The sequence below is a fragment of the Kribbella steppae genome (genome assembly GCF_004342025.1).
GTDB classification, from domain to species: Bacteria; Actinomycetota; Actinomycetes; order Propionibacteriales; family Kribbellaceae; genus Kribbella; species Kribbella steppae.
In genome coordinates, this window is the sequence record NZ_SLWN01000002.1 from 449,974 (window position 1) to 506,639 (window position 56,666).

At 67.8% G+C, this 56,666-nt stretch carries 56 protein-coding genes (2 of these 56 only partly in view); 33 read left to right on the plus strand and 23 right to left on the minus strand.

The window, feature by feature from the left end:
• Window positions 1-758, minus strand: partial view of an ABC transporter substrate-binding protein gene (locus tag EV652_RS07015; RefSeq protein WP_242001612.1) — the 5' portion only. The gene continues 694 nt to the left of window position 1, outside the view; only the first 758 of its 1,452 coding nucleotides appear in the window; the start codon lies at window positions 756-758; its stop codon lies beyond the left edge, outside the window.
• A 214-nt stretch (window positions 759-972) separates the two neighbouring features.
• Here EV652_RS07015 and EV652_RS07020 point away from each other — a divergent pair, with 214 nt between their 5' ends.
• The 3 genes from EV652_RS07020 to EV652_RS07030 all read left to right on the plus strand — a co-directional run bounded on the left by EV652_RS07020 (window position 973) and on the right by EV652_RS07030 (window position 3,650).
• Entirely contained in the window at window positions 973-1,614 is a 642-nt protein-coding gene (locus EV652_RS07020; RefSeq protein ID WP_242001613.1) for a KpsF/GutQ family sugar-phosphate isomerase, read from the plus strand.
• Window positions 1,611-2,570, plus strand: a complete 960-nt coding sequence (locus tag EV652_RS07025; protein WP_132208163.1) for a ribokinase — start codon at window positions 1,611-1,613, stop codon at window positions 2,568-2,570. Before EV652_RS07020 ends, EV652_RS07025 begins: the two co-directional genes overlap by 4 nt.
• 69 nt (window positions 2,571-2,639) lie before the next feature.
• Window positions 2,640-3,650: a LacI family DNA-binding transcriptional regulator gene (locus tag EV652_RS07030; protein ID WP_132208164.1), complete on the plus strand. Its 1,011-nt coding sequence runs from the start codon at window positions 2,640-2,642 to the stop codon at window positions 3,648-3,650.
• Between the two features lie 514 nt (window positions 3,651-4,164).
• On the opposite strand, the gene EV652_RS07035 is transcribed toward EV652_RS07030, so the two are convergent.
• From EV652_RS07035 to EV652_RS07050, 4 genes are all read right to left on the minus strand, one after another.
• On the minus strand, window positions 4,165-6,198 hold the full coding sequence (locus EV652_RS07035; protein WP_132208165.1) for a hypothetical protein: 2,034 nt from the start codon (window positions 6,196-6,198) through the stop codon (window positions 4,165-4,167).
• Between the two features lie 692 nt (window positions 6,199-6,890).
• Window positions 6,891-10,022 carry a GH92 family glycosyl hydrolase gene (locus tag EV652_RS07040; RefSeq protein ID WP_132208166.1) on the minus strand — a complete coding sequence of 1,044 codons (3,132 nt, stop codon included), beginning with the start codon at window positions 10,020-10,022 and terminating at the stop codon, window positions 6,891-6,893.
• 17 nt (window positions 10,023-10,039) lie between these two features.
• Window positions 10,040-10,933 carry a Rossmann-fold NAD(P)-binding domain-containing protein gene (locus tag EV652_RS07045; protein WP_132208167.1) on the minus strand — a complete coding sequence of 298 codons (894 nt, stop codon included), beginning with the start codon at window positions 10,931-10,933 and terminating at the stop codon, window positions 10,040-10,042.
• On the minus strand, window positions 10,930-11,778 hold the full coding sequence (locus EV652_RS07050) for a phosphotransferase family protein (RefSeq protein ID WP_132208168.1): 849 nt from the start codon (window positions 11,776-11,778) through the stop codon (window positions 10,930-10,932). The genes EV652_RS07045 and EV652_RS07050 overlap by 4 nt, the downstream gene beginning before the upstream one ends.
• A 171-nt stretch (window positions 11,779-11,949) precedes the next feature.
• Between EV652_RS07050 and dapD the strand changes: the two genes are divergently transcribed.
• Entirely contained in the window at window positions 11,950-12,891 is a 942-nt protein-coding gene (gene dapD, locus EV652_RS07055) for a 2,3,4,5-tetrahydropyridine-2,6-dicarboxylate N-succinyltransferase (RefSeq protein WP_132208169.1), read from the plus strand.
• A gap of 91 nt (window positions 12,892-12,982) precedes the next feature.
• Window positions 12,983-13,960: a VldE C-terminal domain-containing protein gene (locus EV652_RS07060; RefSeq protein WP_132208170.1), complete on the plus strand. Its 978-nt coding sequence runs from the start codon at window positions 12,983-12,985 to the stop codon at window positions 13,958-13,960.
• A gap of 56 nt (window positions 13,961-14,016) precedes the next feature.
• On the opposite strand, the gene fdxA is transcribed toward EV652_RS07060, so the two are convergent.
• Window positions 14,017-14,343, minus strand: coding sequence for a ferredoxin (fdxA, locus tag EV652_RS07065; RefSeq protein ID WP_132208171.1), 327 nt, complete (start codon window positions 14,341-14,343; stop codon window positions 14,017-14,019).
• Window positions 14,344-14,459: 116 nt separating this feature from the next.
• On the opposite strand from fdxA, the gene EV652_RS07070 reads away from it, so the two are divergent.
• Together EV652_RS07070 and EV652_RS07075 are read left to right on the plus strand one after the other, a co-directional pair.
• The gene (locus EV652_RS07070) at window positions 14,460-15,398 is read left to right on the plus strand and encodes a GNAT family N-acetyltransferase (protein ID WP_242001614.1); all 939 of its coding nucleotides are present in this window, start codon (window positions 14,460-14,462) and stop codon (window positions 15,396-15,398) included.
• An 18-nt stretch (window positions 15,399-15,416) separates the two neighbouring features.
• Window positions 15,417-15,851 carry a type II toxin-antitoxin system PemK/MazF family toxin gene (locus EV652_RS07075; RefSeq protein WP_132208172.1) on the plus strand — a complete coding sequence of 145 codons (435 nt, stop codon included), beginning with the start codon at window positions 15,417-15,419 and terminating at the stop codon, window positions 15,849-15,851.
• Here the strand turns inward: EV652_RS07075 and EV652_RS07080 are convergent.
• The 5 genes from EV652_RS07080 to EV652_RS07100 all read right to left on the minus strand — a co-directional run bounded on the left by EV652_RS07080 (window position 15,848) and on the right by EV652_RS07100 (window position 20,166).
• Window positions 15,848-17,611 carry a VanW family protein gene (locus EV652_RS07080; protein ID WP_132208173.1) on the minus strand — a complete coding sequence of 588 codons (1,764 nt, stop codon included), beginning with the start codon at window positions 17,609-17,611 and terminating at the stop codon, window positions 15,848-15,850. The genes EV652_RS07075 and EV652_RS07080 overlap by 4 nt on opposite strands.
• A gap of 126 nt (window positions 17,612-17,737) precedes the next feature.
• On the minus strand, window positions 17,738-18,256 hold the full coding sequence (locus EV652_RS07085; protein WP_132208174.1) for a flavin reductase family protein: 519 nt from the start codon (window positions 18,254-18,256) through the stop codon (window positions 17,738-17,740).
• Window positions 18,257-18,320: 64 nt separating this feature from the next.
• Window positions 18,321-19,232: an N-acetyl-1-D-myo-inositol-2-amino-2-deoxy-alpha-D-glucopyranoside deacetylase gene (gene mshB, locus EV652_RS07090; protein ID WP_132208175.1), complete on the minus strand. Its 912-nt coding sequence runs from the start codon at window positions 19,230-19,232 to the stop codon at window positions 18,321-18,323.
• A 50-nt stretch (window positions 19,233-19,282) separates the two neighbouring features.
• Window positions 19,283-19,579, minus strand: a complete 297-nt coding sequence (locus EV652_RS07095; RefSeq protein ID WP_132208176.1) for a LuxR C-terminal-related transcriptional regulator — start codon at window positions 19,577-19,579, stop codon at window positions 19,283-19,285.
• 128 nt (window positions 19,580-19,707) lie between these two features.
• Window positions 19,708-20,166 carry a (deoxy)nucleoside triphosphate pyrophosphohydrolase gene (locus tag EV652_RS07100; RefSeq protein ID WP_242001615.1) on the minus strand — a complete coding sequence of 153 codons (459 nt, stop codon included), beginning with the start codon at window positions 20,164-20,166 and terminating at the stop codon, window positions 19,708-19,710.
• On the opposite strand from EV652_RS07100, the gene EV652_RS07105 reads away from it, so the two are divergent.
• From EV652_RS07105 to EV652_RS07150, 10 genes are all read left to right on the plus strand, one after another.
• Entirely contained in the window at window positions 20,138-20,764 is a 627-nt protein-coding gene (locus tag EV652_RS07105) for a hypothetical protein (protein WP_132208177.1), read from the plus strand. The two genes, EV652_RS07100 and EV652_RS07105, sit on opposite strands and share 29 nt — an antisense overlap.
• A 107-nt stretch (window positions 20,765-20,871) precedes the next feature.
• On the plus strand, window positions 20,872-21,165 hold the full coding sequence (locus EV652_RS07110) for an Rv0250c family protein (RefSeq protein ID WP_132208178.1): 294 nt from the start codon (window positions 20,872-20,874) through the stop codon (window positions 21,163-21,165).
• Window positions 21,165-21,965: a succinate dehydrogenase subunit SdhC gene (gene sdhC, locus EV652_RS07115; protein WP_199238050.1), complete on the plus strand. Its 801-nt coding sequence runs from the start codon at window positions 21,165-21,167 to the stop codon at window positions 21,963-21,965. The genes EV652_RS07110 and sdhC overlap by 1 nt, the downstream gene beginning before the upstream one ends.
• A gap of 17 nt (window positions 21,966-21,982) precedes the next feature.
• Window positions 21,983-23,863, plus strand: coding sequence for a fumarate reductase/succinate dehydrogenase flavoprotein subunit (locus tag EV652_RS07120; protein ID WP_132208179.1), 1,881 nt, complete (start codon window positions 21,983-21,985; stop codon window positions 23,861-23,863).
• A 69-nt stretch (window positions 23,864-23,932) separates the two neighbouring features.
• Window positions 23,933-24,685, plus strand: a complete 753-nt coding sequence (locus EV652_RS07125) for a succinate dehydrogenase/fumarate reductase iron-sulfur subunit (RefSeq protein WP_132208180.1) — start codon at window positions 23,933-23,935, stop codon at window positions 24,683-24,685.
• 100 nt (window positions 24,686-24,785) lie between these two features.
• Window positions 24,786-26,762: an ABC1 kinase family protein gene (locus EV652_RS07130; protein WP_132208181.1), complete on the plus strand. Its 1,977-nt coding sequence runs from the start codon at window positions 24,786-24,788 to the stop codon at window positions 26,760-26,762.
• Window positions 26,763-26,830: 68 nt separating this feature from the next.
• Window positions 26,831-28,222 carry an MFS transporter gene (locus tag EV652_RS07135; protein WP_132208182.1) on the plus strand — a complete coding sequence of 464 codons (1,392 nt, stop codon included), beginning with the start codon at window positions 26,831-26,833 and terminating at the stop codon, window positions 28,220-28,222.
• A 37-nt stretch (window positions 28,223-28,259) separates the two neighbouring features.
• On the plus strand, window positions 28,260-28,838 hold the full coding sequence (locus tag EV652_RS07140) for a TetR/AcrR family transcriptional regulator (RefSeq protein WP_158441104.1): 579 nt from the start codon (window positions 28,260-28,262) through the stop codon (window positions 28,836-28,838).
• Window position 28,839: 1 nt separating this feature from the next.
• Entirely contained in the window at window positions 28,840-30,414 is a 1,575-nt protein-coding gene (locus EV652_RS07145) for a carboxylesterase/lipase family protein (RefSeq protein ID WP_132208184.1), read from the plus strand.
• Window positions 30,415-30,424: 10 nt separating this feature from the next.
• Window positions 30,425-30,712 (plus strand): 4a-hydroxytetrahydrobiopterin dehydratase, encoded by a 288-nt coding sequence (locus tag EV652_RS07150; protein WP_132208185.1) that lies wholly within the window; start codon window positions 30,425-30,427, stop codon window positions 30,710-30,712.
• Window positions 30,713-30,721: 9 nt separating this feature from the next.
• Here the strand turns inward: EV652_RS07150 and EV652_RS07155 are convergent, their stop codons facing one another.
• Both EV652_RS07155 and EV652_RS07160 read right to left on the minus strand, forming a co-directional pair.
• A complete protein-coding gene (locus tag EV652_RS07155; RefSeq protein WP_158441105.1) occupies window positions 30,722-31,072 on the minus strand; it encodes a VOC family protein in 351 nt (116 codons plus the stop codon).
• Between the two features lie 33 nt (window positions 31,073-31,105).
• Window positions 31,106-31,948 (minus strand): helix-turn-helix domain-containing protein, encoded by an 843-nt coding sequence (locus EV652_RS07160; protein ID WP_132208187.1) that lies wholly within the window; start codon window positions 31,946-31,948, stop codon window positions 31,106-31,108.
• Between the two features lie 11 nt (window positions 31,949-31,959).
• Between EV652_RS07160 and EV652_RS07165 the strand changes: the two genes are divergently transcribed.
• Window positions 31,960-33,078, plus strand: a complete 1,119-nt coding sequence (locus tag EV652_RS07165) for a WD40/YVTN/BNR-like repeat-containing protein (RefSeq protein WP_132208188.1) — start codon at window positions 31,960-31,962, stop codon at window positions 33,076-33,078.
• A gap of 35 nt (window positions 33,079-33,113) precedes the next feature.
• Window positions 33,114-33,938, plus strand: coding sequence for an acyltransferase domain-containing protein (locus EV652_RS07170; protein ID WP_132208189.1), 825 nt, complete (start codon window positions 33,114-33,116; stop codon window positions 33,936-33,938).
• 140 nt (window positions 33,939-34,078) lie between these two features.
• Here the strand turns inward: EV652_RS07170 and EV652_RS07175 are convergent, their stop codons facing one another.
• The 3 genes from EV652_RS07175 to EV652_RS45985 form a co-directional block, all read right to left on the minus strand.
• Window positions 34,079-35,251, minus strand: a complete 1,173-nt coding sequence (locus EV652_RS07175) for a polysaccharide deacetylase family protein (protein ID WP_132208190.1) — start codon at window positions 35,249-35,251, stop codon at window positions 34,079-34,081.
• A 75-nt stretch (window positions 35,252-35,326) separates the two neighbouring features.
• On the minus strand, window positions 35,327-35,956 hold the full coding sequence (locus tag EV652_RS07180) for a DedA family protein (RefSeq protein WP_132208191.1): 630 nt from the start codon (window positions 35,954-35,956) through the stop codon (window positions 35,327-35,329).
• An 86-nt stretch (window positions 35,957-36,042) separates the two neighbouring features.
• Window positions 36,043-38,790: a helix-turn-helix transcriptional regulator gene (locus tag EV652_RS45985; RefSeq protein ID WP_132208192.1), complete on the minus strand. Its 2,748-nt coding sequence runs from the start codon at window positions 38,788-38,790 to the stop codon at window positions 36,043-36,045.
• Between the two features lie 93 nt (window positions 38,791-38,883).
• On the opposite strand from EV652_RS45985, the gene EV652_RS07190 reads away from it, so the two are divergent.
• The 4 genes from EV652_RS07190 to EV652_RS07205 are packed head-to-tail and all read left to right on the plus strand — an operon-like array spanning window position 38,884 to window position 42,871.
• A complete protein-coding gene (locus tag EV652_RS07190) occupies window positions 38,884-39,948 on the plus strand; it encodes a class I SAM-dependent methyltransferase (RefSeq protein WP_132208193.1) in 1,065 nt (354 codons plus the stop codon).
• 42 nt (window positions 39,949-39,990) lie between these two features.
• Window positions 39,991-42,084, plus strand: coding sequence for an alpha/beta fold hydrolase (locus EV652_RS07195; protein WP_132208194.1), 2,094 nt, complete (start codon window positions 39,991-39,993; stop codon window positions 42,082-42,084).
• 39 nt (window positions 42,085-42,123) lie between these two features.
• Window positions 42,124-42,441 (plus strand): ArsR/SmtB family transcription factor, encoded by a 318-nt coding sequence (locus EV652_RS07200; RefSeq protein WP_132208195.1) that lies wholly within the window; start codon window positions 42,124-42,126, stop codon window positions 42,439-42,441.
• Window positions 42,431-42,871 (plus strand): SRPBCC family protein, encoded by a 441-nt coding sequence (locus EV652_RS07205; protein ID WP_132208196.1) that lies wholly within the window; start codon window positions 42,431-42,433, stop codon window positions 42,869-42,871. Before EV652_RS07200 ends, EV652_RS07205 begins: the two co-directional genes overlap by 11 nt.
• Before the next feature lie 99 nt (window positions 42,872-42,970).
• On the opposite strand, the gene EV652_RS43950 is transcribed toward EV652_RS07205, so the two are convergent.
• The 3 genes from EV652_RS43950 to EV652_RS07215 all read right to left on the minus strand — a co-directional run bounded on the left by EV652_RS43950 (window position 42,971) and on the right by EV652_RS07215 (window position 43,838).
• Window positions 42,971-43,147, minus strand: coding sequence for a DUF5302 domain-containing protein (locus EV652_RS43950; protein ID WP_158441106.1), 177 nt, complete (start codon window positions 43,145-43,147; stop codon window positions 42,971-42,973).
• A gap of 85 nt (window positions 43,148-43,232) precedes the next feature.
• Window positions 43,233-43,481: a hypothetical protein gene (locus EV652_RS07210; RefSeq protein WP_132208197.1), complete on the minus strand. Its 249-nt coding sequence runs from the start codon at window positions 43,479-43,481 to the stop codon at window positions 43,233-43,235.
• 177 nt (window positions 43,482-43,658) lie between these two features.
• Window positions 43,659-43,838, minus strand: coding sequence for a hypothetical protein (locus EV652_RS07215; RefSeq protein WP_132208198.1), 180 nt, complete (start codon window positions 43,836-43,838; stop codon window positions 43,659-43,661).
• Window positions 43,839-43,932: 94 nt separating this feature from the next.
• Here EV652_RS07215 and EV652_RS07220 point away from each other — a divergent pair, with 94 nt between their 5' ends.
• Both EV652_RS07220 and EV652_RS07225 read left to right on the plus strand, forming a co-directional pair.
• A complete protein-coding gene (locus tag EV652_RS07220) occupies window positions 43,933-44,583 on the plus strand; it encodes a LysE family translocator (RefSeq protein WP_199238051.1) in 651 nt (216 codons plus the stop codon).
• 56 nt (window positions 44,584-44,639) lie between these two features.
• A complete protein-coding gene (locus EV652_RS07225) occupies window positions 44,640-45,527 on the plus strand; it encodes an aminoglycoside phosphotransferase family protein (RefSeq protein WP_242001646.1) in 888 nt (295 codons plus the stop codon).
• A gap of 10 nt (window positions 45,528-45,537) precedes the next feature.
• Here the strand turns inward: EV652_RS07225 and EV652_RS07230 are convergent, their stop codons facing one another.
• Entirely contained in the window at window positions 45,538-46,269 is a 732-nt protein-coding gene (locus tag EV652_RS07230; protein WP_132208200.1) for a class I SAM-dependent methyltransferase, read from the minus strand.
• A gap of 147 nt (window positions 46,270-46,416) precedes the next feature.
• On the opposite strand from EV652_RS07230, the gene EV652_RS43955 reads away from it, so the two are divergent.
• Together EV652_RS43955 and EV652_RS07240 are read left to right on the plus strand one after the other, a co-directional pair.
• Complete coding sequence (locus tag EV652_RS43955) at window positions 46,417-46,701, plus strand: helix-turn-helix domain-containing protein (protein ID WP_158441107.1); 285 nt, start codon at window positions 46,417-46,419, stop codon at window positions 46,699-46,701.
• A complete protein-coding gene (locus EV652_RS07240) occupies window positions 46,698-47,981 on the plus strand; it encodes a type II toxin-antitoxin system HipA family toxin (protein WP_132208202.1) in 1,284 nt (427 codons plus the stop codon). The genes EV652_RS43955 and EV652_RS07240 overlap by 4 nt, the downstream gene beginning before the upstream one ends.
• Here EV652_RS07240 and EV652_RS07245 read toward each other — a convergent pair whose 3' ends face one another.
• Entirely contained in the window at window positions 47,982-49,145 is a 1,164-nt protein-coding gene (locus tag EV652_RS07245) for a phosphotransferase enzyme family protein (protein WP_132208203.1), read from the minus strand.
• Window positions 49,146-49,349: 204 nt separating this feature from the next.
• Between EV652_RS07245 and EV652_RS07250 the strand changes: the two genes are divergently transcribed.
• From EV652_RS07250 to EV652_RS07260, 3 genes are all read left to right on the plus strand, one after another.
• The gene (locus EV652_RS07250; RefSeq protein ID WP_132208204.1) at window positions 49,350-49,991 is read left to right on the plus strand and encodes a hypothetical protein; all 642 of its coding nucleotides are present in this window, start codon (window positions 49,350-49,352) and stop codon (window positions 49,989-49,991) included.
• Between the two features lie 277 nt (window positions 49,992-50,268).
• Window positions 50,269-50,772 (plus strand): hypothetical protein, encoded by a 504-nt coding sequence (locus EV652_RS07255; RefSeq protein WP_132208205.1) that lies wholly within the window; start codon window positions 50,269-50,271, stop codon window positions 50,770-50,772.
• 674 nt (window positions 50,773-51,446) lie between these two features.
• Window positions 51,447-51,827, plus strand: a complete 381-nt coding sequence (locus EV652_RS07260; protein ID WP_199238052.1) for a hypothetical protein — start codon at window positions 51,447-51,449, stop codon at window positions 51,825-51,827.
• 60 nt (window positions 51,828-51,887) lie between these two features.
• Here EV652_RS07260 and ychF read toward each other — a convergent pair whose 3' ends face one another.
• Together ychF and EV652_RS07270 are read right to left on the minus strand one after the other, a co-directional pair.
• Window positions 51,888-52,964: a redox-regulated ATPase YchF gene (ychF, locus tag EV652_RS07265; protein ID WP_132208206.1), complete on the minus strand. Its 1,077-nt coding sequence runs from the start codon at window positions 52,962-52,964 to the stop codon at window positions 51,888-51,890.
• Window positions 52,965-53,087: 123 nt separating this feature from the next.
• Window positions 53,088-53,618 (minus strand): GNAT family N-acetyltransferase, encoded by a 531-nt coding sequence (locus EV652_RS07270; RefSeq protein WP_132208207.1) that lies wholly within the window; start codon window positions 53,616-53,618, stop codon window positions 53,088-53,090.
• Window positions 53,619-53,733: 115 nt separating this feature from the next.
• Here EV652_RS07270 and EV652_RS07275 point away from each other — a divergent pair, with 115 nt between their 5' ends.
• The 3 genes from EV652_RS07275 to EV652_RS07285 form a co-directional block, all read left to right on the plus strand.
• On the plus strand, window positions 53,734-54,591 hold the full coding sequence (locus tag EV652_RS07275) for a DUF817 domain-containing protein (RefSeq protein ID WP_132208208.1): 858 nt from the start codon (window positions 53,734-53,736) through the stop codon (window positions 54,589-54,591).
• 104 nt (window positions 54,592-54,695) lie between these two features.
• Complete coding sequence (locus EV652_RS07280) at window positions 54,696-55,463, plus strand: polysaccharide deacetylase family protein (protein ID WP_132208209.1); 768 nt, start codon at window positions 54,696-54,698, stop codon at window positions 55,461-55,463.
• Between the two features lie 123 nt (window positions 55,464-55,586).
• Window positions 55,587-56,666: the 5' portion of a DNA recombination protein RmuC gene (locus tag EV652_RS07285; RefSeq protein ID WP_132208210.1), read on the plus strand. It continues 90 nt past the right edge of the window; the window shows 1,080 of its 1,170 coding nt (coding positions 1-1,080); the start codon lies at window positions 55,587-55,589; its stop codon lies off the right edge, out of view.

The following is a 56,666-nucleotide window of genomic DNA, read 5'->3' on the forward strand; positions in this document are numbered from 1 at the left end:
TACCAGGTGAAGTTCTGGTAGTAACCGGGCAGCGTCTCGAACATCACGCCGTACCGGTCCTTGCCGGTCAGCTTCTCCGCCACTGCGAGAGTCTGGTCCCAGGTCTTCGGCAGGTCGGCCTCGGACAGGCCGGCCTTCTCGAACGCGGTCTCGTTGTAGTACATCGCGAGCGGCTCGATCTCCATCGGCAGGCCGTACACCTTGCCGTCCACACTGCGCGCATCGAGCAGGCCGGGCAGGTAGTCGGCCTTGGACTCGTCCGACAGCGCCGGGCCGAGATCCTGCAGGACGCCGCCGTTGTAGTAGCGGAGGAAGTCACCCGGGCTGATCAGGAAGATGTCCGGACCCTGCCCCGACTGGAAGGCGGTCTGCAGTGTGGTGCCGTTCAGGTAGTCCTTGCCGGGGATGTAGCGCAGCTTGACCTTGACGTCGTTGTTCTTGTTCCACTCGTCGACGGTCGAGATGAACCACTTGCTCTGTGGTCCCTGGTCGTCGGACGGACCGTAGAAGTTCCAGAACGACATCTCCTTGGCGTTGCCGCCGGACTCGTCGCCACCACAGGCGGTCAGCAGCGGTCCGCCGACCGCCGAGGCGGCGAGGGCGCCGAGACCGCCGCGCAGGATCGTGCGCCGGCTGACCGGCGTGGCAAGGCTGTGCTGTCTGGCAGGGATGGGTGTTGCGGCCATCAGGTGCTCCAGGGGGTGTCTCGAACGGCCGACCGCGTCGGTGCCGCCGGTGGTGTCGGGGGTCGTCGCCACCGTGTTGACCGTTTTCGGGGCAATCGATTTCTCGCAATCTACGAGTGACGACCTGGCCGGTCAACCCCCGGGCCGGTGTCGATGTGATCAAGTCCGCCGTTTTCCCCGTGCAGGTGAGGGTTTCGAGGAGAGCGCAGACGTTGACACTGCCGGACCTCGCTGCCTAGTCTGCGGAAATCGATTTCTGAGATGAGAGGGCTCTGGGATGCCAGTTGTGCCGAATCGTGGCGGTGTCGAGGCACCCCGGGATCTGGTCGCGTTGGGGCTGCAGGCGGCGCGGAACGCGATCGAGACCGAGGCGGCGGCCGTGTCGGCGCTGGCGGACCGGCTGGACGGGGTCTTCCTGGATGTGCTGATCGCGGTCGCCGGCTGCGAGGGCCACCTGGTGGTGACGGGCCTCGGCAAGTCCGGGCTGGTCGGCCGCAAGATCGCCGCCACCCTGGCCAGCACCGGTACGCCGGCCACCTTCATCCACTCCGGCGACGCGCTGCACGGCGACTCCGGTGCGGTGACGAACCGCGATCTCGTCCTGGCCCTGTCCGCGTCCGGCGAGACCGCGGAGGTGTGCGCGTTCGCCCGGATGCTTGTGGAGCGTGAGATCCCGGTGATCGCGATGACCGGCAACGAGGAGTCCACGCTGGCACGGATCGCGACATTCACGCTGGACACGATGGTGTTGCGCGAGGCGGATCCGCTCAACCTCGCCCCAACCGCATCGACCACAGCCACCCTCGCGATGGGCGATGCCCTGGCCTGCGCTCTCGTCGTACTGCGGGACTTCAGTCATCACGACTTCGCCCGCTTCCATCCATCGGGTGCACTCGGTCGGCGGCTGTTGCAAGGGGATGACGCATGAGCCGGTACGACGTGTGCGTGCTGGGCTCGTTCATGAAGGACTTGGTCGCGACCGCGGAACGGCGGCCGTTGCCGGGCGAGACGCTGCACGGCACCGGGTTCGCGGAGTTCCTCGGTGGCAAGGGCGTGAACCAGGCGATCGCGGCCGCGCGGATGGGTGCGCGGACGGCGATCGTCGGCACGATCGGCGAGGACCGGTACGGCGAGGAGTTCCTCGAACTGCTCGAGTCCGACGGCGTCGACACCGCGTGGGTCGTCCGGCATCCCGAGCTCGGCACCGGCGTGGGACTGCCGCTGGTCCTTCCGGACGGCGGCAACTCGATCATCATCGTGTCCCGCGCGAATGCCGCGATCACACCCGCCGACGTCGAGGCCGCTGCCGACGTACTGACCGCCAGCACCGTGCTCAGTGTCCAACTGGAACTCCCGGTCGAGGCGAGCCGAGCTGCCCTGCAGCTCGCCTCGACCGCGGGCGTCACCACGATCCTCACGCCGGCTCCGGTCGGACCGGTCGATCGCACGCTGTCGGATTTCGTCGACATCCTGGTCCCGAACGAGGTCGAGGCGGCCGCGCTGACCGGGCTGGACTGCGACGACGAGTCGCAGGTGCCGGTGATCGCCCGCAAGCTCGCGGACGAGTGGGACCTGCGCGGCTGTGTGGTGACGCTCGGGTCGCGAGGTGCGTTCGTCGTCGACCGCGACTCCGGCGCGGAAGTCTGGATCGGTGCGCACCAGGTCGCGACGGTGGACACGGTCGGCGCGGGCGATGCCTTCTGTGGGTCGCTGGCCGCGTCACTCGCATCGGGTGCACAGCTCGTGGACGCCGTACGACTGGCCAATGCGGCCGGTGCATTGTCGACAACCGTCAACGGCGCCGCCGACTCCGCACCTGACCGCGCCACCGCCCTCGCGCTCCTCGACGGGGCGGTCTTCAGTCTCGGTCCGCCTTCGTCGTGAGATCCTTTTCCCCGGATCGGAGCTAAAGTGCGATCCAGACGATCTACTGGACTCCAGCGGGGAGCAGGTATGACGACGATCTACGACGTCGCGCGGAGATCCGGTGTGTCTCCGGCCACCGTTTCACGCGTGCTGAGCGGGCGGCGGAACGTGGATCCGGAGCTCTCGGAGAAGGTTCGCGCCGCGGTCGCCGAACTCGGTTACCGGCCGAACGGGGTGGCCAGAAACCTTCGTAAATCCAGCACGAACCTGTGGGCCGTTGTCATCTCCGACATCGAGAACCCGTTCTTCACCTCACTGGTCCGCGGTCTCGAGGACGTCGCCCAGACCGCGGGCTACCACGTTGTACTGTGCAACTCCGACGAGGACCCGGCCAAGGAAGCGGCGTACGCGTCCGCGGTACTGACCGACCAGATGGCCGGCGTGGTCATCTCCCCGACGAGTACGGCGGAGGGCGTGCAGCAACTCGCGGAGGCGAAGCTCCCGATGGTGCTGATCGACCGCCGGGTCGACGGCGTCGAGGCCGACACCGTGCTGGTCGACAACGAACACGGCGCGACCGAGGGCGTCAAACACCTGATCGACGGCGGCTATCAGCGGATCGCCTGCATCACTGGCCCGCGCAAGGTCAGTACGGCGATGGACCGGCTGGCCGGCTACCGGTCGGCGCTGCGGGCCGGCGGGATCCGCTACGACAAGGACCTGGTCCGGCACGCCGACTTCCGCGAGGCCGGCGGGTACGCCGCGATGGAAAGCCTGCTCGAACTCCCCGAACCACCCGAGGCCCTGTTCGTCACCAACAACCTGATGACGGTCGGCGCGCTGGAATGCCTGGCCAAGAAGGGCGTCCGCGCTCCCGCCGACATCGCCGTCGTCGGCTTCGACGACATCCCCTGGGCCGACCTCGTCGTCCCCAGCCTCACCACCGTCGCCCAGCCCACCTACGAACTGGGCCGCACCGCCGGCCTGCTGCTGAAGGACCGCATCGCCTCCCCAGGCCGCCCCCCATCCACCGTCACCCTCCGCACCGAACTCCACATCCGAGCCACCTCAGCCCCCAAACGCCGCACGAAGAGGTAGGAGGATCGCCGCTCTGCGGAGGCTGTCATTTGGCGCCTCCGGCGGCGCGTGCAGGATGTGTATCGGGTCGGCGTGGTCGGCGCTGAGGACTGGATGAGTAAGAGGCACGTGTAAAGGACATCGCTTCGCGGCGGGTGTTCCTCTGGACGCCGCCGGCGGCAGGCGCAGACCGGACTCACGACGCCAATGTGCTGTGCGCCAGGTATCCGCAGACAAACGTGACTGCACCGACCGCACCAGGATCGTCGGTATCACCGGTCGCACCAACCTGCGAGCGAGAACACCGAGGCGATCGCGGATCGCGTGCTCGACGAACGACTGGTCGGTCTGACCTGCAGCAGGTTGACCAGCGCACATGTTTGACTCGCGGTGCCGACCAATCTTCGCCGAGGTCGTGCTCGCCCAACACGGCCGATTCGAGGTCATAGTTCCTTCCGAGGAACACGTCACCTCGACGGCGGCGACTCCAGCATGACCCATTTCGCCGACACCCTGCGCCTGCGGCGTTGACCTTTCATGTGTCTCGGTTTGGTTGTGGTGCTCGGTGGGTGCCGGTGGGGTCGACGTGGAACGCGAAGCCGTTGGGCGTGGTCCACTCCAGCGTCCTGGGATCGAGGCGGCGCACCTTCCAGCGGCCGTGGGTCTTGACCCTGTGCGGGAAACGGCGCAGGGGCGCGAGGTTTGCTGGAGTGGTTTGGCCCGGTGGGCCGAGAGGGTCGTGGGGCTCGATGTGGTCCAGATCCATCGCCGCGTGGGTTTCGCGAGTGCCGTACGGAAACAACTCCACCGGGTGGATCAGCTTGACGCGTTCACGGATCCGGTCGGGGATCTCGTAGGCGTCGACACTGACCGCGTCGTTGAGGTCGATGACCGGCTTCACCACGTACGGCCCGTGGCCGACGAGCTCGCTCAACTGGCCGGCGAGCAGGGGGCCGAGGTCTTCGGCGCGGAGTACGCCGGTGCCGGTGGCCAGGGTGTGGTCGGTGAGGTGGACGTAGATCTCGGTCTTGCCCGGGCGCAGCCGGCCAGCTGTGCTGCCTGCATCGTTGGCGCGCCCGCGGGCGGTCGGGTGGGTGTGGGCGTCGTGCCTGATCTGGGCCAGCCGGGCATCCAGCGCCCTGCGCGCCGCGGCATCGACAGTGTCGGTATCGGGAGTCGCGGTGCCGAGGGTGTCGCTGTCGTCGCGGTCGAGCCGCAGGCTGGGGTCGAACGGCTCGACCGCGTCCTTGAATGGGGTGTCGAGCGGGTCGGGGAGATCGCTGTGGCTGGGGTGCGGCGCGTCGCGGTCGGCTTCGTCGTCCAGACCTGGTTCTGCCCAGTCCTCCAGCAGACCCTCATCACCCAAGTCGGCGCCGTCGTCCATGCCTCCTCGTGCACGCCCACGGCTTTCAGCACCGGCCTCGGGCCCGGCTGTCGACGCCTCATGGCGAGCAGAGGCCGGGTCGGCGGTCGACACGTCACCGCCGCCGGACCCTCGGCCAGAGGCTGCCGCACTGCCGCAATCGGCGCTCGCGGCGGTCCCGCGCTCGGTGGCCGCGTCGGCCGTTGGACCAACGCCCCGGCCGGTGGCCGCGTTGGCTGTCCGGGCGGTGCTCTGGTCATTGCTCGGGGCGGTGCTGTGGTCCGTGGTCGTGCCGGCATGTGAGGTGGCGTGCTGACCGGTGGCTCCGGCAGTTGCTCGCGCGGCGCTGTCAGTGGTGGTTGCGTCGGCCGGTCGAACGCCGCTGCCTGTGTCTGCTGGCGGCTCAGGAGGGGCCGGTCGGGTGCTCAGGAGCTTGTGGGCTTGGTGGAGGAGTTCTTCGGTGTAGCGGGGGTCGGCGATGATGCCGACCGCGTCCGCGCGACGGGACTGCAGCGGGTTGGTGTCGCCGAGGACCTTCAGCGCTTCGGCGATGCTGCCGATCCGGGCGTTGAACCGGATCGCATGACCGGAACCCGTGCGGATGAAGATCTTCTTGGAGCCGTGCTCGTCGGAGCGGCCGAGGTACACGCCGCGTTCCCGGTTCTTCTCTTCGGCCTTCTGCCGGGCGCCGGCGGAGTCCGCGTGCTTCTTCGCGGCCTCGACGATCTTGTCCAACCGGCCCGGCGTCAGTGAATCGACCACCCGCGCGACGCGGTGGTCGACGGCGTGGGCGGCCTCGTGCGACAACTCCAGACAAGCGGTGGCGATCTTGCGGGCCTTCCACGGGGTGGCTTCGCCGGCCAGGACGCGGGCCCAGGTGAAGGGCAGCCGGTGTCGCAGTGCCAGCGCCTGGCCGATGAAGTCCGCGGCGGCGCCGGCCGAGATGCCGATCATCACGCCGAACTCGGCCGGCGCGAACTCGGCGATCTCGGGGCAGCCGTCACCGCCCAGGACGACGGCGCGTTCACGACCATCACCAGACCGGCGGCCGGGACGGGCCGGGCAAGCATCGGGGTGGTGGCGATCGGCGTAAATCTGGGCGTGTTCGAGCAGACGCGCATCAAGCCTGTTGACCTCGGCACGGTGCGCGGCGGCCGACTCCAACAGGTCGGCCGTCGACAGCGTCGTCAGATCTTCCTCGAACATGTGTTTGATTCTACGTCATCGCGAGCAATCAGCCAAACACACGAAAGCCTCAGAACCCCTTATCCACAAGGCGAAAGGTCACACCCTCTCCAGCGGCCTCTTGTTGTATGTGGCGAGCGCCGACAATCGCCACCACTGCGGTTCGGTCACGACTCCGGGCGGGCCGTGGGCCCGTTCGTCACCTGCAGCTCGGAGTACCGGGTGCGCAATCTTGCCTCCAGCCGGGCAGCGTGTACGGGCTCGCCGATCCGGTCTGACCCCGGGCAGCCGCCGAGCCGTGCGCTCACCCAGTACATTCCGTTCCCCTCGGTAGGCGCGGGTGTCGTCACCGCCGTTCCCCAGATCAACAGGTCTGCAACACCCGTCGCCCGTACACCATCGGTCGTGGTCACATCCGACCGCTCCCCGACCCGCTTGCCCGCAATCTCTCCGCAGGAGCGGCCTGTGCGAACGACCCAATCTGTGGGCACACCGAGCGGCCGCGACGTTCAACAGTTCGCGGATCAGCTTCACGTCGATCTCGAGACAGAGTTGCGGCCACCAACGACCGCACACAACGCACTCCGAGACGCTGAGTGGACTCGTGACGCGTGGAAAACTCTGCCAGTCGAAGCTTGCCGACGATCCCGGCCGACGATGACGACAGCGCTCCGTCGTTCAGACCTGCGGTGTCCTTGGCGCGGTTTACCCGCTCAGCTGAGCAGTTCGATCTCGCTCAGTGCCACATCGCTGGTCGCCGCCGTGATCGACAGCCGGTAGTGCTGGTTCTCGGCTGGGGTCGGGATGGTGAAGGGGCGGGTTTGGTGGCGCCAGGTGAAGGATTGGTTGGTGCGCTCGTCCAGGACGGTCCACGTGGTGCCGTCGAGTGAGCCCTCCAGACGCCAGGAGGTGGGGTCGCCACCGTCGGGCTCGCCGTTGGTGAGGGTGTAGATGGTGGCGGTGGCCGGCGCGGGGAGGGTCCAGTGGATGGTTGGGGTACTGGTGTCGAACCGGACCTCAGTGGACGAGTCGTCGTCGAAGAGGGGGTCCTCTGGTGTCCGTGGGATGAGGTCGACCAGTGGCGTCGCGACAGCGTCGTCCGCGGTGAGTGACGGCGGGGTGTCGAGGGTTGCCCAGTCTGAAGGATCAGGGCCGAGGGTGAAGTGGATGCGGCGGGCGGCGCGTAGGTCGGCGTCGGCGATCGATGCTGTTGGCAACTGCTTGCCGTCGACCAGGACGTCCTGCACGTAAGGGTGCTCGTGGTTCTCGGCCGTGATCACGATCGGCGAACCACCCAGAGGCGTCACCTCGACACGGGAGAACAGCGGTGAGCCGATCGCGTACTCCGGCGCGCCGACCCGGAGCGGGTAGATGCCGAGTGCGCTGAACAGGTACCAGGCCGACATCTCGCCGTTGTCCTCGTCGCCCGGGTAGCCCTGACCGATCTGCTCGCCGACGAACAGCCGCTGCAGCACCTCGCGGACGATCGCCTGCGTCTTGTGCGGCGTACCGGCGTAGTTGTACATGTACGCGATGTGGTGGGCCGGCTGGTTGCTGAAGCCGAACTGCCCCATCCGGACCGCCTGCGCCTCGAGCATCTCGTGGATGACGATCGAGTAGGTGCCCTTCTTGACCGCGAGTTCCGGGGTGGCGAAGAACTCGTCGAGTTTCGCCTCCAGTCCGCTCGGACCGCCGTACAGGTTGGCCAGGCCGCGGCCGTCGTGGGCGACGTGGAAGGCGAAGTTCCAGCCGTCGGTCTCGGTGAAGTCGCCGCCCCACTCGCACGGGTCGAACTCGTCGGGCGTCTTGGCGAACCGCCCGTCCGGCCGGCGCCCCTGGAAGAAGTTGATCTCCGGGTCGAACAGCAGCACGTAGTTCAGGGATCGCCGGCGCAGGTACGACGCTTCCTCGCGCAACTGCGCACGTCGATCACCGGGCACGGACGGGTCGTCGGCCAGCCGCTCGGCCATCGTCGCCAGGCCGAAGTCGTTCAGGTACGCCTCGAGCGCCCAGGACACGCTCTCCTCGGTGTCGGTGCTCACATAACCGGTGAAGAAGCCGGTCGTCACCCCTTTGCGCCCGACTTCGGTCTCGGGCGGTGCGACGGTCGCGTTCCGCAGGCCGGCGTCGTACGTCGCCAGTGGGTCGGGCAGCGGTACTCCGCGCAGATACGCATCGGCGAACGCGACGTCGGAGCTGGTCCCGGTCATGCAGTCCGCGTAGCCGGGCGAGGACCAGCGGGCGATCCAGCCTCCGTCGCGGTACTGCTGGACGAAACCGTCGACCAGTTCGGCGGTCAATTCCGGATAGAGGAATGCGTACGCCGGCCATGCGGTGCGGTAGGTGTCCCAGAAGCCGCTGTTGACGTAGAGCTTGCCCGGCTTGACGACCGCGTTGGTCTCGAGGTCGGTCGCCATACCCTCGGGAGCTGTGACGGGGCTGGCGTAGCGGTGGTCGGGCTCATCGTGGCTGCCGGCGTTCTCGAAATGTGAATTCGGATAGAGGTTGAGCCGGTAGAGGTTGCCGTAGACCGTGCGCAGCTGTGGTTCGGTCGCGTCGTCCGGCCGGATCACCGCGAGCCGCTCGTTCCACGCCTGGTTGGCGGCCTGCTGGATGTCGTCGAAGGATCGGCCGTCGAGCTCGAGTTCGAGGTTGTGCCGGGCCTGGTCGACGCCGATGAACGACGTGGCGATCCGCAGCGTCACCTCCTCGACCGTCGGGAAAGTCGCCGCGCGAGCGTTGCTCCGGCCGCCAACAGTTGGGCCGAAACCGGTCGGCTCGACGGAGAAGACGCCGTAGCAGTACATCCGGGTACGGCCGAACTCCGAGCCGTTCTCCACCCAGCCGGTCAGCGCGGTTCCGTCGTACGAGAAGGCGCCGTGCTCGTCGATGGTGTCGAACACCAGGTGTCGACCGTCCGCGTCCGCGGGGAAGCCGAAGCGGAAGATCGCGCCGTGGTCGGTTGGCGCGAGTTCGGCCAGGATGCCGTTGGCCAGCCGGACGGAGTACAGGTCCGGGCGGGCGATCTCGTCGTCGTGGCTGAAGGCGGCGGCGCGTTCGGCCGGATCACCGAGCGGTTCGGCCGCGGCCACCGGCATGATCGACAGCTGGTCGCGGTCGCCCATCCAAGGACTCGGCTGGTGGGAGAAGCTCAGGCCCTGCAGCTCAGGGCGGTTGTCGGCGTTGTTCGCCCGGTGGTACTCGTACGGCCAGCGGTGGGTCGAGGCGTCCGTCACCGGGGTGAGGAAGTTGAAGCCGTTCGGCCAGGCGGTGATCGGCAGCGTGTTGCCGCGAGAGAAGTCGTGGCTGGCGTTCGTTCCGCGCCGGGTGTCGACGTACGCCGCCAGGTCCGAGCCGTCCAGCCGGGTCGGCGCCGGCCCGATCTCGAGGTCGTCGATCCAGCCCTGGAACTCCGTCCCCGTGCCCGGCGCGTCGACCGAGAGGAACACCCGGTCGACGGTCCTTCCCACGGCCAGGGTCAGGTCGACCTGGACGTCGTTCCACTGGTTCGCGTAGAGGATCTTGGCCGCGCCCTGGCCGGCCGCGTCGAGGGGTATCCCGTACTGGTCCACTGCGCCGAGCTCGGACAGCGTGGTGCCATCGGTGAAGAACAGGTCGACGGCGGCGTACGTCGCCACATACTCGAGCTGGACGTCGAGCTCCGGATAGATCTTGTACCGCAACCGGTCACCAGCCTGCACCACGAGATCAGGCGCCTGGAGCGCTGATTGCTGGCGTCGGCCGTTCGTACTGCCGGAGTACCGGGTCGCGTTGACGTTGCTGAATCCGGCGCCGCTCGGGCTGGTCCCGCCGCCGACCGGACCTCCGCCTGTCTCGATGATCACGGGCGCAATGTTACGTATCAGTGCGGCGGCGGTGGCGGGATGTTTCCATCCTGGACCCAGACCACGTAGTCGCGGGCGATCTCCTCGTCCGCACGCAGCGTCAGGCCGGCGGTCAGGGCCCGGGTGTTGTCGAGCTGGAAGGTCCCGTCGTTGCTCCCGTCGTGCGGTAGGTGGAAGCGGTCGTCAGCTGGTGACCAGTCCATCGGCCCAGGATCAGGTTCGACGGAACGCCAGGCGTCGGCCAGGGTGGACATGGTGGTGGATGGGCCGACGGCGTTGAACGGGCCGGGGATACGGTCCACGGTGAGGCGCAGGAGGAAGGCGGCCAGGTCGCGGGCGTCGATGTACTGGATGGGTTGGTCGGGGCGGGCCGCGCACTCGAGGGTCTGGCCGTGCGCAAGCGCCTCGCCCCAGTTGCCGAAGTCCGGGTTGTAGTGGCCGACGACGAAGCCGGAGCGGACGGCCGAGGTCCGTTCGCCGAAATGGGCCTCGAGCAACGATTCACAGCGGACCTTGGAAGGGCCGTAGAGGTCCATCGTGAAGTGGTCCTCAGGTGCGCCGTCCGGCCAGGGCAGGAGGGGCGCGTCCTCGGTCATTCCCGGCGTGATCTTACTGGCGTAGACGGCGATCGACGACATGTAGGTGTAGTGCCCGACGCGATCCCGGAGCAGCTCGGCACCCCGTCGTACGTCGTGAACCAGCAAGCCGGACATGTCGATGACGCCGTCCCACTCCCCCGTCGCCAGCGCGTCCGGGGCAGAGCGGTCGCCGATCAGGCGGCGTACCGACGGGAACAGCGACGGATTGGTGCGGCCGCGGTTGAACAGCGTCACGTCGTGGCCGTCGCGGAGAGCGGCCTCGACCACGTGGCGGCCGAGGTTCTTGGTGCCGCCGAGGACGAGGAGCTTCACGCCAGCGCTCCGACCACGTCCTCGAGCTCGGTGAGCAGACCGTCGATCCAGTCCTTGGATTCCGGGATGGTGCGCAGGCCCTCCTCGACGATGAACGTCAACGCCACCAGGTAGAAGCAACCGCCGCCGACCAGCAGCTGACGATCGACCAGGGCCGGATCGGCGCCGGTGGCATCGAGGTAGCGGGCAACGATCGGCTCGCGATCGTGGCCGAGGGCAACAGCATCGCGGACCAACGTGTAGAGGTCGCTGAGGTGCGGTGCCAGATAGGCGCCCGGCCAGTCGATCGCGGTCCAGCGCGTGCCGTCGGTGACCAGGTTCTTCGGGACGAAGTCACCGTGGACAACGGCTGCCGGTACCTCGCGATGCAGCCCGGCCAGGGCCTCGGTCAGCGGCGCGAGGTCGAAGCCGATCCGGCCGATCCGACCCGCCATCTCCTTCACCCGCTCCGGCGGGAACTCACTCGAGCCGTCCACCGAGCGCCCCCGGATCGTCGCGAGGAGCTCGGCGCCCGCCACGAACCCCTCGGCCGTTGGCTCCTGCTCCAGCGTCACCCGACCGACATCCGCCAGCACGAGCACCCCGCCCTCGCCATCCCGGTGCCGGTGAATCAACTCAGGCGCAGGCAGACCGAGCGGTACGACGAAGCGCTCGTAAGCACCCGCCTCGTCGGCCTGCCCATCGGTACCGCGTTTCACGACCACGCTGTGCAGCCCGTATGACAGCCGCCACACCTCCGACGACCCCCACTGCCGCAACAGCTCCCCATGCAGCGCCTCAACCGTCGGCGCCTCGGTTACCTGGAGGATCGGAGCGGACACGGTCTCGAGCCAGGCGGGAAGCATCCGAAAAGTAGACCACGCTCCGTCGCCAGGTGCCCCCAAATTACACACAACCGACCGGTCGGAAGAACTGCGCGAACCACATCTCACCGGAGATGGCCGGGAGAACAGCCGCGGTGTCCATTCCCCAGTCCGCTTCCTCCACGTCACCGCCTGTCTGGCAGGCTTTGGGGTATGACCGAGAACGCCACCCACGCCTGGGGCTTCGGCCTCGCCACTGTCACTGTCACCGGGACCATCCTCGATGTCTGGTACCCGGCTCCTGAGCTCGGCACCAAGCCGGCCGACGTCAAGGCGCCGGCAGAGCTGATCGCTGCCGAGGGCAATGACGAGTTGCGGCAGGTACGGCGTGAGGTCGTCTCGGCCGAGATCGCCCTGGACCAGGCGCCCGACGGCAGCACCGCGGACGCGTACCTGCGGCTGCACCTGATCTCGCACCGGCTGGTCCGCCCGCACGGCGTCAACCTGGACGGCATCTTCGGCGCCCTGCCGAACAACGCCTGGACGTCGCTCGGCCCGGTCCCGGTCGAGGAGATCGAGCAGGTCCGGCTGCGGGCGCGCGCCGCGGGTCAGTACCTGACCGTCACGAGTGTCGACAAGTTTCCGCGGATGACCGACTACGTCGTACCGAGTGGTGTCCGGATCGCCGACGCCGACCGGGTGCGGCTCGGCGCCCACGTGGCCGCGGGGACGACGGTGATGCATGAGGGCTTCATCAACTTCAACGCCGGCACGCTCGGTACGTCGATGGTCGAAGGCCGGATCGTGGCCGGTGTCGTGGTCGACGACGGCAGCGACATCGGCGCAGGCTCGTCGATCATGGGCACGCTGTCCGGCGGCGGTACGCAGGTCGTGTCGATCGGCAAGCGCTGCCTGCTCGGCGCGAACGGCGGCACCGGGATCTCGCTCGGCGACGACTGCGTGGTCGAGGCGGGCCTGTACGTGACCGCGGGCACCAAGGTCACCCTCCCGGACGGCAGCGTGGTCAAGGCGCGCGACCTGTCCGGCCAGCCGGGCCTGCTGTACCTCCGCAACTCGGTCACCGGCGCCGTCGAGGCCCGCCCGCGCAAGGGTGAGGGCATCACGCTCAACGAAGCACTCCACGCCAACGCGTGACCCGCGCCAACCAACCGCAGGTCGCGCACGTCAACCACTTCGTGACCCATAGACAGGAACCCGGACCCCGCTCCCGAACGTTGGGAGCGGTATGCCGATGAAGCGGGGCGCCGTCATTGCCGTGGGTGCGATAGGTGCACTCGCGCTGATCGTCGGCCTCGCGATCGCGTGGGTCGGCGACCAGGACTTCGGGCCGCTGCTGCCACCGAAGGAGCAGTGCGAGGCCACGGTCAACGGCGCGACCGTCGTACTGGAGCCGGAACAGGCCGAGTCGGCCGCGATCATCGCTGGTGTGGCGGTACGGCGTGGACTGCCGGCGCGCGCCGCGACGATCGCACTGGCGACGGCGTACCAGGAGTCGGGGCTGCGGAACCTCGCGCACGGTGACCGGGACTCACTCGGGTTGTTCCAGCAGCGGCCGTCGCAGGGCTGGGGTACTGCGGCGCAGGTGCGGGATCCCCACTACTCGGCCGGGAAGTTCTACGACGCGCTGGTGAAGATCAAGAACTACCAGAAGCTCGCGGTGACGGTGGCGGCCGATCTGGTCCAGCGGAGCGCGTTCCCCAACGCCTACGCGGATCACGAGGCCGATGCGCGGATCCTCGCGTCGGCGCTGACCGGGCAGTCGAAGAGTGCGTTCAGTTGCACCGTCGACACGGAGTCGGTGGACGCGCAGACCGTGGGCCGGAATGGGCTGACGCCGAGGGCAGACGCCGTACGGCGGGATCTGCTGCTGACGTTCGGGAAGCTGTCGACCGGTGGGTACGCGCCGGGAGGCATCCGGTCGGGGCACATGGAGGGCTCGGCGCACTACGAGGGCCGGGCGGTGGATGTCTTCGTGCGGCCGATCTCGACGGCCAACACGACCAAAGGCTGGGCGATGGCGCAGTACCTGGTCGCGCGGGCCGAGATGCTCAAGATCCGCACGATCATCTTCAGCGACAAGATCTGGACCGCCGGCCGCCGCTCCGACAGCGGCTGGCGCGACTACACCCCACCCGCCCGCTCCGGCGACCCGACCATCCTCCGCCACCTGGACCACGTCCACGTAGACGTCCAGGAGCAGTAACTCTGACGCGAGGCGGGGCACCCAGGGTGCACCCGCCTCGATCAGTAGTCCGAAGGTTACTCGTCGTGTTCCTGCGGGGGCAGGGCTTCGATGATGGGGTGGTCCTTGTCGATCTTGCCGAGCTTGGAGGCGCCCCCCGGGGAGCCCAGGTCGTTGAAGAAGTCGACGTTCGCGGTGTAGTAGTCCTTCCACTGCTCCGGAGTGTCGTCCTCGTAATAGATCGCCTCCACCGGGCAGACCGGCTCGCAGGCTCCGCAGTCGACGCATTCGTCGGGGTGGATGTACAGCATCCTGTTGCCCTCGTAGATGCAGTCAACGGGGCATTCCTCGACACAGGCGAGGTCCTTCAGGTCAACACACGGCTGCGCGATGACGTAGGTCACTGCTACTCCTCCTATGGCAGGCAAGCGCAGCGCCGGTCTTGGGGTGCTGCGGATGCTGTGATGCAGGTATCTAGTATCACGGTAGTCCTTCGTCCACTCTGCCAGGAGTCCGCATCGTGTCAGGCCCCCAAACGGGACTTAAGGCCCGTGATATCGGCCACCGTGTCGTCGTCCGGCACCGGATTCCGGGCGGGCTCACCGACGTCATCGGCGTACTGCAGTCCTGGGACCCTGAAGGCCTTGTCGTTCGCCACGCTGACAGCAGTCTGCACGAGGTTCGTGTCGGGGATGTGACAGCGGCGAAAACGATCCCGGAGATGCCGCTGCGGCCGGTCGACGTGGAGCAACTCTTCCTCACCACCGCCCTCGGCCGGCCGGCGGTCGAGACGTCGTACGTCGGCCAGTGGTTGCTGCGGGCATCGTCCGGCTGGACCGGCCGGGCCAACTCACTGCTGCCCGCGGGAAGCCCTGGGATGCCCGTGCCCGAGGCGCTCAAGCACGCTGAAGCCTTCTACGACGAGCGCGGCCTCCCAGCGCTGGCGCTGGTCCGGCTCGGTAGCCCCGAGGAGGCCGAATTCCTTGCCTGTGGGTGGATCGACGCCCGCCCGGGTCAGTCCGACGTCCTGGTCATGCACACGACACTCGACCACGTGAACGCTTCCCCGGCGTACGACGTACTGATCGCGGAGCACCCCGATCCGGCCTGGTACGCGGCCGCTTTCGACGGGCCGGTGCCCGAGCCCGCCCCGACCGTGATGGAGGGTGCACCGAAGGCCGTGTTCGCCTCGATCACCCTGGACGGCAAGTCGGTCGCTGTCGGCCGCGGCTCGATGACCGGCCATTGGCTCGGTGTGGACGCCATCCGCGTCGACCCGTCGTACCGCCGCCGCGGGCTCGGAACGGCCCTCCTGCAGGCCCTGGCCCGCTGGTCAGGCGCTCTTGGCGGCCGTCGGACCTATCTGGAGGTCCTGGAAGAGAACACGCCTGCCGTGACCACCTACCGCAACCTCGGCTACGCGCCCGCCTACCGCTACCGCTATCTGACCACCGCCTAGCCGTTAGTCTCGGGTCTTATGGCGGATCACGTGGCCGAGCGGCCGGAGTACGCGGGGGACTTCGAGGGAGCGGTGCACGTGGAGTACACGCCGCACCCGGACGACGGAGTGGCGGATCCGGGCGAGATCGTCTGGACCTGGGTGCCGTTCGAGGAGGACCACAACCGGGGCAAGGACCGACCCGTGCTGGTGGTCGGGTCGGACGGTCCGTGGCTGCTGGCGCTCATCCTGACCAGCAAGGACCACGACCGCGACGCCGCCGACGAGGCCCGCTGGGGCCGCGTCTGGCTGGACATCGGCAGCGGCGAGTGGGATCGGGACGGTCGGCGCAGTGAGGTCCGGCTGGACCGGGTACTACGGATCGACCCGGCCCAGGTACGGCGTGAAGGCGCAGTGATCGGCGAGGACCTGTTCAATCAGGTCGCCGCCGAACTCCACAAACTGCAGAACTAGCCCGGCGGGCGGGTCGTCGGCTTGCCCACGCCTGGCGGGGTGGTGCTGGCGGGCGGGGGCGTCGTACCGGGCTTGGGGCCGCAGCGGATGTCGTCGGCCGCGTTGTACTTGGTCACGAAGGACTCGGTCTTCTTCCGGACGCCGTTCTGCGCGAAGTACCGGTAGATCGTGATGTCGAACCCGGCGGTCGGAGCCTGCGCCCGGCAGTTCGCCTCGGTGTTGTAGACGATCCCGGGCTTGCGGGGGTTGGACTTCCCCGACTGCCCCGCGGTGATGTCCCAGACCTTGGTGCCCCAGATCTTCACCGTGATGCTGCCCGGGCTGCCCGGCGTGGACGCCTTGAAGATCGTCTGCACCAGGATCCCGTGACCGGAGTCGTTCAGGAACTTCATGTCCACCGACGGCCAGGCCACGGTCGCTTCCCGGCCGATCGGGTAACGGCTGATGTAGACGCTGTGCGCCTTGTGCTCGACATCCTTCAGCCCGGCGAAGAACGCCGCGTTGAAGGTGGTGGTGGCCGACTGCGAGACACCGCCACCGAGGTCCAGGACGAACTTGCCGCCGCTGATGATGTTGCCCTCGGTGAACCCGTTCTCCTTGGTCCGCTCACCGACGATCTTGTTCAGGCTGAACGTCTCGCCCGACTTCAGCAGCGTGCCGTTGATCTTGCGGGCCGCGGTGCCGATGTTGACATTGCGGTACGGCGCGTGCGGGAACTGGGTGGTGAACTGCCCCATCACTTCCTTGATCCCGAGCGCCTGCACCGCCTCGGTGGTCACCTTCGCCTTGGTCGGCGCCAGGTTGACCACGGCCCGGCGCTCACCGACCGGCTTGGGCAGCGCGGCCAGGATGGCGGTCCCGACCTTGGCCCGGTCCACCACCATGCCGTCGACGGCCGGGATGACCTTCGGGCCGGCGCCGACGATCTGCACGCTGGCGTCCTTCGGGAGCGTCTCCAGCGCCTTGAACCGCTGCTGGAACAGTGGCTCGAGCAGCTTCGTGCTCAGCGACGGGGTGATCACGCCGTCCTTGACGGTCACCGCCAGGCCCGGGGCCAGCTCCTCCGGCGTGAGCTCGACCGACTTCGACCCGACGGTCAGCCGGATCGGGCCGGACATCGCCGGATCGGCGAACTCCGTCATCGCCTTCTGGATCGCGTCCGCGTCGGCCTGCGGCTTGGTCACGCTGACCGCGAGCTCGTCGGGGGTGCCGTCAGCCGGGTACGCGGCGAGCAGGATGCCGCGCGCCTTCGCGTTGTCGAGCTGCAGTCCGTCGGCAGCGGCGTGCTGGACCGGCTTGGCGTCCTTGAACGTGATGGTGCCGTCGGTAGCCGGCCGGTTCACCCGCTTCGCGAGCTTGGCGACGGCCGCCTGCAGCTTCGCGTCGTCCTTCGTGACCACCGGCTGGATCGCGTCACCGCCGGTCAGGGCATGCCAGATGTGGCCCGGGGCCAGGCTGCGGCCCGCGCCCGCGGCGTCGACGGTGGCAGCGACGTCCACGCTGAGCCCGGCCTCGACCGGATCCACCTGGTACGTCGACTCGCCGGCCTTGAGCGTGACCGGCTGGGCCAGGCGGTCCTTCAGGCCGGCCTCGAGCTTCGCCTTGGCGGCTTTCTCGGACAACCCGCCGACGGGGATGCCGAGCACGGTCGTGTCGCCGGGAATCTTGTCACCGGCGAACGCGAACGCCGCGCCGTACCCCACCACGAGCACGCCAAGCCCCGCCGCGGCGATGATCCCCGCGAGTTGCTTTCTCCCCACCGGACAGAGTCCTCCTGCTCGAAGCCGTGTGCACAGGCTGCGCCCGCGCGGGGCACAAGGGCACATCCTACGGGAAGGCCCAGCCCACTCCGACCCTCGGGGCAGGCCCGGTCTGCCCCTCCACACTCACACGTCCGGTAGCTCTCGGTAACCACCCGCGTGATAGATCAACGCTCCGTGATCACCTGACCCGGGTACGCCCAGGCTGAGGACCTCCCCGACCACGATCGTGTGGTCGCCTCCGTCGTACGTCGCCCAGGTCCGGCACTCCAGCCACGAGAGCGCTCCCTCGATCACCGGGCAGCCGGTCTTCGGGCCGGCCGCCGTACCGATGCCGTCGAACTGGGTGTAGAGATCCCGCCCGGACCGGGCGAACCGGTCCGCGATCGGCTGCTGGTCCCCGGCGAGCACCGACGCCGCCCAATACCCACACTCGTGGACGGCGGCATGCATCCGGACACCCTTGTCGACGCAGACCAGCACCAGCGGCGGATCGAGCGAGACGGAGGTGAACGCGTTCGCCGTCATCGCGTGCGCGACCCCGTCCTGGAGCGTGCTCATGATGGTGATCCCGGACGCGAACCGCCCCAGCGCCGCACGGAACTCCGCGGGCGCCACACTCCCACTGGGGTCCGAGGACGACACCCCAGCAGCCTATGCCCGCCGAAAGGTTGATGCCTCAACCGACCGTGTGGATCCGATCACCTTGTCAGAGGCCGGCGAACAGGTCGTCCTCCACGCCGTCCGGGCCTGGGGCGGCGGTGCCTTTGACCAGGCGGTACGCCTCGGAGCCCCAGATCTCGTTGCCGTTGTTGTTCGACAGCGCGAAGAACGGGCCGTCGACGGTGATCTGGGTGGCGTGCGCCTTCATCGCGGTCATCTTCTGATCGAGGTACTGCCCGGCCTCGATCACACAGTCGACGTACTTGTCCGGGGTGACGAAGGGCCCGAGCGGCCCGTCGGGGTCCATCCCCTCGAACGTGGTCGTGTCGCCGGACTCGCGCAGCTTGCGCAGGCTGTCGCGCAGACTCGACTCGGCCATCGCGATCCAGTAGATCTTCGAGATGTCCCAGGCCTCACCCAGATCCTCCCGGTACGACGGAGCCGCGGCGAGCGCGGCCGCGTACGTCGCGACGCGGTGCGCCTGGATGTGATCGGGGTGGCCGTAGTTGCCGTACTGGTCGTAGGTCACCAGCACCTGGGGACGGATCTCGCGGATCACCGGGATCAGGTCGTTCGCCGCCTCGAGCAGGTCGGCCTGCCAGAAGCTGTCCTTCCGGGTGTCCGGCGGGACGTCGGCGTTGCCCTGGTCGTTGTAGATCATCCCGGTGTCGCGATATTTCCCGGGCGCACCGAGGTAGCGGTGATCGGTGACACCGAGCTCGGCCATCGCGGCGGCGAGCTCGCCGATCCGGTGCTCGCCGAGCTGGTCGGTCTGGTCGGCGGCCAGGTGGGTGAGCTCGGGGACGAGCACCTCACCTTCCTCACCGAGCGTGCAGGTGATCAGCGTGACACTGGCACCCTCGGCCACGTAACGGGCCATCGTCACACCGTTGTTGATCGTCTCGTCGTCCGGGTGGGCGTGCACCAGCAACAGCCGGCGATCAGGAAGCTCGCTCATGCCGAAAGCCTACGTCGCCGTTCGGACAGAAAATCGTCTCAGTCGGGCGGTCAGCCGAACCGGCGGACGAGCAGGCAGCCGGCCTGGAAACGGGACTTGGCCCCGAGGCCGGCGATCAGCGCGCTGATCTCGGCCCGGACCGTCCGCAGCGACAGGCCCAGCTCACGGGCGATCGCCGCGTCCTTGGCGCCGGTGGACATCATCCGGCCGATCGCCACCTGACGACTGGTCAGCTCCTTCACCGCCGCCTGGGTCCGCCGTCGCGAACCCAGCTCGTAGACGTCGCAGACGATCTCCGGGGCGATGTCGTCCCTCCGCACCGCAGGGACGACCTGGTAGACCGACATTGCTCGCTCCTCCCCAATAGCTCAGGGGAAGATTCTCCCGTCCGGTCCAGACCGCCCGCCAGGTACAACCCATACAGTTAACCCATACAGTTGATCGGGAGTGTGACTTCTGCCACTCAGCGCCAGGATCACAGCTGCCGGAGCAGCTCGCGGACGAACGGCCGGTCCGGCACCAGCCACTCCGACTCGTCCAGCTCGTCCGGGGCGAACCACCGCAGTTCCGCGTGCTCCCGCAGTACCGGCTCCCCGGCCACGATCGAGGCCAGGTAGACGTGTAATCGATAGCGATCGGAGATGCCGACCGGCGGCCCCAGCGACGCCCCGACCTTGATCTCCAGGTCGAGCTCCTCGCGGATCTCCCGCACCGCCGCCTGCTCCTCGGTCTCCCCCGGCTCGACCTTGCCGCCCGGGAACTCCCACCCGCCGTCAGGCCCTGGCCGGTACGCCGCCAGCACCAGACCGTCCCGGACGACGGCCACTCCTACGACTATCTGCACGTCGCGACTCTTCCATATATACAAAGCAAAACTGTCGACGGCGTCCGGCAGGATGACCGGTATGCCGTTGCAGAACAGGGTTTTACCCACCCAGGAGATCGTGGCCGAGCCCGACCGCGGCCTGCTGATGGGCAACCGTGGCACGCTGCACGGACCCGACCGCCGCCTCGGAACCACCCGCTGGCGATCGAAGGCCTGGATCTGCTGCGTCCTTGACTGGAAGGGCGTTCGGCGCGATCCGATGCCGCCGGGACGCTGGACCGCACTGTTCTTCTTCGACGAGGCCGTCGCCCTCGCGGCCGGCCATCGCCCCTGCCACTACTGCCGCCGCAGGGACTTCCTCCTGTACGCCGGCGCCTGGGCCGGCGGCCGCGGTCTGGACGAACGACCGCGCGCCGCGGCGATGGACGCCCAACTCCACCTCGAGCGCGTCGACCCGCGCACCCGGCAGCAGCGCACCACCATCCAGGAACTCGACGAACTCCCTGACGGCGCGATGATCCGGTACGACGGCCGCCCGGCCCTGGTGCTCGACCGCCAGGTGCTGCCCTGGTCCTGGGACGGGTACGGCGATCCGGTCCGGCCACCCGGGCTGCACCAGGTCGCCGTACTCACACCACCGGCGAATCTCGTTGTACTGAAGGCGGGATTCACTCCATTACTGCACCCGACGGCGCTCGGCAACTGAGGTAAGCCTAACTAGAAACACGCCGTACCGAAGGGTCTTCCGTTGGACGCCTGGCAGGGGCAAAGTGTGCCCATACTGACAGCGACAAAACAATCACTGGAGTCGGCATGGGTGAAGGCAACAGCGGCGTTGCCGCGGTCGTCCGCGCGCTCGAGACGCTGCATGCGGCCGTCGGGAATCTCAGCCAGGAGTACGGTGACACCCTCGGCATTCGCCGGTTGGTGTCGGACGTGGCCAGGCTGAACGACGATCTGGCCGAGCTCGGCCCTCCCGACCCCCGTCACAAACCCGGACCTGTTCCGGAGGAACTCGAGGAGATTCCCGACGTGGAGTATGACGCGTCCATGTGGACAGACGCGGAGCACGAAGGCTTCGGCGCGCCTGACAGGCACGCTCCCTGATGGCGACTGGTGTTAGCGCTCCCGGTCGCGCACAGATCGGGCAGAAAACTCTCAGAACCGATCGCTGGTGGCTGGCGCCGCTGCGGATCGGGGTGATCCTGGTCTTCTTCATCGTCTACGCGACGATCCGGATCTTCATGAACCAGTGGTACTGGGTCGAGGAGTACCACTACCTCACCCCGCTGTACTCCCCTTGTATCAGCGATTCGTGTGTCGCCGGCTCCAGCCACCTGGGCACCTGGTTCCCCAAGTTCCCGGCGTTCCTGCCGCTGAGCCTCATCACCTTCGCGGTGCTGGCCGGCTTCCGCGGCACCTGCTACTACTACCGCAAGGCGGGCTACCGGTCGCTGTTCTTCGCACCGGCCGCCTGCGCGGTCCCGGAGCCGCACAAGAAGTACACCGGTGAGCGCAAGTTCCCGCTGGTCGCGCTCAACCTGCACCGCTACTTCTTCTACGGCGCGCTGGTCTTCGGTCTGCTCAACGTGTACGACGGCATCCTCGCCTTCCACGGGAAGGACGGCGGCTTCGGCATCGGCCTGGGCACGGTGATCATCTGGGTCAACCTGGTGATGCTCTGGCTGTACACGCTGTCCTGCCACGCCTGCCGGCACATCGTCGGTGGCCGGCTGAAGAACTTCTCCAAGCACCCGCTGCGCTACCGGTACTGGACCTTCGTGTCCAAGCTGAACCCCAAGCACGGCACGTTCGCGATGACGTCGCTGTTCACCGTGATCCTGACCGACGCCTACATCATGGCGCTGTCGGCCGGCTGGTTCTCCGACCTGCGCATCTTCAACTGAGACGGACCTTCTCTCTCATGACTGAGCTCGAACGACACACCTACGACGTCGTCGTGATCGGGGCCGGCGGCGCCGGTCTGCGCGCGGCGATCGAGGCCCGCGAACAGGGCAAGCGCACCGCGATCGTGTGCAAGTCGCTGTTCGGCAAGGCACACACCGTGATGGCCGAGGGCGGCTGTGCCGCCGCGATGGGCAACGCGAACTCGAACGACAACTGGCAGGTCCACTACCGCGACACGATGCGCGGCGGCAAGTTCCTGAACAACTGGCGGATGGCCGAGCTGCACGCCCAGGAGGCCCCGGACCGGGTCTGGGAGCTGGAGACGTACGGCGCCCTGTTCGACCGGACCCCGGACGGCCGGATCAGCCAGCGCAACTTCGGCGGCCACACCTACCCGCGGCTCGCCCACGTCGGCGACCGTACCGGCCTGGAGCTGATCCGCACCCTGCAGCAGAAGATCGTCTCGCTGCAGCAGGAGGACTTCCGCGAGACCGGCGACTACGAGGCCAACCTCAAGGTGTACGGCGAGTGCACCGTCACCGAGCTGTTGAAGGACGGCGACGCGATCTCGGGTGCCTTCGGCTACTGGCGTGAGTCCGGCCGGTTCATCCTGTTCGACGCACCGGCCGTCATCCTGGCCACCGGTGGGGTCGGCAAGTCGTTCAAGGTCACCTCGAACTCCTGGGAGTACACCGGTGACGGGCACGCGCTGGCGATGCGGGCCGGCGCGACGCTGATCAACATGGAGTTCATCCAGTTCCACCCGACCGGCATGGTCTGGCCGCCGTCGGTGAAGGGCATCCTGGTCACCGAGTCGGTCCGCGGTGACGGCGGCGTCCTGAAGAACTCCGAGGGCAAGCGGTTCATGTTCGAGTACGTGCCGGATGTGTTCCGGGCGCAGTACGCGGAGACCGAGGACGAGGCGGACCGCTGGTACAAGGACCCGGACAACAACCGGCGGCCACCGGAACTGCTGCCGCGTGACGAGGTGGCCCGGGCGATCAACTCCGAGGTGAAGGCCGGCCGCGGTACGCCGCACGGCGGTGTCTTCCTGGATGTGTCGTCCCGGCTCCCGGCCGAGGAGATCACCCGCCGGCTGCCGTCGATGCACCACCAGTTCAAGGAGCTCGCGGACGTCGACATCACCGCCGAGCCGATGGAGGTCGGTCCGACCTGTCACTACGTGATGGGCGGCGTCGAGGTCGACCCGGACACCGCGCAGTCCGTCGTACCGGGCCTGTTCGCGGCCGGTGAGGTCGCCGGTGGGATGCACGGGTCGAACCGGCTGGGCGGCAACTCGCTGTCCGACCTGCTGGTGTTCGGCCGCCGGGCCGGCATGGGTGCGGCGATGTACGTCGACTCGCTGCAGGGCCGGCCGAAGATCGCCGAGGAGGACATCGACACGGCGGCGGCCGAGGCGCTGGCGCCGTTCGAGCTCGAGGGCGGCGAGAACCCGTACACGATCCACCAGGAACTGCAGCAGTCGATGAACGACCTGGTCGGCATCATCCGCAAGGAAGAGGAGATGGAGCAGGCGCTCGGCCGGCTGGCCGAGTTCCGCGGCCGGATCGCGAAGATGACGGTGGAGGGCCACCGTCAGTTCAACCCCGGCTGGCACCTGGCCCTCGACCTGCGCAACATGCTGACCGTGTCGGAGTGCGTGGCGAAGGCGGCGCTGCAGCGGCAGGAGTCGCGCGGCGGTCACACCCGGGACGACTACCCGGGGATGAACGCCGAGTGGCGCAAGCTGCTGCTGGTCTGCTCGCTCGACGCCGATCACGCGGTGAACGTGGTCCAGAAGGACCAGATCCCGATGCGCGACGACCTGCTGGAACTGTTCGAACTGGACGAGCTCAAGAAGTACCTGACCGAAGAGGAGTTGCCTGCGCATGACTGAGCGAAGCGAGGGCATCAATAAGCACAGCGAGCTCTGCTCATCGGCGCCCGCAGCGCAGCGAGGACGCCGATGAGTTACAAAGGCAAGTTCCGTGTTTGGCGGGGCGACTCCGAGGGTGGTGACCTCAAGGACTACGAGGTCGAGGTGAACGAGGGCGAGGTCGTCCTCGACGTCATCCACCGGCTGCAGGCGACCCAGACGCCGGATCTGGCGGTCCGGTGGAACTGCAAGGCCGGCAAGTGCGGCTCCTGCAGCGCCGAGATCAACGGCATGCCGAAGCTGATGTGCATGTGCCGGATGAACACGTTCGCCGAGGACGAGGTCGTCACCGTCACCCCGATGCGCACCTTCCCGGTGATGCGGGATCTCGTCACCGACGTCTCGTACAACTACACCAAGGCCCGGGAGATCCCGGCCTTCACGCCGCCGGTGGACGTGAAGCCGGGCGAGTACCGGATGCAGCAGGCCGACGTGGAGCGCTCGCAGGAGTTCCGCAAGTGCATCGAGTGCTTCCTGTGCCAGGACACCTGCCACGTCATCCGGGACCACGAGGAGAACAAGGAGAACTTCTCCGGTCCTCGCTTCCTGATGCGGATCGCCGAGCTGGACATGCACCCGCTCGACGCCGCCGACCGGCAGCTCGAGGCCCAGGAGCAGCACGGCCTCGGCTACTGCAACATCACCAAGTGCTGCACCGAGGTCTGCCCTGAGCACATCAAGATCACCGACAACGCGCTGATCCCGATGAAGGAACGCGTCGCCGACCGCAAGTACGACCCGCTGGTCTGGCTCGGCAACAAGATCCGCCGCCGCCCGGCGTAGCAATGCGTGAACCCCCGGCACCACGCCGGGGGCTCTCGCCGGGGGCGTTCACCCGTGTGGGGGAGCTGTTGCGGGTGGTTCGGGGCCTAGGGTTCCGGGCATGGACATCGTGCTGGTCGGGCTGATCAACGTCGGCATCTTCATGGTGATCTTCGTACCCGTCGCGCAGCGCCTGCTCGGCGTCCGGTTCGGCCTGATCCGGCTGGCGATGGGCGCCGGGCTCACCCTCGCCGTGTTCGGACCCATCGCGTCAGCGTTGGTCGGGCCGCCGCCGTTCGAGGGCTCGAACGCCGCGGCGGTCGCGTTCCTCGCGCTCACCACGGTCTGTTCGATGCTGGCCGGCCTGATCTTCCTGGTCCTGTCCGAAGCAGTCGTGCCGACCGGCTCGTTGCCTCGGGCCCGCGATCTACGTCGCGACGTCGGCGGCCGGATCGCCCGGACCAAGCGCTACCTCCAGATCCTCCGGATCGCGATCAGGCACGGCCTCGGCCCGTACCTCCGCGGCCGTCGCCGCCCGGGCCGCGAGAACCCCGCCGGCCAGGCCGAGCTCGCCCGTTCGCTCCGTCATGCTCTCGACGAGGCCGGCGTCACGTTCGTCAAACTCGGCCAGGTGCTGTCCACCCGCAGCGATGTCATCCCCGCCGCCGTCGCCAACGAGCTGAGCCGTCTGCAGGACCAGGTCTCCCCCGCGCCGTGGCCTGAGATCGAGGCCGTCCTCACCGAGGAGCTCGGCGCACCGCCACACCAGCTGTACGCCGACTTCGACACCGAACCGCTCGCCTCCGCCTCGGTCGCTCAGGTCTACACGGCTCGGCTGCCGGAGGGCGCGGATGTAGTCGTCAAGGTCCAGCGCCCCGGTATCGCCGCGGTCGTGGATCGGGATCTCGACATCGTCCGGCGGCTGGCCCGGCTGCTCGAGCGGAACACCGACTGGGGCCGGTCGATGGGCGTCCGGGCTCTCGCCGACGGGTTCGCCGAGGCGATGCGCGAGGAACTGGACTTCACCGTCGAGGCCGGCAACATGACCACGATCGCGGCCGGCCAAGCCGTTGCTTCGAACAACGACCTGGTCGTGCCCGAGCTCTACCCCGGGGCCTGCACCCGCCGGGTGCTGACGATGCAGCGGCTGGACGGCATCGGCCTCGGCAACGCCGCACGGGCGATCGCCGACCGCGGTCTGGACGCGACCCGGCTGGGCCGCGTGCTGTTCGACTGCCTGCTCGGTCAGGTCGCGATCGACGGGGTGTTCCACGCCGACCCGCATCCGGGCAACTTCCTGCTCCTCGACGACGGCCGGATCGGCATGCTCGACCTCGGCTCGGTCGGCCGGCTCGATCCGGCCACCCGGGAGGCGTTGCAACGGTTCCTGCTCGCGATCGACCACGGCGATCCGGTCGCCGCGACCGACGCCCTGCTGGAGATCGTGTACCGCCCTGACGTCATCGACGAACGCAGTCTCGAGCGCGCCGTCGGGCAGTTCATGACCCGCCACCTCGCCGCCGGGGTTGCGTTGGGGCCGGCGATGTTCAACGACCTGTTCAAGATCATCACCTCGCACGATCTCGGCGTACCGCCGGAGGTGGCCGCGGTCTTCCGGGCGCTGGCCACGATCGAGGGAACCATCTCGCGGATCTCCCCCGGGTTCGACCTGGTCGCCGCGTCCCGCCAGTTCGCTTCGGCGCATGTGACCGACCGCCTCGCTCCGGAGGCATTACGCCGTACGGCGACCGAGGAGCTCGCGACATTGTTGCCGATGTTGCGGCGACTGCCACGCCGGATCGACCGGATCACCGCCGCGGCCGAGAGCGGTCGGCTGGGCCTGAACGTCCGGCTGCTCGCGGACGATCGGGACCGTCGGCACATCACCACGCTGCTGCATCAGGTCCTGCTCGCGATCCTCGGCGCCACCGCCGGTTTGATGGCGGTCCTGCTGCTCGGGACGCCGGGCGGCCCGAAGATCACCGAGACGATGACCCTGTTCCACCTGTTCGGCTACAACCTGCTGGTGATCTGCGCCGTCCTGGTCCTCCGCGTCCTGGTCCTCGTCTTCCGCCTGCCCGACAGCAGCCGCACGTGACCCGCATCCTCCGCTCTTCAGCCACCTCCCTTGACTTGAAGTTCACTTGAACTTTGAGGATATGCACCATGTCCTCGACCACCGCCCCTGCCGCGACCCCCCAACGACTGTTCAGCGGCCGGCACCTGCCGCTCGTCCTCGGCGTGATCGGACTCGTCACCCTCGGCGCGTTCGAGAACCGCGCGGTCGGTACGGCGTTGCCGACGATGGTGCGGGAGTTCGACGCACTCGGCAGCTTCGGGCTGGCCAACGCGGCGCCGAACGCGAGCTACCTGATCTCACTCGCGATCGCCGGCCTGTGGTCCGACCGTCGCGGCCCGATCCCGACCCTGCGGGTCGGCGCGATCGCGTTCACCCTGGCCCAACTGCTGGTCGGTACGGCGGCCGCGATGCCGATGGTCGTCGCCGGCCGGCTGCTCAGCGGCTTCGCGGAAGGGCTGCTCGACGTCTCGCTGATGGTGCTGGTCGCCCGTGCGCTGCCCGCCGTACTGCGGCCGAAGATGTTCTCGCTGTTCGCCGCGATGTGGATCCTGCCGTCGGTGCTCGGTCCGGTGCTGACCGGCCTGGTGACCGAGCAGTTCGGCTGGCGCTGGGTGTTCCTGGGTGCGGTCCTGCTGATCGTGCCGAGCTGGATGCTGCTCGGTCCGGCGATGCGGCAGTCGGCGAACGCTCCGGTGCCCGAGCGCAGCGCCGAGGATGCGGCCGAGCTGCAAGCGTGGCGGGCGGCGCTTCCGTGGGCGCTCGCCGCCTCGGTCGCGTTGTTCTCGATGACGCTGGCCGGTGACCACCTGGAGGCGCATCGGGTGATCGGCGGGATCGCGATCCCGGTGGCGCTGGTGGTGCTCGCGCTGGCCGCCGTACGGGTGATGCCGAAGGGGACCTTCGTGGCGCGGCGAGGGTTTCCGGCCGTGGTCGCGGTTCGGGGACTTGGGGGTGCGGCATTCGCCGGGGCTGGTGCGTATCTGCCGCTGTTGCTCACGCTGCAGCATCAGTTCAGCCCGTCGCGCGCCGGGGTGACGCTGTCGATCACCGGCGTGAGCTGGGCGCTCGGGTCCTGGTTGCAGGGGCGGAACCTCGGCATCACTCGGGTCAACGTGCTGCGATCGGGTCTCGCGCTGATGACGGCCGGTCTCGCTGTGACCTCGTTGCTGGCATGGACGGATGCGACGACGTGGTTCGGCTTGATCGGTTGGGCCTTCGCCGGTGTCGGGATGGGCCTGAGCTCCTCGAGCCTGTCGGTCCTCACGCTGGACCTGTCCGACGCCGGCAACTCTGGCCGCAACAGCAGCGCCGCCCAGATGGCCGGCACGATGAGCATCGCCACAGCCCTCGCCGTCAGCGGCACCCTGCTCGCCCTCAATGCCGCCGATCCGCAGCCCTGGGTCTTCGGCGCCATCATCTCGGTCAGCGCCGCGATCGCCCTCCTCGGCCTCCTCACCGCGGGTCGCGTCCGCCCCTGAGGTTTGGAAATTTGCTTGCGTGAGCTAAGGTTTGCTTGTGCGAGCAAAACGAACGCTTACCGAGCAGACGCGGCGGAGTCAGATCGTGACGGCGGCGATCGAGGTGATCGCGGCGGGCGGGTCGGCGCAGGCGAGTTTCAAGGCGATCGCGGAGCAGGCCGGGCTGAGCAGCACCGGGCTGATCTCGTACCACTTCGCCAATCGGCATGAGCTGATCGAGGAGGTCGGACGGCAGATCCTGGAGACGTTCGGCGACTTCGTGCTCGAGCGCACCCAGGGCATCGAGGAGCCGGCCGAGGTCCTGCACGCCTTCGTCGAGGCGAATGTCGCGTTCCTGCGCACCCACCGTTCCCATGCGGCCGCACTGGTCCGGATCAAGCAGGATGTCGCGCCCGCCGAGCTAACGCGATCGGACCAGGACCGGTTGGCCGACGTACTGCGGCTGGGTCAGGCGAACGGCGTACTGCGCGAGTTCGACCCGCATCTGGTCGCGGTGTTCATCCTGTCGATCCGGGACGGCATCGTCCGCCAGCTCGAACTCGAACCCGACCTCGACCTGGACGCGGCCGGCCGGGAGTTCGCCACGCTGGTCGACCTGGCCACCCGGAAGGCCTGACATGCGAGCGATCGCACTGACCCTGACCCTCCTCGCGGCACTGATTGCCTGTAGCAAGGATGTGAGCCCTCAAGTGACAGTCCAAGGCCCCGTCGTCCACACCGACACCGGCGACGTCCGCGGCACCGTTCATCCGGATCGCCGCGTCTTCCAAGGCATCCCGTACGCCGCCCCACCGGCCGGCGAACTCCGCTGGGCGCCCCCGCAACCCGCGAAGCCGTGGACGGGTGAGCGCGCCGCCACCAAACCCGGCAGCCCGTGTCCGCAGCTGAACAACGTGATCGCCGACCTGTCCGGGACGAACGAGGACTGCCTGTTCCTCAACGTGACCACGCCGGCCACCGCGTCGCCGGACCACAAGAAGCCCGTCATGGTGTGGATCCACGGCGACGGGGCGATCGGGTCCGGTGACATCTTCGATGCGGCCCGACTGGCGGTGGACGGAGACGTCGTCGTGGTGACGTTCAACTTCCGCCTCGGCGTCTTCGGCGGCTTCGGCCATCCCGAGCTGAAGGACTCCGGCACGATCGGCCTGCAGGACCAGCGCGCCGTCCTGCAGTGGGTCAAGCGCAACGCGGCCGCCTTCGGCGGCGATCCGGGCAACGTGACCCTGTTCGGAGTCTCGTACGGCGCCTTGTCGACCAGCGCGCACCTGATGTCGAAGGAGTCGCACGGCCTGTTCCACAAGGTGATCATGCAGAGCGGCTTCACCCTGATGGACATGCCGGCCGGGGCGGTCTACGAAGGCATCCCGGCCCTCCCCTGGTACGGCTGGACCACCACGAAGGACGCCCAGACCCAGGGCGTCGGCCTGGCACAGCAACTCGGTTGCAAGGACCTGACCTGCCTGCGCACGGTCCCGGTCGCCAAGCTGCTCGAAGTGCCGCAGGTGATGAACATCTTCCAGCCGTATGCCCTCGGCAACGACCAACTCCCGGCCGATCCAGCCCAGGCGCTGGCGAACGGCGAGTTCGCGAACGTCCCGGTGCTCTCCGGTACGACGCGGGACGAGCACACGACGTTCGTCGCGTTCTTCCGTGAACTCGCCGGCATGCCGGTCACCGCGGCGGCTTACCCCGAGCTGCTCCGCAAGGCCTTCGGCGACCAAGCTGCCAAGATCCAGGCCGAGTACCCGCTGACGGACTACGCGACACCAGCGCTGGCCTGGGCGGCTGTACTCACTGATCGGATGTGGGCCAAGGCACAGCTGAAGCAGAACCAGTTGCTTTCAGCAAAGAACCCGTTGTGGTTCTACGAGTTCGCGGACCGGAACGCTCCGTTGGACATCCCCTTCCCGAAGGGTTTCCAGGCCGGCGCCTGGCATGCGGGCGACGTACAGTATCTGTTCCGGTCCGGCACAACGGAGATGTCCAAGGACCAGTTGGCGCTGTCCGACGCGATGATCGGCTACTGGACCAACTTCGCGCATCGCAGTGACCCGAACGGCGACGGTCTGCCGGAGTGGCCGAAGTTCACCACCCCGGACACGGTCCAGTCGCTCGCGCCGAACGCGATCCGCCAGGTCGACTACGAACAGGAGCACCGCCTGGCATTTTGGGAGCAGGTTGGGGTCTAGAGTGTGGCGCATGGCTGAGCTGCTGACCGACGACCAGATCGACCAAGCGATCCGCGACCACCTCCCGCAGTGGAAGTTCGCGGACAACGGGCTGGTCCGCAGCGTCAAGCGGGAGACGTTCCTGGACGGCATCCGCCTGGTCGCCACGGTCGCCCAGCTGGCCGAGTCGATGAACCATCACCCTGATATCGACATCCGCTACACCACCATCACCTTCCGGGTCAGCAGCCACGACGCCGGCGGGATCACCGAGGACGACCTCGTCCTCGCCCGCCACATCGACACCGCCGCCGGCTGACCCCGCAGCTCACGCCGTCTGACGTAGTCCCAGCAGAGTCCCGTCGGGATCACGGACATACGCGAGCCGCCCGACCCCCGGCAGCTCTTGCGGGTCGCTCGCGGCCGTCCCACCCGCGTCGGCGACCGCCGCCAACGTGGCGTCCAGGTCGTCGACCTCGATCCAGGCGATCGCCGGCTGCTGTTGGTAGTCCCGACTCATGATCGCCCCGTCGATCCCGTCCCCCGCACCGGTCGACGCGACCAGATAGCCGCCGACGAACGGTGACGCCTCCGTCGTCCAGCCGAACGCCTTGCCGTAGAACGCCGCTGCCCGGTCGAGGTCGGCCGAGGTCAGCTCGACATGAATGATCCGTCCCACAGTTCTCTCCTTCGTCCCAACGGTTCGCAGACCTCAGCGTGGCCGGGCCGAACCGGTGCTGTCTTGGACGGATCTCTCATGCATCAGCGCCGCGATCCCGTTCTCCACCGCGCGGAACGACGAGGCACTCACACCGGTGTACCGCTTGAAGTCCCGGGCGGCATGAGCCTGGTCGTAGTACCCATGCAGCGCGGCCAGCGTCGCAGCGGCGTCGGACGGCCCGTCGAGCAAGCCGCCGACGAAGTGGAAGAACCGGACGATCTCACTGAACTTCTTGGGCCCGACACCGGTCAGCCCGCTGAAGACACGATGCAGGGTCGAGTACGACGTCCCGACCTCAGCCGCCAGTGTGGCAACCGGCAGACCGCCGCGGCTCTCGTCGATGAGTCGTACGGCGCGATCGACCAGGTCTATCTCCAGCGGACGGAAATGCGGTTCCAGGAAGGCGGCCAACGCGTCAGCCCGGTCGGCTCCGAACTCCTGTCCGCGTAGAGCCTCGGCCAGGCGGTACGTCGTACCAGGACCCAGCCAACTGTCCAGGGAGACGACTCCGTCGACGAGTCCATCGGCGACACCGAGTGCTGCGACTCCCCAGGGCTTGAGCTCGACACCGGCATAGCTCGACGGGCCGGACTGGGTGAGCACGTTCGGCCGGGTCATGATCCCGAACAGGCTGGCGTCGTTGAGCCAGTGCGCGCCCGACACCGGATCGTGCCGGTGACCAGGCTCTGCCAGCGCGACCGCGAGTGCGGGCCGGCCGTTCGGGATGAGGATCTCCCGTTGCACCTGGGCCGACCCGGGCGCCTCGACCATCCAGTAGTGCTCGACGACGTCGCGCTGCGCGGCCGGTGGCGGGAAGCGAAGGTAGGCGACCACGGGCTCACGATATGGCTGCTTCGCGTCATGTCGTAGGTCCGCCACGGAGAGTGCTGGCCCGGCACGGCAACCGGCACGTACATCTTGACCATGTTCACCTCAGCCCTCGCCACCTGCTCGTCCTGCCACAGCTGGCGAACCCTGGCTGGTTCTGGAACCGGCCGCACTGCGACACCGTGTACGGCGATGGGTCGGTGACGATCACCGAGACGGACGGCGCGACGCTTGCGCCGACGACCGAGAAGCTGCAGGCGGTCACGTACGCGAAGGTCGCGGCCCTCGAGGAGCCGAACACCCTGATCACGATCGGCCGCCAGTCGATCCAGCGGTCGAGCGACGCCGGCTGCAGTTGGCAGTTGCTCGACAAGGCGCCGGACGACCTGAGCGCGTACGACGTCCAGCCAGGTCCGGGCGATACGGCGTACATCTACAGCGTGAACGACCAGCCGATCCACCGGGTGAAGGGCAGCGTCGTCACCACCGTGCAAGGACCGGTGAACGGCAGCGGACTGGCCGCGCTCGTCGCCGCCCCGGGCAGGCTGCGCGTGGTCGCGGGTGACGGTCAGCTCTACGACTCGTACGACGACGGGCTCAGCTGGCAGCCCATCGGCGTACCGGCGGCGCGGGATCTGTTCCTGTACGACGCCGTGGTCGATCCGCGCAATCACGACCACATCGTCATCGGGGTGATGTCGGACGGCGTCTACGTCACCGACGACGGCGGCCGGAGCTGGATCCGGTCGAAGCCGGTCAGCCGGGTGAACGCGTTCAGCCTGGCCATCTCGCCGGCCGATCCGTCGAAGGTCTGGATGGAGGGGTACGACCGGGACCGCTCGACCCGGTTCATCTGGGAGTCGGCGGACGGCGGGCTGAAGTTCGAGCCGGTGCTGGACCAGAGCCGGGCGACGCTGATCAACGGCAACAAGATGTGGGCCAGCCCGGTCGACCCGGATCTGCTCTACTTCAGCTACGGAACGTCGTTCGCCAACTACGGCGCCGACCTCTACCGCTTCCGCCCGTCGACCGGCGAGCTGACCAAACAGCACAACCGCAACGACGGCATCCCGTCGCTGGCCTTCAGCCCGGCCGATCCCACCATCCTCTACCTCGGGTTGGCCGAGGAGCGGTAAGTCTCTGGCTGGCCCGGATCGGATACCGTTGGCGAGTGACGACTGCCGAGGAATACCGCCTGCTGGGGTTCAGCGACGAGGACCGTGACGCTACCGAGGCCTTCGAGGCGGACCCGGTCGTCGTCAAGGATCTGGCCGACCAACTGCGGGCGGCGATCGGCAAGCTCGGCAGCGAACCGCAGCTCCGGATGCCCGAGGACCCGCGCAACTCGGTCCAGGCCTTCCTCGACACGTTGCCGGACATACGGCGCTTCCACGCCGAGCGAGGCATCCCGGACGAGATCAGCTGGGCCTCCCTCGCCGATCTCGGGCAGCAACTCAAAGTGCATCGCCGGACCTTCGGTGAGTACGGCCTGCAAACGCATTGGTGGATGACAGTGCACTGGACCGGCCAGATCTACGCGCTCGGCCGGCTGCAGTTCCTGCTCCACCAGCCACCGGCCGACAAGCCCGTGCCCGGGACCGAGCCGGGAGAGTGGCTCATCGGCGTCCACATCCCGGAGACCGGTCCGCTGACGCCCGAGCTGGTCGACGACAGCTTCGCGCAGGCGCGGGAGTTCTTCCCCCGATACTTCCCGGAGTTCCCGGTGAAGACGGCGAACCTGTGGTCCTGGCTGATCGATCCGTACCTGCTCGACAACCTTCCGCCGGAGTCGAACATGGTCCGGTTCGGCCGCCGCTTCACGCCGTACGGCGTACCGAACGACAGCCAGGACGGCGCGATCTTCTTCACCTTCCGTACGCACGATCTGGAGCGGCTGGACGAGTTGCCGCAGGACACCACGCTGCAGCGGCTGGTGGTCGGCCGGATCAAGGACGGCGGCACCTGGCAGAGCGCCTACGGCTACCTCCGCCTGTGAGCTAGAGCCTTCGCTGGCACCTAGCGTCGGTCGGATGGGACCGAAGGACAGGAGGTATCAGTCGCCGCCGACATGATCCGCGCGTCAAACCGGCGCGGTCACCTTGTCTGAGGCCGATACCTCCTGTCCTTCGGTACCCGTCACCCGCGGTACTTGGTCAGCCAGCTGACCAGCTCCATGTTGCTGACGCACCGGACGTCCGGTTGTTTGCAGGTCTCCGCGACGAAGCTCGTGAGGGCGTCGGAGTAGACGCTGTTGTTCCAGCGGTTGAAGTGGTTGCCGAGGAACAGCGGCGGGTTCCCGTTCGCCCGGGACTTCGCGAGCGCTTGGCGGTACGTCGCGAGCACCTGTGCCTTCAGCACCGGCGCCTGCGCGATCGGCGCGGTGCGAGCGCCCGTCTGGGTGAACCACAGGTTGTAGTCCATTGTCAGCGTGCTCTTGCCGGTCCCCGCCAACTCGACCGACTGCAGCGGGAAGTTCCACAGACCGCCGGACTTCGTCGGCCAGGCGATCACTCCCGGCTCGGAAGCGTCGTACAGCATCCCGCGCTGCACCATCGCCTGCCGGTACGCCGGTCGATTGCCTTCGAGGCACGGCGTCCGCATCCCCTTCACCGTCGCCGGGTCGAACGGAGCCGCCACGGGCTTGCCGGCCGCGAGCGTCGGACCGGTCCGCACCATCTGGTCGAACGACTGCAGTTCCGCGGTCCATTGCGCTGTGGTCCACCGCCCGACGCCGGTCTGGCCGCAGAAGTGACCGTTCGCGTGGGTGCCGATCTCGTGGCCTTCGGCGATCGCCTGCCGGAGTACGGCGGTCCGCGCCTCGATCGCGCCCGGGTCACCACCCCAGCCGATGTCGGACGCGCCGGGCTTCTTGTACGGCGGTTTGTAGTCGGTCCGGCGTGCGGACGGGTAAAGGTACGGGCCGGACAGGAAGAACGTCATCCGAGCGTCGGCCTGCTTGGCGACCGCCCGCCAGCGAGCCCAGAGGGCAAGATCACCGGCGCCGTCGAACGAGACGACCACGAACAACGGCGGCTTCCCGTCCGCCAGCCGTGCCGGGAAGCTCCGCGTGACGGGCGCCGCGGCCTTCTCGCCCTTCGTGCTCGGCTTCGCGGTCGGAGTGGGCGGAGTGGGCGGCAGGCTGGGGCTGTGCGGGGTGCTGGGGGTGGCGCTGGGCCTCGGGGTTGGGCGGGGCTTGGTCGGCGTACTCGACGGGGACGGTGCGCCTTCCAGCGGCACGTCGGCACATCCGACAAGCAGCGCCGCCACCACCGCAGCGGCACCGAGGAGGTTCGCCCCAGGCCTCACCACGTGTCTACTGACGCATGCGGGACCGGTTGAGTTGGTCCGGGACACGCCTTCGCGGGGAAACCCGCCAGGCGATCGTTACCCGGCGGTGATCTTGGCCGCGCGGCGCCTGACGGCGATCCGGCGCGAGGTCTCGATCACCAGGCCGATCACGAACGCCAGGCTCAGGCTGAACGCCAGCGCCTTCAGCGAGTCGTGCGCGAACGCGTCACCGCCGAGGTAACCGAGCAGAGCGACGTACGTGTAGGCGACCGTGACGCCGGCGAAGGTGAAGACGAAGAACTTCTTGAACGAGTACCGGGTCGCGCCCGCGGTCAGGGTGGCGACCATCCGCGCGCCCGGGATGTAGCGGACCGTCATCAGGATCAGCCCGCCGCGAGAATGCAGCGCGGCCGACACTTTGTCGTAGACCGCCTGTCTGCGCTCCTGACGCTTCATCCAGCGGTGCAGCGCCGGCCCGGAACCGCGGCCCATGAAGTAGCAGACGGTTTCGCCGATGACGGAGCCGAGCATCGCCAGCACGATGACGAGGAGCAGGTTCTGGTGCCCTGCGGCGGCGGCCATACCGGCCGTGACGACCAGGCCCTCACTGGGGATCACCGGGAAGACAGCGTCGATCGCGGCGGCCAGGAACAGGACCAGCAGCAGCCAATGCGAGGCCATCGCCACACTGAGCAGCTGCCGTGCAGCCTCCATCAACTCTGTCATCCCGAACAGGATGCCATTGAAAGCCAAAAACGCCGCAATCCCATCGATGTGATTCAGCGGTGATTCAGCGGTGGTTCAGCGGTGGTTCAGCGGTGGTTCAGCGGATGTTCAGGGTCCGTCGGCTGTGCGTGCTGTGCGTGCTGTGACGGCGCCGCTAAGTGCTGGGCGAGCTCGGTCCGTGAGTGAATGCCGAGCTTCGCGTAGACCTTGCGGAGGTGGTACTCGACGGTCTTCGGGCTGAGGAACAGCCTGGCCGCGGCCGCGCGGATGCTCTGCCCGTCCGCGAGCAGCAAGGCGATCTGCCGTTCCTGTGGGGTCAACTCGTCCGCCGTACTCGGCACTCGGCGCCGTGCGGTCTCCCCCGTCGCCTTCAGCTCACTCGCCGCTTGGTCGGCCCACCCAGCGGCTCCCAGCTCATCAAACGCTTCAACTGCAAGCCGTAGCTGCGCCCGCGCGTCCACACGCCTCCGCGTCCGTCGTAACCAGGCGCCGTACGCCAGCCGCGTCCGAGCCCGCTCGAACACGTCCAGCGTCTCCGCATGCCACCCCAGCGCCTTCTCGAACCCCTCCTCGCTCTCGTCCACCACTCCCCTCACCCGAGACGCCCGCGCCAGCGACCACGGCTGCCCCTTGGCTTGAGCCTGTACGACGTACTCCCGTGCCACCGACTCCGCGTCGTCGGACCGTCCCAGCCGCAGGTACGCCTCCACCAACTCCGGCGCCGGTGACAAGTCAGGGTCCTTGAGCCCGTTGGACGCCAGTACGTCGAACAGCCGCTCGTACTGCGGCAGCGCGGCCGCTGGATCACCACGGCCCAGCTCGTAGTCGCCGAGCGCGAACAACGACCACACCGTGCCCAACTGGATCCCGCGCTCTGTGCAGATCCGCAGAGCCTCAGCCGCAAGGTCTTGGCACTCCTGATGGCCTTGGTGAGCTGCCAGCCAGGCTTGACCGGCCAGATTCATTGCCAGCTCGGCCGTCTGACCTGTCTCCCGCGCCAGCCGGATCCCTTCGTCGTACGACGTCGCCGCGTCCGCCCAGCGATCAGTAGTGGCGTCGTCCCGGGCCAGCACGAACAGCAAGCCGGGCAGAGCGCCCAACGCGACCTGGTCACGCCGCTCGAGCATCGCCTGCTGCAGCAGGGCTCTGCCCGTGCCGCTCTCTCGGAGGAACAGCGGTGCGATCGCCATCCACACCTGCCGGCGGCGGTCGCGGTCCAGCTCGTCCGATGGCGCCAAGGCGATCGCCTGGCGGATCTGGTCGGTCCCGCCTTGCCCGGCGAGGATCTTGGCGACACCGCTGGCCATCATGCCGATGATGCGTGGACCCGGGCGATCGACAGCAGGTAACAGTCGGTCGATGCCTTCCGCTGCCTTGAGTGCGCACGCGGTGTCGCACAGGCGATAGCACGCACTGACCGCGTCGGCGAGCAGTCCGGTGGCTATGGCCGCGTCCTCGCACTCCGAGGCGGCTTCGATCAGGATGTCGCGTGCTTGGGCCGGTGAGCCGCACTTGACCGCTATGTCTGCCCGGATCTCCTGTGCCCGGATCTTGGTGGTCGACGGCGGCTGCAGCGCCAACGCTTCGTCGAGCAAGGCGTCAGCCCGCTCTGGCAGCCCTGCCGACCACGCTGCCTCGCCTGCCGCGACCAACCTCGGTGCGCGGTCCTGCGGCGCTTCAGTCAGTCGGGCCGCCCGTTCATAGGCAGTCGCCGCGACGGAGTGCGCTCCACGACCGGCTGCGTGACCTGCTGCGACGTCCAGCCTGGCCGCTACCTCGTCGTCAGTGCCAAGCACCGTCTCGGACAGATGCCACGCACGTCTGTCTTCGTCTTGCGTGGCTGCCGCCACCGCCAGGTGCACCGTACGACGCTCAGCCGGGTCAGCACTCGTGTAGATCGCCGACCGGACCAGTGGATGGCGAAACTCGACTCGACCCTCACGGATCGCCACCAGAGCAGCCGACTCCGCCTCAGCCAACGCTGCGACGTCGACGCTCAAGTCCTTGCACGCCCTGACCACCACGCCAAGCTCACCGTCGTCGACAGCCGCTACGAGCAGTGCGGTACGTGCGGCCGGGCTGAGCCGGTTTGCCCTTTTGGTAAAGGCGTCTGCGAGCAATGCGGGGACAGGCAGAGGCACCCCGGGTGGAAGCCTCTGAAGCTCGTCAGGACTGCCGGCCAGCTCCAGCAGAGCCAACGGGTTCCCGGCCACAGTCCGGTGCAGCCGGGCTACCAGGTCCACCGGCAGCCCATGAACCAACTGCTGCGCCGCCTCCAGCGGCACTCCACCGAGCGAGAGGGAGGGCAGGTCGGCTTCGGCGAGTGGATGAGACTCGTGCTGTCGGGCGGCGATCAGCAGGACGATCGGATCCGCGAGGAATCGCCGGGCCGCGAACAGCAGCGCCTCCGCCGACGGACGGTCGAGCAGGTGCGCGTCGTCGACGATCACCGCGACCGGCGCCTCCTCGGCGTACCGGCAGATCAGGCTGAGCGTCGCAGCACCCACAGCGAATCTGTCCGCTGTGCTCTCCCCCGGGCTGAGTGCCAGCGCGGCAGACAGGGCCGCCTGCTGAGGGTGCGGGATGCGACCGAGGTCGGCCAGGGCGGGTCGCAGGAGTTGGTGGAGGGCTCCGAAGGGGACGTCTCGTTCTGCTTCGGTGCCGCGGGCTCGCAGCAGGCGCAGGCCCGTGGTCAGGGTGGCGGCCTCGTCGAGCAGGGTGGTCTTGCCGATGCCGGGTTCACCGGTGACGAGCAGCACTCCGGCCGCACCCACCCGCGCCCCCGCGACCAACTGCTCGATGACCCGACGTTCGGTGTCCCGCCCCACCAGCATGTCTCGCAGTGTGCACCAGGTGGGGCACCTGATGCGACGGCCCGGCCGCCCTGCCTAGGTTCGCCGTACTGATCTAGCAAGGGGGCGGATGACATGACTGTTGCGATCGACAGCGACAAACTGATGGGGCTGGTCTTCAAGGCCGTGGACGAAGTGGGAGCGACGCTGAACGCGGCGCTGGTGGTGATGGGTGATCGACTCGGCTACTACCAAGCACTCGCCGACGACGGGCCTGCGACACCAGGAGAGCTCGCCGAGCGCACCAACACCAGTGAGCACTACACGCGTGAGTGGCTGAACGCCCAGGCTGCGGGCGGGTACGTCGAGTACGACCCGAGCAACGGCCAATACACGTTGCCGCCGGAGCAGATCGTGGCGCTGACCGACTCGAGCAGTCCGGCGTACCTGCCAGGCTTCTTCCAGATCGCACTTGGCACGGTGCATCACACCTCCGAGACAATCGAGGCGGCCAGGAGCGGCGCAGGGATCGGGTGGCACGAGCACACCTCCGACGTCCACGTCGGGTGTGAGCGGTTCTTCCGGCCGTCGTACAACGCGAACCTGCTCCCCAGTTGGCTGCCGGCACTCGACGGCGTGGTGGAGAAGCTGGAGCGCGGTGCGACGGTGGCAGACATCGGGTGCGGTCACGGCGCGTCCACGATCCTGATGGCGGAGGCGTTCCCGCGGTCCGAGTTCGTCGGCTCGGACTACCACCAGGAGTCGATCGAGACCGCTCGACTGCGTGCAGCCGAGGCAGGACTCGGTGAACGGATCCGCTTCGAGGTGGCGCCGGCTGCTGGGTTCAGCGGGTCCAAATACGACCTGGTGACGACCTTCGACGCGCTGCACGACATGGGTGACCCGGTCGGCGCTGCCCGCCACGTCCGGGAGGCACTCGCACCGGACGGCACCTGGATGCTGGTGGAGCCGATGGCCGGCGACAAGGTCGAGGACAACCTGAACCCGGTCGGCCGTGCGTACTACGGCTTCTCGACCCTGCTCTGTACGCCGGGATCTCTCTCCCAACCGGTCGGCCTCGCACTGGGCACCCAGGCCGGTCCGGCACGAATCCGGGACGTCACCACAGCAGCCGGGTTCACCAGGTTCCGCACGGTCGCGGAGACGCCGTTCAACCTGGTGTTCGAGGTACGGCCCTGACACATTGAGGTCCGGGGGGACAGGGTCGAGGGGGACAGGGAGATGACGGAGAGACCTGCGCTGGCACCTGACCTGCAGGGGACGGTCGAGCGCGACGGGGTGACGATCGACTACGCCGTACACGGCACCGAAGGGCCGACGGTCCTGTTGCTGCCGACGTGGTCGATCGTGCCGTCCCGCATGTGGAAGGCGCAGGTCCCTTACCTTTCCAGGCACTACCGGGTGATCACCTTCGACGGCCGCGGCTCCGGGCGCTCCGACCGACCAGTGGGTGCGGAGGCCTACAGCGACTCCGAGTTCGTCGCGGACGCGCTCGCCGTACTGGACGCGACCGAGACCGAGTCCTGCGTGCTGGTCGGGTTCTCACGTGGCTGCCCGTGGGCGTTGCAGTTGGCGTTGGAGCAGCCGGAGCGCGTGCTGGGCATCGTGTGCATCGGTCCGGCCACCAGGCTGGCGCCGAAGCTGGAGGAGCGCACGCAGTGGACGTTCAACGAGCGCCACGACAGCTCTGAGGGCTGGGCGAAGTTCAACCGCCACTACTGGCTCGAAGGCGGGTACGACGACTTCCTCGAGTTCTTCTTCGAGCACCTCTTCAACGAACCGCACTCCACCAAGCAGATCGAGGACTGCATCGACTGGGGCCGGGAGATCGGTCCCGAGCGGCTGGTGGAAACAGAGGTCGCCCGGGGAGCCCACCTGCCGCCGGAGCGGCTCACCCAGGTGTCGTGTCCGCTGCTGGTGATCCACGGCGCGCAGGACGGCATCCGGCCGCATCTCGAGGGTGCGCTGCTCGCAGAGGCCACCGGAGGGTCGCTGGTGACGGTGGAGGGCGGCGGACATGCGCCACACGCCCGCGACCCGGTCATGGTGAACCACCTGCTCCGCGACTTCGTCGACCGGGTCGTTCCGCGGCCGGTACGGCGTACCTGGGTACGGGCGATGAGCCGGCCGAAACGAGCGCTCTACCTGTCGTCGCCGATCGGACTCGGCCACGCCCGCCGGGATCTGGCGATCGCACGCGAACTACGGACGCACCACCCGGACCTGGAGATCGACTGGCTGGCACAGCACCCGGTGACGCGGGTGCTCGAGGACGCCGGTGAGACGGTCCATCCGGCGTCGTCGTACCTGTGCAACGAGTCGAAGCACATCGAGTTCGAGGCGGGTGAGCACGACCTGCACGCGTTCCAGGCGATCCGGCGGATGGACGAGATCCTGGTGGCGAACTTCCTCACCTTCGCCGATGTCGTGGCCGAGCGGCCGTACGACCTGGTGATCGGGGACGAGGCGTGGGACGTGGACTACTTCCTGCACGAGAACCCGGAGCTGAAGCGGTTCGCGTACGCCTGGATGACGGACTTCGTCGGCTGGCTGCCGATGCCGGACGGCGGCTCCCGCGAGGCGCGGCTGACGGCGGACTACAACGCCGAGATGATCGAGCAGCGGGCCCGGTTCGCCCGGCTGCGGGACCGGTCGGTCTTCGTCGGCGACCCGGACGACATCGTCGATGCCTCCTTCGGTCCGGGGCTGCCGACGATCCGCGACTGGACCGAACGCAACTTCGACTTCGCCGGCTACGTCACCGGTTTCGTCCCGTCACGAGTGGACCGGACGGAGCTCGGCTATCCGGCCGACGGCCTGCTCTGCGTGGTGACGGTCGGCGGCTCCGGCGTCGGATCCTCCTTGCTGCAAAGGGTTCTCGACGCCGTGCCGCTAGCGCGACGCTTGGTCCCTGACCTGACCTTCGTCGTCGTGACCGGCCCGCGGATCGATCCCGCCTCGTTCCAGTCCACCCCTGGCGTGACGCTGCGGGGCTATCTCCCCGACCTGCACCGGCACCTGGCCGCGGCGGACCTCGCGATCACTCAGGGCGGGCTCACCACCTGCATGGAACTCACCGCGGCCCGGGTGCCATTCATCTACGTGCCGCTGCAGCACCACTTCGAGCAGAACTTCCACGTCGCCGCGCGGCTGGACCGCTACAACGCCGGCCACCGCCTCACGTACGGCGAAGCCGCCGACCCGATGGTGCTGGCCGAGACCATCGCCAAAGCAATCACCACCTCGCCCGACTACCGCGCCGTGGCTGCTGACGGTGCCGCCCGGGCCGCCCGGTTCCTCGCCGACCTGCTGTGAGACCTTGACAGATACTTCACCAGTTGGTGAAGTGTTGTCGTGCTGACGACGACCTTCGGGGCGCTGGCGGATCCGACCCGGCTGGCGATCGTGGGCCGGCTCAGCCGGGGTGACGCGACCATGGGCGAGCTCGCCGAGCCGCACCGGATCACGCTGCCCGCGATGACGAAGCACGTCGGGGTGCTGGTGGATGCCGGGCTGGTGACCCGGCGCAAGGTGGGCCGGACGGTCGTGTGCACGATCCGGCCCGAGGCGTTCACCGAGGTCGAGGACTGGCTCGGCGACCTCACGGCGTACTGGAACAGCACAGTCGACCGGTTGGAAGAGCTGCTGCGAGGAGGCGGGGATGGGACCTGACATCCGGATCGAACGGGTGCTACCGGCAACCATTCGGAAGGTGTACGACGCGTGGACGCGGGTGGAGCTGCTGACCCAGTGGTACTGCCCGAACCCGGATCTGGAGCTGAAGGTCCAGGCGGACGTCCGGGTCGGCGGTGATTACGTGGTCGAGATGGGTCCACACATTGTCCGAGGCACGTACCTCGAGGTCGAACCGCCGTACCGGCTCGCCTTCAGCTGGCGCTGGGACGGCACCGCCGACGAGCCGACCCGGGTCCAGGTGGAGCTGGCCGAAGTACCCGAGGGCACTCGCATGCTCCTCACCCACACCGGCTTCGAGACCGACGAGGACGCGGCCAACCACCGGCTTGGCTGGGAGCCGGAGCTTGGCCGACTGGCCGGACTACTCAACGCTCAGCAGCCCGACCCCGCAACCGACCGAGGCTGACAACCAGGACGGCGGCTGACCCCGCGGCCTGGCGCTGGAAAAGGTCGAGCCCCGGGCGGCAACCCGGGGCTCAGGCGGATGGATGGACAGTTGGCGGAATCAGCTGCCGGACTTGCGCCGGAACTGGCGCTTCTGCTTGTCGTTGTGCGCCTCGCCGACGCCCTCACGCCGCGTCCCGGACCCCGGGTGCGCGTTGTGATGAGCGTTCTTCTTCTCGAGGGCTTCACGGAACTTCTTCTGCAGATCGTCCGCCGGCTCGCTGGACTTGTCGCTCATACCGTCTCCTTCAAACCGTCAGGCGTACACACCCAAGCTAACCAACTGTGTCACCCACCCGCGAATGGATTACCACCGGGGCCCGTCACCTCGGCGGGAGCAGCCCGGCCACCAGCGCTTCCAAACCCTCGCGATACGTGTCCTGCCCGGCCAGTTCCACCCACTCGTCCGCCACGGACGCCAGCCTCGGGTACCGCTCGGCATCGATCGACGCGAACACCTGATCCCGGTACGGCGTACCACCGGCTGCCCGGCGCGCCTGGCAGCCGGTGGCACTCGCGGCGACCAGCGGCGTACTTCCGACCGAGGCAGGAATGGCGTCCGGCCTGGTCAACAGCTCACGGCAGCTCGGCGGATCGATCGGGCTCGCAGTTCTGTCGACGGTGGCGTTGCACAACAGTTCGAGTGGACCGACGTCGGGCTACTCGCTCGGCTTGCTGATCGCGGCCGTGCTGTTCTGTGTGGCAACGGCTATCGCGTTCAGATACATGCCGGCCCGGTCACAGGCTCGTTAGCCGGCGCCGGACGGGCAGCCCGGCATGCCGCAGTCGGTGGACTCGGGGACCTCGCCGTTGAGATCGTGTTCGTAGGCGTAGTGGAAGCAGTCCCAGTGCATCCGCTCGAACACCTCGTAGTCGTCGCGACTCGACTCCACCTGCTCACCGCAGCGCATGCACGTCTGGTCGCTCATCCCGGCAACGTACCGCGCGCCGTCTCAGCCTGAGAAAATCCCCGCCCGGCAGCGACGGAGATTGTTAGGTTCGAGCAGACGAAAGGGGATGCAGGTGCTGGTCAGTGGTGAGGCAATGCTCGGAATCGCGCTGGTCGAACTCGGATTGGTGATCATTCCCGGGCCGAACATGATCTACCTGGTCTCGCGGTCGGTCGCCCAGGGCCGCCGGGCCGGACTCGTCTCGCTGGCCGGCGTCGGCGTCGGCTTCCTGGTCTATCTCCTGGCCGCCAGCGCCGGACTCGCCACCTTGTTCGCGCTCGTCCCCGAGATCTACCTGACGCTGAAGCTGGCCGGCGCGGCGTACCTGCTCTGGCTCGCCTGGAACGCCTTCCGCCCCGGCGGTAGCTCGGTCTTCGCGACCCAGGAGCTGGAGCCCGACCGGCCGCGGAAGCTGTTCGGCATGGGTCTGCTCACCTGCCTGCTCAACCCGAAGATCGCCATTCTCTACATCTCCCTGCTCCCCCAGTTCCTCGACCCGTCGCGCGGGCACCTCGGCACCCAGAGCCTGATCCTCGGCCTGGTCCAGCTCGCCGTCGGTGTCGCGGTGAACGCGATCTTCGTCATCACCGCCGGTTCGGTCGCCGTCTTCCTGGCCCGCCGCCCGACCTGGATGCGCATCCACCGCTACCTCACCGGCACCGCTCTCGCCGCCTTCGCCGTCCGCCTCGCCACCGACCGCGCCAAACCCCTCGCAACCCACTAGCCAGGTAATTGACGTGCGGTGGGGCAGGCGGCTCGCGGATACTGCTGGGCGTGCCGATGCATCCTGGACAGCTGGACGTGACGACGGATCTGGTGACACGGCTCGTCCGGTCACAGTTCCCGGCGTGGAGCGGCCTGACCATCAACCCCGTCACCTCGCACGGCACGGTGAACGCGCTGTTCCGGATCGGCGACGACCTGGTCGCGCGGCTCCCGATCGAGCCCGGCGACCCGGCCGAGGTGCGCAAAGACCTCGAGGCGGAAGCCGACGCCGCACGCCGGCTCCACGCCATCTCGCCGTACCCGACACCCGAACCGATCGAGATCGGCGAACCCGGCGAGGGGTACCCACTGCCCTGGGCCGTCTACAGCTGGCTCCCGGGGACCATCGCGTACGACGCCGATGTCGCCGGCTCGACCGGGTTCGCCGAGGACCTCGCGACGTTCGTGCACGCGCTGCGTGCCGTGCCGACCGAGGGTCGCGTGTTCACCGGCTCGTGGCGTGGCGGTGTACTCACAACGCACGACGACTACGTCGCCGACGGGCTCGAACGCAGCCGCGGGATGATCGACGTCGACGCCCTCGCCCGGCTCTGGGCCGACCTGCGCACCACCCCGCGGACCGAACCGGACGTCTGGGCGCATCGCGACCTGATGCCCGGCAACCTGCTCGCCGAGAACCGCCGGCTCGTCGGCGTCATCGACGTCGGCACCTTCACCGTCGCGGACCCGGCCATCGACCTCGCCCCGGCCTGGAACCTCCTCGACACCGCTGCCCGGGCCGCGTTCCGTACGGCGATCGGCAGCGACGACAACGAATGGCGCCGCGGCATGGGCTGGTCCTTCGCCCAGGCGATCGGCTGCCTCTGGTACTACGTCGAAACCAACCCCGTCATGTCCCGCACCGCCCACCACACCCTGACGGCCCTGCTCACCGCGGAGTGAGGCGCCGTGCCTAGTCCGCCCGGCTAGCGACGAACACGAATTCCTTCCCGGGCCGATCCGGCGCTTCCCGTACGTCGTCCACCGCGAATCCAGCGGTCCGCAGCGACTCCTCGATCTCCACGCGCTCCCGAAACCGCAACGTCGAATCCGACGTCAGCACAGCGCCGTCCGACGAAAACACGTAGGTACCGCGGAACGACACGAACGGCAACTCGACGCTGGTCAGGTCAGACCAACTCTCGACCGTCTCGCCTCCCGCCACCGGCGTCACCTGGTGGGTGTCCTCCCGTGTCCACTCCTCCCACCCCCGCCGCGCAGGATCCCGCGTCTCGAAGACGAACCGCCCACCCGGCCGCAACGCACCCCGGACACCGCGCAGCGTCCCCGCCCACTCCTCATCGGTGAGGAACACCTGCGCGACGTTCCCCGTCATCACCGCCAGATCGACCTCGAGCGGCGGCAACGTGGTCGCATCCCCGTGAATCCACCGCACCCGCTCGGCAAACTCCTTGCCCTTAGCAACCTCCAGCGAGGCCTCCGCCGGATCCACCCCGACCACCTCAACCCCGAGCCGCCCCAGCCAACAGGCCAACTCCCCCGTCCCACACCCCACATCCAGCACCCGCCCCGCCCCGAACTCCTCCACCATCGCGACGTAATGCTCCAGATCCTCCCGCCGCCCCGGATCCAGCGCGTCATAAACCCCCGCCAACCGCGCAACCCCAAACAATGCGTCAACCATCCCCCGACCGTATGCGGCCAGGCCCGACAGCCGCCACGGATTTTGCCAGCGTACGTTGACATCTGGAGAATGCCAGCGTACGTTTGCATTTCGGTTCTGTCGCCGTACGCTTACATATGTGGAAATGCGGCTCTGAGGAGGTGGCAGGTGGACATCCGAACCCCCGGCGACCTGGGCGCCGTGGCACGAGGCCGCCGCCGCGCCCTCCGCCTGTCGCAGACCAAAGTGGCCGAAGCAGCAGGTGTGTCGAGGGTCTGGCTTGCCGAGTTCGAGAACGGCAAGCCGACAGTCGAACTCGGCCGTGTTCTCTCGGTCCTCCTGACGCTCGATCTCATCGTGGATGTGAGCGCTCCAGGGGAACCTGTCGCGGGCGCAGCGACGGAGCTGGATCTCGACTCCCTGATGGAGGAGTACAACCGGGGAGCAGAATGACCGCGACTGAGCTCAGCCTGCTGCTCGGCGACGAAGTCGCGGGAACCGTGGCCCGACTCTCGAACGGCAAGCTGGCCTTCCAGTACGACGCGGCGTACGTCGCGAAGGGCAGCGCGGCCACACCGATCTCGGTGTCCATGCCGACCCAGGTGACCTCGCACACCGACAGCCGGATCAACCCCTGGCTGTGGGGTTTGCTGCCGGACAACGACGCCGTACTGAATCGATGGTCGCGCGAGTTCCACGTCTCGGCCGGCTCGGCCTTCGCTCTGTTGGCGACGCCGGTCGGTGAGGACTGCCCGGGCGCCGTACGGCTGATCCCAGCGGAGCGCCTGCCGGCGGAGGATGACTCCGGCCTGAGCGACGTCGAATGGCTGACCGAGGCGCAGATCGCGCAGCGGCTGCGTGATCTCAAGCGGGACCACACCACGTGGCTCGGCGCAGACCATGCCGGGCGGTTCAGCCTGGCTGGGGCTCAGGCCAAGACCGCACTTCTCCGGGACGGAGATCGGTGGGGTGATCCGCAGGGGCCGACGGCAACCACTCACATCGTGAAGCCCGCCATCGAAGGTCTGGACATCCACGACCTCAACGAACACCTCTGCCTGTCAGCGATGCGTGCCGCCGGACTGTTAGCGGTCCGCAGCAGGGTCGAGCGGTTCGAGGACCAGAGCGCGATCGTCGTCGCCCGGTACGACCGCCTCTCGCGGGACGGGCGGCAACTTCGCGTGCATCAGGAAGATCTGTGCCAGGCACTGGGAGTCCATCCGGTGCGTAAGTATCAGAACGAAGGCGGGCCCGGGCCTCGAGACATAGCTGCTCTGTTCCAGCGAGTCATGCCACGCTCAGCGGCGCGAGAGGCAACGTTGTCGTTCCTCGACGGACTGGTGTGGAACTGGATCATCGCCGGCACTGACGCCCACGCCAAGAACTACTCGCTCCTCCTGCTCGGAGGCCAGGTGAGGCTTGCTCCGTTCTACGACGTCGCCTCCGCGCTGCCATACAACTCGATTCCCGAACAGAAGCTGCGTTTGGCCATGAAGTTCGGCAGTGGCTACGTCGTCAACCCAGCGGGCAGGCCGTGGGCCCGGCTCGCGACCGAACTGCAACTACCGGAGGCCGAGATCCGCGATCGCGCCGGACGACTCGTCGCCACCGCCCCGGACGCTTTCGCCACCGCAGCCGCGGACCCCGCCGTACGTAGCCTCGAAGTCACACTTCCCGATCGCCTGACCGACCTCATCGCCCAACGCGCCACCCGCTGCGCTCGATCCCTCTGATCACGCCGAAGCGCATGCCAGCAGTTGGTTGAGGGACGCGGGGGTCATGGGGTGCTTGAGGAGGTCGGTGGATTCGCGTTCGGCGAAGTTGGCGTGGTCGGGGTCGGTTGGGCTGATCGATTCGCAGATGGAGTTGTAGGTCCAGTTGAGCCAGCCGGTGACCGCGGTGCCGAACGACGACAGGGTGAGATCGGGCCAGCGTCCCGCGGTGTCGACGTACCCATCGCGGAACGCCGTGACGGCCGCGTGGTTGACGGCCGGACGCAAGGCCCAGTGAGTGAGCGCCCAGGCGACCTCGAACTCGGGCGTCAGCGAACCGGCGAAGTCCCATTCGGTGACGACGAGTTGGTCGTTGTGGCTCAGGCGAACGTTCTCGGGGTTGATGACCTGGTTGCACAGAATGAACTCGGCCCCGTCGAAGTCGGCCTTGATCCTGTCCAGGTCGCGAATCGTCGGGAAGGTGGCGGCGAGCTGCTCGGCCCACGGCTTGCCGGCGGCCCGGGCTCGGCCAAGGAGCTCGTCCCATTCGGCCTCGGACTTCCGCATCATGACGTACGGATGGATGGGTACGTCGGTCGGGAGGGCCAGCGAGTGCAGCGTCCCGAAGATCTCTCCGACCCGGCGCGCCACAGCTGTCGGCGTCGGCGCCACCGGCGACGGACCGACCTCGATCCACTCATGCACCCGCCAGTTCTGTTCCTGGACGGTTTCGATCAGGCGGCCTTCAGGGCTGCGCACAGGAGTCGGCGCGGTCACGCCGGCGGCAACGGCTGCGTCGCGAAGCCGAGTACCGAGTTCGGCCTGGTCCGCAGTGATCCACGGGTAGACGGTGACGGCCAGCCAGCGACCCTCGTCGGTCGTGATCGACCAGCACCGGCCCATCGGAGTGAACGAGACCGGCGATGCCTCCTTGATGACACGACCGAGCCCGAAGGTGGTCGCCAACGCCTCGGCAAGCCCATCGGGTACGACGGGCGCCTCGAGCATCCGGCGTTCCACCTCGGCCTTCAACTCGGCCCAATCACGCAGACCGTACTCAACCGCCAACGTCCGCTGCGCCTCGGCCAGCGATACCTCCGGATTCGACTCACGGAGCGCGGCCAGCAGATCCTTGGCCTCTTTACGGAGAAACCCCAGGCTCGGGCTATCAGGCAGATGTCTCACAACGCGTCCTCTCGGGCCCGGACTCGCACAGGCCACAAGGGAACGCCGCCCAACAGGGGTGGCTTCCAGCCTTCCGGCGAGTCTCGACGCAGCCCCAACCACGCCCCCGAGACGCTACCCGAACCCACCAGTCCAGGCAACGGCCAGCGATCGGGGTGGCGACACTCAGCTAGCTGTCGGTGGCGGCGGCTAACTTCGGCAGACATGGGCGCTCTATGGACTACGACGTTGGCCACCGTCGCCGAGCAACTGAACCGCAACCACATCGAGTGGATGCTCCTCGGCAGCGCAGCGACAGCGCTCCGCGGTGCCGCGATCGTTCCGGGCGACATCGACATCGCCGTCCTCGCAGCCGAGGACGTCACCCGCGCCGCGACCGTTCTGCCGACGCCCGACGCGCCGGAGCTAGCTGAGCCTGACGAACCGTCTGCCTGGATCAGCACAGCGGCAGAGCCGACGCTTCAGTTCGGTGACGCCGGGGAGCGGTGGACCTTCGGCCGATGGATCATCGACGGCGTCAAGGTCGAACTGGCACATATCGACGCGCCCGCCGTAGCCGGGCTGATGATCGAGACCCGCGCACCGCTGGCGTGGCAGGAACGGGAAACTCTGCACTGCCACGGACATCCCGTCCCGAGCGTCCCGGTCGAGGTGCAACTCGCCACGATGATTGCCCGGCAGCAGGACGCCCGGATCACTGCGACCATCGCCGCTATCGACAGGACTCGACTCAACGTGCCACTCCTGCGCCGCGCGATCTCGGACAAGCAGTCAGAAGTCCCCGCCATGACGGTTCCCGAATCGCTCCAACGCCTTCTCGCGCAGGATCAGATCGCGACCGACTGAGTATTGCCTCGGCCGTCTTCGGAGGTGATGTTGGGCTGAAGCGAACTCGACGACGTCGCCGACTCCTACTAACTCCCTTCCCACCGACTGTTCAAACGGTTAAGCGGAATTCGGTCACGTCGCCGTAGGCCAGCCGGCCTGATGTCCCTTACGAACGGAACTCTCCCTCGAATCCAAGTGAGTCTTTGCTGCTGGCGGCCGTGGACATGGTCTGTTTCCCGCACAATGCTGAAATGTGGCGGGCGACTCAGTTCGCCCGGCTAGATGGGGGAAGATCGTGCAGAAGAAGATTCAACGACTTACGTTGCTGTTCGTGGTGGTGATGGGCCTACTGACTGCGCTCCCGGTGTCTGCTCAAGCGGCGACGAATCAAGTCTCGGGGGATGCGTTATATGACGCGGCAGCATGTCCCGCCCCGCCCGCGGGGTACGAGGAGTTTGTCAGCTATCCAGGGCTCGACATGACAGGCAGCCTGGACGGCTGCTTGTACACCAGAGTCGACCAGTCCACGCAGACGCCGAGTGGCGCCTACATGGAGACCGGCGAAGAGGTCTTCGTCGGCAGACTCAATGGTGGTCCCGAGGGAACCTTCGCCACTACCTACAGGTTCGAAGCCAAATTTGCACCCGATCTCACGGAGATTCACGGGCGTTGTCAACACCCGATCGTTGCGGGCAGCGGCACCGGCGGCTTCGACGACGCCACCGGCCGGCTCGACTTCAAGGACATCATCGGAGAACCAGTTACCTACGTCTACCGGGGTCATCTGAAACTGACGTAATGACAGTTGCGGCCGGAGATTCCCTGAAATGTCCGCATGCCGCATTCGCGAGCGCGTAAGGCCCGTCGGCCGAGGTGATGGCTGACGGGCATTGCGGCACCTGAGCAAATCTCAGCGTGCTGAAATGGAATTCGACGCCGGTCGTCGGACTCCCGTGCGCCAAACGTGCCTCAAGGCGGCTTCCGCGACGCCATCAGCCCCGTCCCCCTGAACGCTGCCCAACCTGGTCGGCGGGCGTGGGGTCAACGTTCGAGCTCGCTCGACCGCGTAGCGACGCGAATGCGACCTTGACGCCGTGACCGGCGGCCTGACCCTGATGCGTCAAGGGGACGGATGCGCAATCGTCCAGATTGGGTGATGGACCAGACCGGGTATCGGGCTAGCGTCGGTGAGGGGCACGGGCAGTTTCGATTCGACGGTGGGAGTGGTCCATGACCACGCGTGACCGCGAGGATCTATCCGGGCTCGTCACACAACGCACATGACCGGCTCGGGCCCCCTGCACAGGAGCGCCGGATGACCCCCTTGGCTGACTCGCCTGTCGACTGGTTCGGCGACTGGAGCCTGACCGGCAACTTCACCACCATCGATCTGATCGCGGCCACGATCGGCGCCGTCAACGGCGCGCTCCTGGCCCGCCGACCCTCGCATACCGCGACTACACGATCGTCGGTGTGCTCCTGCTGGCCGTCGTCGCTGCCACCGCGGGCCGGTACGTCATCGACCTCACCAGCGGCGTGCCACCGAAACTGTTCGTACGAGGCGAGTACTACGTGGGCACCGCCCTGCTCGCCGCCTTCGTCTGGGTCATCTGCGACGCCGCCAGTCTGAACAACTGGATCAGTACGGGCGTCGCGTTCGTGGTCGCGTACACCATCCGCCTGCTGGCGATGTGGCGAGGATGGGAGGAGCCCATGCCGAAGCAGCCCCCAGGGGTGCACCCGCATGACGACGGGCGACCCCTGCTCGGGCCCAAGCTGAAGGGCAAGTCAGAGCAGGAGCTTCGGGACCTCGGGCTCGTCGCCGACGACGGCCCGGACGAGGACGAGGCGTAGCCGCCCGCCAGTGCCCCACGGGAAGGGAGCAGGCTCGTGACCTGCGACGGAGCAGCCGCCTCAGACGTTGAAGCGGAATTCGACGACGTCGCCGTCTTGCATGGTGTAGTCCTTGCCTTCCATGCGGACCTTGCCGGCGGAGCGGGCGGCGGCCATGGAGCCGGCGGCGATCAGGTCCTCGTACGAGACGATTTCGGCCTTGATGAAGCCGCGCTGGAAGTCGGTGTGGATGACACCGGCGGCCTCGGGGGCGGTGGCGGCGCGCTTGATGGTCCAGGCACGGGCTTCCTTCGGGCCGGCCGTGAGGTACGTCTGCAGGCCGAGGGTCTCGAAGCCGACCCGGGCCAGAACGTCCAGGCCGGGCTCGTCGATGCCCATCTCGGCGAGCATCTCGCGGGCCTCGTCCTCGTCGCCGAGCTCGACCAGCTCCGCCTCGAACTTCGCGTCCAGGAAGATCGCCTCGGCCGGCGCGACCAGATCACGCATCTGCTGCTTCAGCGGCTCGTCGGACAGCTCGTCGGCGTCGCAGTTGAAGACAAACAGGTACGGCTTGGCCGTCATCAGCATCAGTTCGCGGATCGCGTCGCGGTCCACGTCGGTAGCGATGATCGGCGTACCGGCCTCGAGGTGCTTCTGCGCGGCCCGGACCGCCTCGAGCACGACCGCGCTCTCCTTCTTCAGCCGGGCTTCCTTCTCCAGCCGCGGGATCGCCTTCTCGACGGTCTGCAGGTCGGCCAGGATCAGCTCGGTCTGGATGGTGGAGATGTCGTCGGCCGGCGAGACCTTGCCGTCGACGTGAGTGACATCGTCGTCGCGGAAGACCCGGGTGACCTGGCAGATCGCGTCCGACTCGCGGATGTGGCTGAGGAACTTGTTGCCCAGGCCCTCACCCTCCGACGCGCCGCGGACGATCCCGGCGATGTCGACGAACTGCACGGTGGCGGGGATCACCTTGGCGGAGCTGAACACTTCGGCCAGCTTGCCCAGCCGCGCGTCCGGTACGCCGACCACGCCGACGTTGGGCTCGATGGTCGCGAATGGGTAGTTCGCGGCGAGCACGTTGTTCTTGGTCAGCGCGTTGAACAGGGTGGACTTGCCCGCGTTGGGGAGCCCGACGATTCCGATGGTGAGTGCCACGGGCGTCAAGGGTACGCGGCCAACCCCGCCGTACCCCAATCCGCGGTACGACGAGCATCCCGCCGTACGGCGTCGACCGGTACGACGACGTGCAGTGGCACCCCGCGGATCGTCGTACCGAGGTCAGATCAGGAACGCCTCCAGCTCCGCGTCGTACCAGCGCCTGGTCCGGCCCAGCGGACGCATCCCCAGGCGTCGGCACACCGCCAGTGATGCGGCGTTGTCTGGACGGACTACCGCGTAGATCTGTTCCAGACCACCCCTGAAGCCGTGCGCGATCGCGCCGAGAGCAGCCTCCGTCGCCAGGCCGCGACCCCACGCGTCGGGGTGGAAGTGCCAGCCCACCTCGACTTCGCCCTTGCTCTCGGTCCCGTCGGACGGATCGGGCAGCGGCACGAGCAGTACAGTCCCGGCCACCACGGCCGTCGACCGCTCCTCTACCGCCCAGACGCCGTGCAGCGGATCCTGGTTGCGCTCGTGCCAGCGCTCGATCGTCCGGGACGCGGCGTCCCGGGCCGTCATCACCCGAGGCTGGGCGCCGAGCCAGCGCGACACCTCCCACCGCCGGTAGATGTCGAACACGCGATCCTCGTCGGTGTCCACCCAGTCGCGCACCACGAGCCGTTCCGTCTCGTAGACCACCTTCGGATCCATCGCGGCACCTCCTCATCGCTTGCCGTTGATGTATCCGTCCGAACCAGCCGAGGGCAAGCGACGTCTCCAGTCTGTGACCAGTTGGAGAGTTCGCACCGCCCCTCGAACACGCTTCGTGACCGGTTGCCTGCAATTCCTGCGGTTCGGCTGGCTCGAGGCGGTCTCCTGCCTGTTTCCGGTCTGCCTGTTCGCCGGCCTCGCTGTCTCCAAGTACGTCGACCTGCCGGTCCCCCGGTACGACGCCCTGCTCGTGTACTGCCTCGGCCTGACGCTGCTGTTCTGGCTGGTCCGGCTGGAGACCTGGCGGGAGGTCGCGGTGATCTTCGGGTTCCACCTGGTCGGGCTCGGGCTGGAGTTGTTCAAGGTGCAGGTCGGGTCGTGGCAGTACCCGGGTGAGGCCTACACGAAGGTCGGCGGGGTACCGCTGTTCGCCGGGTTCATGTACGCCGCGGTCGGCAGCTACATCTGCCAGGCGTGGCGGCGGTTCGACCTGCGCGTGAGCGGCTATCGGCCGGTGCTGACGACCGTCCTCGCGGTGCTGATCTATGCGAACTTCTTCACTCATCATTGGATCGTTGACCTCCGGATTCCGATCGCGATCGGGTTGCTCGTCGTACTGCGTCGTACCTGGGTCTTCTATTCGGTCGGCGAACGGCGGTACCGGATGCCGCTCGCGGTGTCGTTCGGACTGATCGGGTTCTTCCTGTGGGTCGCGGAGAACTTCGGAACCTTCCTGGACGCGTGGAACTACCCCGACCAGGTGGATGTCTGGCGACTCGTGCATCCGGCGAAATTCGGCGCGTGGGCGCTGCTGGTGAGCATGAGCTTCGTCCTGGTCGCGAGTGTGAAGTCGCTGGAGGGCAGGCTCTACCACCGCGGCGCACCGGCCACCGTCGCGACGCCGCGCGCGACCGACATCACGACAGCTGAGATCTCACCGCAACACGAGAACGCCAACCAGATCAGGCGATGACGCGTCTCTTCAGATGTCCGGCACAGCAGCGTGAGGCCTGAGCTGTGAGGGCTCCTTCGGGGGAGCGACCGGGGTACATCCGCCTGATCTGCAAGGGAGCAATCATGTCCCGTAGGTTCGCTGCGTTCGTCGCGACCGGTACGGCGCTGGCCATGCTCGTCATCGGCTCGCTGATCGCCATCGCGCTGGGAAGGTCGCACCCGCCCAAGCCCGCTGTCGCGTCCACGTCCACGTCGGTCACGCCGTCGGCGACCCCGACGACAACACCGACCCTCAACGCGCCGACCTCACCGCTGCGGCCGGCTCCGAACCCGACCGCTGCGCTTGCCACGGGCAACAAGAAGGTGCTGTTCCTCAGCTTCGACGACGGTCCGGACCCGGTCTGGACGCCGAAGATCCTGCAGGTGCTCGCCAAGCACGGCGCCCACGCGACCTTCTTCGAGCTGGGCAGCATGGAGGCTGCCCACCCCGGTCTACGTGAACAAGTGCTTGCCGCCGGCAACACGATCGGCAGCCACTCGATCACCCATCCGCAGCTGACCGCGGTGTCCGCCGTCAAGCGGCACCACGAGATCTTCGACGGACCCCGGTCGACCTGTTTCCGGCCGCCGTACGGCGCCACGAATCCGAAGGTCCGCGCCGACATCGAAGCGGCCGGTATGGTGCAGGTCCTCTGGGACGTCGATCCGCGCGACTGGGCCCGGCCCGGCACGCAGGCGATCGTTCAGAACATCCTGACCCACGCTCACCGGCACAACATCATCCTGCTGCACGACGGCGGCGGGGATCGCTCGCAGACGGTCGCCGCTCTGGACAAGGTGCTCCCCCTTCTGAAGGCGCAGGGCTACTCGTTCCCCGCGATGGACTGCTGACTTCGAGTCTTCATCGATGCGACGGAACAGACACGGCACTCTTCGAGCACTTTTCCGGCATTCTCCCGGCACTCCGCGGCGAATCAGCAGAAACTGTCGGTGGCCTTCGGCACTATCTGTCACATGACCGGTACGACGGTGTTGTTGCTGCTCCTGTTCCTCGTGGTGGGGTTGCTCCTCGGGGCTGTGTTCGGTGTGCTCTACGTGCGCGGGAGGGATGGCGCCCAGCTCGCCCGGGTGACGGCTGAGCGGGATGCGGCCGAGGATCGGGTCGTCGAGCTGACGCAGGAGCGGACCGCCGTCGGGCAACAGATGTCGGGGCAGGCGGTGGTGAAGGAGGCGCTGGATCGCCTGCACGCGCAGCTGAACCAGTTGGAGCAGGGGCGCGCGGCATGGCAGAGCCAGCTGCATCAACAGGTCAACGAAGTGCGGATGAGCGGCGAGGCACTGCGGCGAGAGACGGCTTCGTTGTCGACTGCCTTGCGGAAGCCGCAAGTGCGAGGGCGCTGGGGTGAGCTGCATCTGCGCCGTACCGTCGAGCTGGCCGGCATGGTCGCGCATTGCGACTTCACTGAGCAGACAACGACCGTGGGCGAGGACGGCCTGCTGCGGCCGGATCTGGTGGTGAGACTTGCCGAGGGCAAGAATCTCGTCGTCGACTCGAAGGTCCCGCTGTCTGCGTTCCTGGAAGCAGCCGAGTCGGACGACGCCGACTTCCGTGAGGACCGGTTGAGTGCCCACGCGCGGCACCTGCGGACCCACGTGGATCAGCTGGCGGCGAAGGCTTACTGGACCCGGCTCTCGCCGTCACCTGAGTTCGTCATCCTGTTCGTTCCTGGGGAGTCGTTCTTGTCAGCGGCGCTCGACGTCGAGCCGTCCTTGCTCGAATACGCCGCCGAACGCCGAGTGATCCTGGCGACGCCGACCACGCTCATCGCCACCCTGCGCGCGGCGGCGTACGCGTGGAACCAGTCCGCCCTGACCGAGTCCGCGCAGCAGGTGTTCGAGCTGGGTCGCGAACTGTACGAACGCCTCAGCACCATGGGCGACCACCTGAACCGGGTCGGCCGTTCGCTGACCTCCGCCGTCGAGGCGTACAACGGCACGGTCGGGTCGTTCGAGCGGCGGGTGTTCATCACCGCCCGCAAACTCCGCGACCTCCACGTCACCGAGGCGGAGTTGACCGCGATGGAGTCGATCGAA

Bases quoted from the DNA above. Each gene is read 5' to 3' on its own strand.
- EV652_RS07130 (WP_132208181.1), top strand. From the start codon at position 24,786: ATGGACATCGTGCTGGTCGGGCTGATCAACGTCGGCATCTTCATGGTG.
- EV652_RS07095 (WP_132208176.1), bottom strand. From the start codon at position 19,579: ATGTCGGTCTACCAGGTCGTCCCTGCGGTGCGGAGGGACGACATCGCC.
- EV652_RS07190 (WP_132208193.1), top strand. From the start codon at position 38,884: ATGACTGTTGCGATCGACAGCGACAAACTGATGGGGCTGGTCTTCAAG.
- dapD (WP_132208169.1), top strand. From the start codon at position 11,950: ATGACCGAGAACGCCACCCACGCCTGGGGCTTCGGCCTCGCCACTGTC.
- EV652_RS07145 (WP_132208184.1), top strand. From the start codon at position 28,840: ATGCGAGCGATCGCACTGACCCTGACCCTCCTCGCGGCACTGATTGCC.
- EV652_RS07280 (WP_132208209.1), top strand. From the start codon at position 54,696: ATGTCCCGTAGGTTCGCTGCGTTCGTCGCGACCGGTACGGCGCTGGCC.
- sdhC (WP_199238050.1), top strand. From the start codon at position 21,165: ATGGCGACTGGTGTTAGCGCTCCCGGTCGCGCACAGATCGGGCAGAAA.
- EV652_RS07050 (WP_132208168.1), bottom strand. From the start codon at position 11,778: ATGCTTCCCGCCTGGCTCGAGACCGTGTCCGCTCCGATCCTCCAGGTA.
- EV652_RS07110 (WP_132208178.1), top strand. From the start codon at position 20,872: ATGGGTGAAGGCAACAGCGGCGTTGCCGCGGTCGTCCGCGCGCTCGAG.
- EV652_RS07250 (WP_132208204.1), top strand. From the start codon at position 49,350: ATGGGCGCTCTATGGACTACGACGTTGGCCACCGTCGCCGAGCAACTG.
- EV652_RS45985 (WP_132208192.1), bottom strand. From the start codon at position 38,790: ATGCTGGTGGGGCGGGACACCGAACGTCGGGTCATCGAGCAGTTGGTC.
- EV652_RS07030 (WP_132208164.1), top strand. From the start codon at position 2,640: ATGACGACGATCTACGACGTCGCGCGGAGATCCGGTGTGTCTCCGGCC.
- EV652_RS07120 (WP_132208179.1), top strand. From the start codon at position 21,983: ATGACTGAGCTCGAACGACACACCTACGACGTCGTCGTGATCGGGGCC.
- EV652_RS07230 (WP_132208200.1), bottom strand. From the start codon at position 46,269: ATGGTTGACGCATTGTTTGGGGTTGCGCGGTTGGCGGGGGTTTATGAC.
- EV652_RS07195 (WP_132208194.1), top strand. From the start codon at position 39,991: ATGACGGAGAGACCTGCGCTGGCACCTGACCTGCAGGGGACGGTCGAG.
- EV652_RS07215 (WP_132208198.1), bottom strand. From the start codon at position 43,838: ATGAGCGACCAGACGTGCATGCGCTGCGGTGAGCAGGTGGAGTCGAGT.
- EV652_RS07165 (WP_132208188.1), top strand. From the start codon at position 31,960: ATGGCTGCTTCGCGTCATGTCGTAGGTCCGCCACGGAGAGTGCTGGCC.
- EV652_RS07060 (WP_132208170.1), top strand. From the start codon at position 12,983: ATGCCGATGAAGCGGGGCGCCGTCATTGCCGTGGGTGCGATAGGTGCA.
- EV652_RS07025 (WP_132208163.1), top strand. From the start codon at position 1,611: ATGAGCCGGTACGACGTGTGCGTGCTGGGCTCGTTCATGAAGGACTTG.
- mshB (WP_132208175.1), bottom strand. From the start codon at position 19,232: ATGAGCGAGCTTCCTGATCGCCGGCTGTTGCTGGTGCACGCCCACCCG.
- EV652_RS07270 (WP_132208207.1), bottom strand. From the start codon at position 53,618: ATGGATCCGAAGGTGGTCTACGAGACGGAACGGCTCGTGGTGCGCGAC.
- EV652_RS07125 (WP_132208180.1), top strand. From the start codon at position 23,933: ATGAGTTACAAAGGCAAGTTCCGTGTTTGGCGGGGCGACTCCGAGGGT.
- EV652_RS07135 (WP_132208182.1), top strand. From the start codon at position 26,831: ATGTCCTCGACCACCGCCCCTGCCGCGACCCCCCAACGACTGTTCAGC.
- EV652_RS07150 (WP_132208185.1), top strand. From the start codon at position 30,425: ATGGCTGAGCTGCTGACCGACGACCAGATCGACCAAGCGATCCGCGAC.
- EV652_RS07105 (WP_132208177.1), top strand. From the start codon at position 20,138: ATGCCGTTGCAGAACAGGGTTTTACCCACCCAGGAGATCGTGGCCGAG.
- EV652_RS07240 (WP_132208202.1), top strand. From the start codon at position 46,698: ATGACCGCGACTGAGCTCAGCCTGCTGCTCGGCGACGAAGTCGCGGGA.
- EV652_RS07075 (WP_132208172.1), top strand. From the start codon at position 15,417: ATGGCGGATCACGTGGCCGAGCGGCCGGAGTACGCGGGGGACTTCGAG.
- EV652_RS07180 (WP_132208191.1), bottom strand. From the start codon at position 35,956: ATGACAGAGTTGATGGAGGCTGCACGGCAGCTGCTCAGTGTGGCGATG.
- EV652_RS07205 (WP_132208196.1), top strand. From the start codon at position 42,431: ATGGGACCTGACATCCGGATCGAACGGGTGCTACCGGCAACCATTCGG.
- EV652_RS07225 (WP_242001646.1), top strand. From the start codon at position 44,640: ATGCATCCTGGACAGCTGGACGTGACGACGGATCTGGTGACACGGCTC.
- EV652_RS07035 (WP_132208165.1), bottom strand. From the start codon at position 6,198: ATGTTCGAGGAAGATCTGACGACGCTGTCGACGGCCGACCTGTTGGAG.
- EV652_RS43950 (WP_158441106.1), bottom strand. From the start codon at position 43,147: ATGAGCGACAAGTCCAGCGAGCCGGCGGACGATCTGCAGAAGAAGTTC.